Origin of the sequence: Corallococcus sp. CA049B (genome assembly GCF_003611685.1) — a bacterium.
Lineage (GTDB): Bacteria > Myxococcota > Myxococcia > Myxococcales > Myxococcaceae > Corallococcus > Corallococcus coralloides.
Window position 1 is genome coordinate 1 of sequence record NZ_RAWC01000037.1, and the last position, 55,238, is coordinate 55,238.

38 protein-coding genes, 4 tRNA genes and 2 pseudogenes are annotated in these 55,238 nt (G+C 69.7%); 14 read left to right on the plus strand and 30 right to left on the minus strand.

Annotation, left to right across the window (positions count from 1 at the left end):
• Window positions 1-492 precede the first annotated feature (492 nt).
• Window positions 493-720 (minus strand): annotated as a pseudogene (locus D7W82_RS11500) (transposase); the annotation flags it as partial.
• Window positions 721-800: 80 nt separating this feature from the next.
• Between D7W82_RS11500 and D7W82_RS40495 the strand changes: the two are divergent.
• Window positions 801-968 carry a hypothetical protein gene (locus D7W82_RS40495; RefSeq protein WP_158617636.1) on the plus strand — a complete coding sequence of 56 codons (168 nt, stop codon included), beginning with the start codon at window positions 801-803 and terminating at the stop codon, window positions 966-968.
• Window positions 969-1,073: 105 nt separating this feature from the next.
• Here D7W82_RS40495 and D7W82_RS11505 read toward each other — a convergent pair.
• The 13 genes and pseudogenes from D7W82_RS11505 to D7W82_RS11565 all read right to left on the minus strand — a co-directional run bounded on the left by D7W82_RS11505 (window position 1,074) and on the right by D7W82_RS11565 (window position 12,184).
• Window positions 1,074-1,150 (minus strand) — tRNA-Pro (locus tag D7W82_RS11505).
• Between the two features lie 195 nt (window positions 1,151-1,345).
• A pseudogene (locus tag D7W82_RS11510) lies at window positions 1,346-1,624 on the minus strand (integration host factor subunit alpha); the annotation flags it as partial.
• A 94-nt stretch (window positions 1,625-1,718) separates the two neighbouring features.
• Window positions 1,719-4,133: a phenylalanine--tRNA ligase subunit beta gene (gene pheT, locus D7W82_RS11515; protein ID WP_120618391.1), complete on the minus strand. Its 2,415-nt coding sequence runs from the start codon at window positions 4,131-4,133 to the stop codon at window positions 1,719-1,721.
• 30 nt (window positions 4,134-4,163) lie between these two features.
• Entirely contained in the window at window positions 4,164-5,213 is a 1,050-nt protein-coding gene (gene pheS, locus D7W82_RS11520; protein ID WP_120618392.1) for a phenylalanine--tRNA ligase subunit alpha, read from the minus strand.
• A 123-nt stretch (window positions 5,214-5,336) separates the two neighbouring features.
• Complete coding sequence (rplT, locus tag D7W82_RS11525) at window positions 5,337-5,684, minus strand: 50S ribosomal protein L20 (RefSeq protein ID WP_014397247.1); 348 nt, start codon at window positions 5,682-5,684, stop codon at window positions 5,337-5,339.
• A 91-nt stretch (window positions 5,685-5,775) separates the two neighbouring features.
• A complete protein-coding gene (rpmI, locus tag D7W82_RS11530) occupies window positions 5,776-5,982 on the minus strand; it encodes a 50S ribosomal protein L35 (RefSeq protein ID WP_014397248.1) in 207 nt (68 codons plus the stop codon).
• A 288-nt stretch (window positions 5,983-6,270) separates the two neighbouring features.
• Window positions 6,271-8,199, minus strand: a complete 1,929-nt coding sequence (thrS, locus tag D7W82_RS11535) for a threonine--tRNA ligase (protein WP_120618393.1) — start codon at window positions 8,197-8,199, stop codon at window positions 6,271-6,273.
• A gap of 88 nt (window positions 8,200-8,287) precedes the next feature.
• Window positions 8,288-8,359: transfer RNA gene (locus D7W82_RS11540), tRNA-Val, on the minus strand.
• Between the two features lie 82 nt (window positions 8,360-8,441).
• A complete protein-coding gene (locus D7W82_RS11545; RefSeq protein ID WP_120618394.1) occupies window positions 8,442-9,122 on the minus strand; it encodes a uracil-DNA glycosylase in 681 nt (226 codons plus the stop codon).
• Window positions 9,119-10,303: an AI-2E family transporter gene (locus D7W82_RS11550; RefSeq protein ID WP_120618395.1), complete on the minus strand. Its 1,185-nt coding sequence runs from the start codon at window positions 10,301-10,303 to the stop codon at window positions 9,119-9,121. Before D7W82_RS11550 ends, D7W82_RS11545 begins: the two co-directional genes overlap by 4 nt.
• Before the next feature lie 141 nt (window positions 10,304-10,444).
• On the minus strand, window positions 10,445-10,834 hold the full coding sequence (locus tag D7W82_RS11555; RefSeq protein ID WP_120618396.1) for a PEGA domain-containing protein: 390 nt from the start codon (window positions 10,832-10,834) through the stop codon (window positions 10,445-10,447).
• Complete coding sequence (locus D7W82_RS11560) at window positions 10,834-11,649, minus strand: LPP20 family lipoprotein (protein WP_120618397.1); 816 nt, start codon at window positions 11,647-11,649, stop codon at window positions 10,834-10,836. Before D7W82_RS11560 ends, D7W82_RS11555 begins: the two co-directional genes overlap by 1 nt.
• A gap of 202 nt (window positions 11,650-11,851) precedes the next feature.
• Entirely contained in the window at window positions 11,852-12,184 is a 333-nt protein-coding gene (locus D7W82_RS11565; protein WP_014397255.1) for a PilZ domain-containing protein, read from the minus strand.
• Window positions 12,185-12,423: 239 nt separating this feature from the next.
• On the opposite strand from D7W82_RS11565, the gene D7W82_RS11570 reads away from it, so the two are divergent.
• On the plus strand, window positions 12,424-13,161 hold the full coding sequence (locus D7W82_RS11570) for an FKBP-type peptidyl-prolyl cis-trans isomerase (protein ID WP_120618398.1): 738 nt from the start codon (window positions 12,424-12,426) through the stop codon (window positions 13,159-13,161).
• Window positions 13,162-13,210: 49 nt separating this feature from the next.
• On the opposite strand, the gene D7W82_RS11575 is transcribed toward D7W82_RS11570, so the two are convergent.
• The 5 genes from D7W82_RS11575 to D7W82_RS11595 form a co-directional block, all read right to left on the minus strand.
• Window positions 13,211-13,453 (minus strand): hypothetical protein, encoded by a 243-nt coding sequence (locus D7W82_RS11575; RefSeq protein WP_120618399.1) that lies wholly within the window; start codon window positions 13,451-13,453, stop codon window positions 13,211-13,213.
• Window positions 13,450-14,100: a hypothetical protein gene (locus D7W82_RS11580; protein ID WP_120618400.1), complete on the minus strand. Its 651-nt coding sequence runs from the start codon at window positions 14,098-14,100 to the stop codon at window positions 13,450-13,452. The genes D7W82_RS11575 and D7W82_RS11580 overlap by 4 nt, the downstream gene beginning before the upstream one ends.
• A gap of 42 nt (window positions 14,101-14,142) precedes the next feature.
• Window positions 14,143-16,224 carry a hypothetical protein gene (locus D7W82_RS11585; protein ID WP_120618401.1) on the minus strand — a complete coding sequence of 694 codons (2,082 nt, stop codon included), beginning with the start codon at window positions 16,222-16,224 and terminating at the stop codon, window positions 14,143-14,145.
• Between the two features lie 76 nt (window positions 16,225-16,300).
• The gene (locus D7W82_RS11590) at window positions 16,301-16,504 is read right to left on the minus strand and encodes a cold-shock protein (RefSeq protein ID WP_014397260.1); all 204 of its coding nucleotides are present in this window, start codon (window positions 16,502-16,504) and stop codon (window positions 16,301-16,303) included.
• Window positions 16,505-16,638: 134 nt separating this feature from the next.
• Window positions 16,639-18,498, minus strand: a complete 1,860-nt coding sequence (locus tag D7W82_RS11595) for a M2 family metallopeptidase (protein WP_120618422.1) — start codon at window positions 18,496-18,498, stop codon at window positions 16,639-16,641.
• Between the two features lie 200 nt (window positions 18,499-18,698).
• Here D7W82_RS11595 and D7W82_RS11600 point away from each other — a divergent pair, with 200 nt between their 5' ends.
• The 5 genes from D7W82_RS11600 to D7W82_RS11620 all read left to right on the plus strand — a co-directional run bounded on the left by D7W82_RS11600 (window position 18,699) and on the right by D7W82_RS11620 (window position 32,669).
• Window positions 18,699-19,799, plus strand: coding sequence for a DHH family phosphoesterase (locus tag D7W82_RS11600; RefSeq protein ID WP_120618402.1), 1,101 nt, complete (start codon window positions 18,699-18,701; stop codon window positions 19,797-19,799).
• Window positions 19,800-19,832: 33 nt separating this feature from the next.
• Window positions 19,833-20,375 carry a DUF3105 domain-containing protein gene (locus D7W82_RS11605; protein WP_233587428.1) on the plus strand — a complete coding sequence of 181 codons (543 nt, stop codon included), beginning with the start codon at window positions 19,833-19,835 and terminating at the stop codon, window positions 20,373-20,375.
• A gap of 196 nt (window positions 20,376-20,571) precedes the next feature.
• Window positions 20,572-29,508, plus strand: coding sequence for a non-ribosomal peptide synthetase (locus D7W82_RS11610; RefSeq protein ID WP_120618404.1), 8,937 nt, complete (start codon window positions 20,572-20,574; stop codon window positions 29,506-29,508).
• Window positions 29,509-29,612: 104 nt separating this feature from the next.
• Window positions 29,613-31,472 (plus strand): hypothetical protein, encoded by a 1,860-nt coding sequence (locus D7W82_RS11615; protein ID WP_120618405.1) that lies wholly within the window; start codon window positions 29,613-29,615, stop codon window positions 31,470-31,472.
• Between the two features lie 69 nt (window positions 31,473-31,541).
• The gene (locus D7W82_RS11620; protein ID WP_120618406.1) at window positions 31,542-32,669 is read left to right on the plus strand and encodes a heparan-alpha-glucosaminide N-acetyltransferase domain-containing protein; all 1,128 of its coding nucleotides are present in this window, start codon (window positions 31,542-31,544) and stop codon (window positions 32,667-32,669) included.
• Here the strand turns inward: D7W82_RS11620 and D7W82_RS11625 are convergent.
• Complete coding sequence (locus tag D7W82_RS11625) at window positions 32,626-33,117, minus strand: VOC family protein (protein ID WP_014397268.1); 492 nt, start codon at window positions 33,115-33,117, stop codon at window positions 32,626-32,628. The two genes, D7W82_RS11620 and D7W82_RS11625, sit on opposite strands and share 44 nt — an antisense overlap.
• A gap of 144 nt (window positions 33,118-33,261) precedes the next feature.
• Between D7W82_RS11625 and D7W82_RS11630 the strand changes: the two genes are divergently transcribed.
• Window positions 33,262-35,085 carry a von Willebrand factor type A domain-containing protein gene (locus tag D7W82_RS11630; RefSeq protein WP_120618407.1) on the plus strand — a complete coding sequence of 608 codons (1,824 nt, stop codon included), beginning with the start codon at window positions 33,262-33,264 and terminating at the stop codon, window positions 35,083-35,085.
• A gap of 102 nt (window positions 35,086-35,187) precedes the next feature.
• Here D7W82_RS11630 and D7W82_RS11635 read toward each other — a convergent pair whose 3' ends face one another.
• On the minus strand, window positions 35,188-35,784 hold the full coding sequence (locus D7W82_RS11635) for a hypothetical protein (protein ID WP_120618408.1): 597 nt from the start codon (window positions 35,782-35,784) through the stop codon (window positions 35,188-35,190).
• Window positions 35,785-35,999: 215 nt separating this feature from the next.
• Here D7W82_RS11635 and D7W82_RS11640 point away from each other — a divergent pair, with 215 nt between their 5' ends.
• Complete coding sequence (locus tag D7W82_RS11640; protein ID WP_120618409.1) at window positions 36,000-36,602, plus strand: expansin EXLX1 family cellulose-binding protein; 603 nt, start codon at window positions 36,000-36,002, stop codon at window positions 36,600-36,602.
• Between the two features lie 40 nt (window positions 36,603-36,642).
• On the opposite strand, the gene D7W82_RS11645 is transcribed toward D7W82_RS11640, so the two are convergent.
• The 4 genes from D7W82_RS11645 to D7W82_RS11660 all read right to left on the minus strand — a co-directional run bounded on the left by D7W82_RS11645 (window position 36,643) and on the right by D7W82_RS11660 (window position 45,996).
• Window positions 36,643-37,242 carry a hypothetical protein gene (locus D7W82_RS11645; RefSeq protein ID WP_120618410.1) on the minus strand — a complete coding sequence of 200 codons (600 nt, stop codon included), beginning with the start codon at window positions 37,240-37,242 and terminating at the stop codon, window positions 36,643-36,645.
• 84 nt (window positions 37,243-37,326) lie between these two features.
• Entirely contained in the window at window positions 37,327-42,864 is a 5,538-nt protein-coding gene (locus D7W82_RS11650) for a DNA repair ATPase (RefSeq protein WP_120618411.1), read from the minus strand.
• A gap of 39 nt (window positions 42,865-42,903) precedes the next feature.
• On the minus strand, window positions 42,904-45,066 hold the full coding sequence (locus tag D7W82_RS11655; protein ID WP_120618412.1) for a flotillin family protein: 2,163 nt from the start codon (window positions 45,064-45,066) through the stop codon (window positions 42,904-42,906).
• A gap of 117 nt (window positions 45,067-45,183) precedes the next feature.
• Window positions 45,184-45,996 (minus strand): hypothetical protein, encoded by an 813-nt coding sequence (locus tag D7W82_RS11660; RefSeq protein WP_120618413.1) that lies wholly within the window; start codon window positions 45,994-45,996, stop codon window positions 45,184-45,186.
• 161 nt (window positions 45,997-46,157) lie between these two features.
• Here D7W82_RS11660 and D7W82_RS11665 point away from each other — a divergent pair, with 161 nt between their 5' ends.
• The 4 genes from D7W82_RS11665 (at window position 46,158) to D7W82_RS11680 (ending at window position 49,500) form a co-directional block, all read left to right on the plus strand.
• Window positions 46,158-47,276, plus strand: a complete 1,119-nt coding sequence (locus D7W82_RS11665) for a DNA topoisomerase IB (protein WP_233587429.1) — start codon at window positions 46,158-46,160, stop codon at window positions 47,274-47,276.
• A 79-nt stretch (window positions 47,277-47,355) separates the two neighbouring features.
• Window positions 47,356-48,087, plus strand: coding sequence for a 2OG-Fe(II) oxygenase (locus D7W82_RS11670; RefSeq protein ID WP_120618415.1), 732 nt, complete (start codon window positions 47,356-47,358; stop codon window positions 48,085-48,087).
• A 114-nt stretch (window positions 48,088-48,201) separates the two neighbouring features.
• Complete coding sequence (locus D7W82_RS11675; protein ID WP_120618416.1) at window positions 48,202-48,396, plus strand: hypothetical protein; 195 nt, start codon at window positions 48,202-48,204, stop codon at window positions 48,394-48,396.
• Window positions 48,397-48,435: 39 nt separating this feature from the next.
• Window positions 48,436-49,500, plus strand: coding sequence for a patatin-like phospholipase family protein (locus D7W82_RS11680; protein WP_120618417.1), 1,065 nt, complete (start codon window positions 48,436-48,438; stop codon window positions 49,498-49,500).
• A 13-nt stretch (window positions 49,501-49,513) separates the two neighbouring features.
• Here D7W82_RS11680 and D7W82_RS11685 read toward each other — a convergent pair whose 3' ends face one another.
• On the minus strand, window positions 49,514-50,725 hold the full coding sequence (locus tag D7W82_RS11685; RefSeq protein WP_120618418.1) for an alpha/beta hydrolase: 1,212 nt from the start codon (window positions 50,723-50,725) through the stop codon (window positions 49,514-49,516).
• Window positions 50,726-50,785: 60 nt separating this feature from the next.
• On the minus strand, window positions 50,786-51,421 hold the full coding sequence (locus D7W82_RS11690; protein WP_158617637.1) for a pyridoxamine 5'-phosphate oxidase family protein: 636 nt from the start codon (window positions 51,419-51,421) through the stop codon (window positions 50,786-50,788).
• Between the two features lie 93 nt (window positions 51,422-51,514).
• On the opposite strand from D7W82_RS11690, the gene D7W82_RS11695 reads away from it, so the two are divergent.
• Window positions 51,515-52,456 carry a LysR family transcriptional regulator gene (locus D7W82_RS11695; protein WP_120618420.1) on the plus strand — a complete coding sequence of 314 codons (942 nt, stop codon included), beginning with the start codon at window positions 51,515-51,517 and terminating at the stop codon, window positions 52,454-52,456.
• A gap of 44 nt (window positions 52,457-52,500) precedes the next feature.
• Here D7W82_RS11695 and D7W82_RS11700 read toward each other — a convergent pair.
• The 3 genes from D7W82_RS11700 to D7W82_RS11710 all read right to left on the minus strand — a co-directional run bounded on the left by D7W82_RS11700 (window position 52,501) and on the right by D7W82_RS11710 (window position 54,839).
• Window positions 52,501-52,574, minus strand: a tRNA-Met gene (locus tag D7W82_RS11700).
• A 78-nt stretch (window positions 52,575-52,652) separates the two neighbouring features.
• Window positions 52,653-52,726: transfer RNA gene (locus D7W82_RS11705), tRNA-Met, on the minus strand.
• A gap of 103 nt (window positions 52,727-52,829) precedes the next feature.
• Window positions 52,830-54,839 carry a S1 RNA-binding domain-containing protein gene (locus D7W82_RS11710; protein ID WP_120618421.1) on the minus strand — a complete coding sequence of 670 codons (2,010 nt, stop codon included), beginning with the start codon at window positions 54,837-54,839 and terminating at the stop codon, window positions 52,830-52,832.
• Between the last annotated feature and the right edge of the window lie 399 nt (window positions 54,840-55,238).

Consider the following 55,238-nt stretch of genomic DNA (forward strand, 5'->3'; position numbering starts at 1 on the left):
AGGATGGAGAGCCCCAATCCCGCCCCGAGCCGTCCCGTGGTGGAGCCCTGGAGATCGGCCACACGCTCACCCGCCCGAACGGATGGGAGCGGTGTGGCCCCCGGCAAAAAGACGGTCCCCAGCTCGCCGAGAGTCTGGAGTTCCCTCCCCATCCGAGCCAGCACCTGAGCGGGCCGGAGGTCCTCCCGGGGCAACCGCACCAGACAGTAGCCCCGACCTCGCAGGAGCTGCACGTAGGGATCCGCGCACCACATCGATGTCCCCCCCGGGCCTTTCCGGTGCGAACACACCTGGCCCACCCTCAAGTTAGGAAGGACACGCGATGACGAGCAGTGCGACCCTACTCCGGGCAGGAGGGCCACCGCGGAACCGCCGCTCCGCGCGGCGTCCCCACAAGCAGCGCCATGCCCTGTCCCGAGCCAGCACAGCCTGCCAGGGGTATGAGCTTGCCCCGGCTCCGTGGCTCTCCCGCGCTTTATGTGGTGCGTCGATTCAAGCGGCGAGCAGCAAGCCGCGGCGCAGCAGGTCGCAGCTGGCACGACCGTACATCTGGCGCTTGAGGAGCTTGAGCTTCCTGATTTGACCTTCGGATTGGGCATTGCTCCAAGGCGTGGTCAGTGCGGCTCGGACGGCCTCGCCGTCCTGCTCAAGTCCCTGCGCGAAGGATTCCACCGCGCGCACGCCGCACGTGCGTGCCTGGCCCAGCCACTGCTCGAAGGCGGCGCAGGACGTGGTGCGTATTCCGGTCATGCCGATCAGCGATTCCGGCCGAAGGCGATCACCGATTCCGCTAGTCAGTGATGGACGCCAAGCTGATGGTCGCGCTCACCTCCAAGCCGGGTTACGAAATGGACCCCTTCTTCATGTGCTACGTCGGCTACGCCCTCGAGCCATTCCTCGGAGTCCCGGCGCCGCCGTTCGAAGATGTTCCATGGCTAGGGCAGCACACGCTCATCCGGCTGGCATAGGGGCGCGCCGAGGACCGGCGAAGCAGGACTCGCGCATGGGCGCACGTGAAAAAACAAAGGCCCTGGAGTCACCGGCTTGCACCGGAAACTCCAGGGCCTTCATTTTGGTCGGGGCGACAGGATTTGAACCTGCGACCACTTGCACCCCAAGCAAGTGCGCTACCAGGCTGCGCTACGCCCCGAGAACCGCCGTCGTGAAACGGTGCTGCCTTATGCCCTCGCCGCTTTCCTGGGTCAAGCGCGAGGTGACAGGCGCCGATGAAAAAAACCTACTCGTCGCCCTCTTCCATTCCCTCGTCGAAGTCCTCGCCCCGGGCCTCCGCCGCGTCCGCCGCCGCCTCTTCCTGCGCGTCGATCTCCGCGTGGTTCTCCGGGGGCGCCTCGCCGTTCAGGGCACTCTTCAACACCTGGCTCGGCCGGAAGGTCAGGACTCGGCGGGCGCTGATCTCGATCTCCTTGCCCGTCTGCGGGTTGCGCCCCACGCGCGCCTTCTTCTGGCGCACCTGGAAGTTTCCGAACCCGGAGATCTTGATCTTGTCCCCGCGCTCCAACGTCTCCTTCACGGTGTCGAAGACGAGCTCGACGATCTCCGCCGACTCCTTCTTGGAGAAGCCGACCTTCTCGTAGACCCCCTCGATGATGTCCGCTTTCGTCATGCGAGTCCTCTGGCACCCGTGATTGGCCGGTGAACGCGGGGCATGGTGTCAGCCTTCCCCGAACCGTGTCAACGTCCTGACTTCATTCAGGAATTCAGGCGCGCAGCGCCGCACCCAGCCGCTGGTTCACCTCCGTGATGATGCGCTGGTGGGCCGCCGTGACCTCCGCGTCGGTCAGCGTCCGCTCGGGCGAGCGGTACCTCAAGGCGTACGCCAGGTTCTTCTTCCCCTCGGGGATGGGCTTGCCCGTGTAGACGTCGAACACCAGCGCGTCCTCCACCAGCGGCGCCCCGACCTCCAGGATGACCCGGCGCACCTCCTCGTTGCGCAGCTCCAGCGGCACCACCACCGCCAGGTCGCGCAGCACCGCCGGGTACTTGGGCAGCGCCGCCGCCTGCGGCACCAGCCGCGCCGCCGCGTATAGCGGATCCGTGTCCAGCTCGAACACGAACACGCCCTCCGGCAGGCCCAGCGCCTTCGACACGCGCGGGTGCACCTCGCCCACCAGGCCCAGCACCGTCCCGTCGCTCAGCGCCACCTGCGCGCAGCTCCGCGGGTGGTACGCGGGCGCCTCCGCCGGGGTGAAGGCCGCGCCCTCCACGTGCAGTGCGTGCAGCAGCGCCTCCACCGCCCCCTTCGCGTCGTAGAAGTCCACGCGCGAGTCCTTCTGCGTCCAGCTCCGGCCACCGCCCCGCAGGCCCCACACCAGGCCCGCCACGCGCGGCACCTCGCGAGCCGCCGGGCGCATGCCCTGCCCGCCCTGCGCGTCCCGGAAGTACGCCCGGCCCGTCTCGTAGAGGCCCACCGACTCCACCTGGTGGCGCACGCTGCGCGACAGGTTCTCCAGCAGGCCCGGCAGCAGGCTCGTGCGCATCACCGACTGCTCGACGCTCAGCGGGTTCATCAGCGCGATGGGCGCTTCCTTCCCGCCCAGCACCTCCAGCGACTTCGGCGCCACGAACGAGTAGTTCACCACCTCGGACAGCCCCACGCCGCCCAGCGCGTGGCGCAGCCGGCGCTCTGCCTCCATGGACAGCGGCTCCGGCGCCAGCGTCTCCAGGCCTCGCGGCAGGCGCGCCGGGATGTTGTCGTAGCCGTACACGCGGGCGACCTCCTCCATCAGGTCCTCCTCGCGCTCCACGTCCACGCGCGCCCGCGGCACCTCGTACGTCGTCTGCCCCTGCGACTCCTCCACGGACTTGAAGCCCAGCGCCGTCAGGATGCGCCGGACCTCCGCCTCCGGCACCGCCACGCCCAGCACCTTCTCCACCCGCGCGTAGCGCAGCGTCGCCCGGCGCGGCGCCAGGGGCTCGGGCTGCACGTCCACCCGGCCCGGCGCCACCGTGCCGCCCGACAGCTCCGCGATGAGCTGCGCGGCCCGGTCCAACGCCGGCAGCACCGCGTCCAGGTCCGCCCCGCGCTCGAAGCGGTGCGACGCCTCCGTGTGCAGCGCGTAGCGCTTCGCGGACCGGCGCACGCCGGAGCCGTGGAAGTGCGCGGACTCGATGACGATGCGCTTCGTGCCCTGCGTCACCTCGCTGTCGCCGCCGCCCATCACGCCCGCCAGCGCCTGCGCCCGGTCGCGGTCCGCGATGACCAGGTCGTCCGCGTCCAGCGTGCGCTCCTTGTCATCCAGCGTGCGCAGCTTCTCGCCCGCCTTCGCGGTGCGGACGACGATCTCCTGGCCCGCCACCTTCTCCAGGTCGAACGCGTGCAGCGGCTGGCCGTACTCCAGGAGCACGTAGTTGGTGACGTCCACCACGTTGTTGATGGCGCGCACGCCGCACGCCTTCAGCCGGTCCTGCATCCACTGCGGCGACGGCTGGACCGTGATGCCCTCCACCACCCGCGCCGCGTAGCGCGAGCAGCGCTCCTTCGCGTCGATGCGCACCTTCACCAGCTCCGCCACGGGCTTGCCGGACTCGGCGGGCTTCGGCTGCGGCAACTTCAGCTGCGCGCCCGTCACCACGCCCACCTCGCGCGCGATGCCCAGGTGGCTCAACGCATCCGGCCGGTTCGGGGTGACGTTCACCTCCAGCACGGAGTCATCCAGCCCCAGGGCCTCCGCGATGGGGAGGCCCAGCTTCGTGTCCGCGGGGAGGATGAGCAGGCCGGACGAGTCCTCGGTGATGCCCAGCTCCTTCGCGGAGCAGAGCATGCCGAAGCTGTCCACGCCCCGGAGCGCGGCCTGCTTGATCTCCATGCCGTTGGGCAGCTTCGCGCCCACCGTGGCCAGCGGCACCTTGTCGCCGACCTTGAAGTTCTTCGCGCCGCACACCACCTGGAACAGCGCGGAGCCGCCGATGTCCACCTGCGTGACGGACAGCTTGTCCGCGTTGGGGTGCTGCACCGACTCGCGGATCTGCGCCACCACCACGCCGCGCAGGCCCTCGCCGGGGCGCTCCACGCCCTCAATCTCCAGGCCCGCCGCGGTCAGCTTGCGCGCCAGCTCGTCCACGGACGGCGGCAGCGCGACGTAATCACCCAGCCACTTCACTGAAATCTTCACAGGGTTGTCCTCTTTCCTGGTGGGCCGGAATCAGAACTGCGCGAGGAAGCGCGCGTCGTTCTCGAACATCATCCGCAGGTCGTCGATGCCGTAGCGCAGCATGGCCAGGCGCTCCACGCCCATGCCGAACGCGTAGCCCGTCACCTCCTTCGGGTCGTAGCCCGCGGCGGTGAAGACGTTCGGGTGCACCATGCCGCTGCCCAGCACCTCCAGCCAGCCGGTCTGCTTGCACACGCGGCAGCCCTTGCCGCCGCACGACGCGCAGGTGACGTCCACCTCCGCGGAGGGCTCCGTGAAGGGGAAGAACGACGGGCGGAAGCGCGTGCGCGTCTCCGAGCCGAAGAACGCCTTCACGAACGCGTCCAGCGTGCCCTTCAGCTCCGCGAAGCTCACGTCCTTGTCCACGAGCAGGCCCTCCACCTGGTGGAACATGGGCGTGTGCGTGATGTCCGAGTCCCGCCGGTACACCCGGCCCGGCATCACCGCGCGGATGGGCGGCTTGCGCGACAGCATGTGCCGCACCTGCACCGGCGACGTGTGCGTGCGCAAGAGCGACGGGCTGTCCGCCTTCTTCGCGTGGCCCAGGGTGGGCTCGTCCACGTAGAACGTGTCCTGCATGTCCCGCGCGGGGTGGTCCTTGGGCAGGTTCAGCGCCTCGAAGTTGAAGTAGTCGAGCTCGATCTCCGGGCCGACCGCCACCTCGAACCCGAGCCGCGCGAACGTCCGGACGATGTCCTCCAGCGTGCGCGACACCGGGTGCCGTCCACCGGGCAGCACCGCGCGCCCGGGCAGCGTCACGTCCAGCCTGGGGCCCTTCAGCTGGGCCTCCAGCGCGGCCTCTTCCGCGCGCTTCGTGGCGTCCGACAAGAGCTGCTCCAGCTCCGCCTTGACGGTGTTGGCGATCTCTCCCAACGCGCGCCGCTCGTCCGGGGGCAGCTTGCCCATGCCGCCCAGCACCGCGGACAGCTCGCCCTTCTTGCCCAGGTAGCGGATGCGCAACGCCTCCACCTGCGAGGGCTCCGACACGCCGGAGATCTCCTGGCGCGCCGCGTCCGCCAACGCCTGCAACCGGTCTCGCATGGTCCTCTTCCCGCCTTCCGTTCACGCCCCGGTCGCCTCTGGCGCCGGGCAAAAAAAAGGGCCGCCCCCTGGTGGAGGCAGCCCGTTTCAGCTTCGGGAGCCGGCGTCACCGCCGGCCGTGTCTCAGGCTGCCTTCGCGATGTTGGCGATGGCGGCAAAGCCCGCGGGGTCCGCGATGGCCAGATCCGACAGGACCTTGCGGTCCAGGGAGATCTTCGCCTTCGCCAAGCCGGCGATCAGCTTCGAGTAGGACAGGCCCACGGTGCGGGCGGCCGCGTTGATGCGGACGATCCACAGCGAGCGGAAGTTGCGCTTGCGCACCGCGCGGTCGCGGGTGGCGTAGTCCAGGGCGCGCTCGACGGCCTGGTTCGCACGGCGGTAGCAGTTCTTGCGACGGCCGCGGAAGCCCTTCGCAAGCTTGAGAATGCGATTACGACGACGACGAGCCTTGAAACCCTTTTTGACGCGCATGACACACTCCTGACTTCTGGAAGGGAGCCCCGGGGCGCTGGCCTCACGCCGCTCCGCCAGGACTCACGATTGGTTCAAACCCGAGGACGACTCAGGCGCCGTAGGGGAACAGCTCCTTGATGACCTTCTTCGCGTCCATGTCGCGCAGGTGGCCCGTGCCACGGTTGCCGCGCTTCTGCTTGGGCGTCTTGGAGAAGGTGAACAGGTGCTTGCTGAACGCCTTGCCGAACTTCACCTGGCCGCTCTTCTTCACGTGGAAGCGCTTCTTCGCGGCGCTGCGGGTCTTCAACTTGGGCATGATCCCAAACCTTCCTTCTGCCTGTCGGCCGGCAGTCTTCGTGACTGACGGCGGTCCGGGGCACACGGTCCCCGGACGCTTTGGCGGAAGCCTCTATCACTCTTTTGATGCGACGGGGGCAGGATTTCCTGGAGCCGACGCGGAAAGGGCCGCCGCGGCAACCGCCGGCCTGCCTTCCTGCGCTGCTCGGCGTTGGGCCTGGCGACCCGGGGACCCAGGGCGTGCCTCAATCCCCGGAAGCCGTGCGAGCAGTCCAGCCCGGACTGGGAGTCAAGTTCCCTACACCACTCAGGGCAGCGTGGCTTCCTTGAGCAGCAGGGCCTCGAAGTCCGCGTACTTCATCGTCTTCAGGTCCTCTCCGCCGTACCGGCGGGGGGCCACGGCGCCGGCCTCGACCTCGTTGTCGCCCACCACCAGGGTGAAGGGGACCTTCTGCATCTGGGCTTCGCGGATCTTCGCGTTGAGCGTCATGCCGCGCTCGTCCAGCTCCACGCGGAAGCCCTTGGCGCGCAGGTCGTCGCGCACCTTGCGGGCGTAGTCCAGCTGACGGTCCGCCACGGTGACGATGGTGGCCTGCACCGGGGCCAGCCACGCCGGGAAGGCCCCGGCGAAGTGCTCGATGAGGATGGCGGTGAAGCGCTCGAAGGAGCCGAAGATGGCGCGGTGGAGGACCACCGGGCGGTGCTCGGCGTTGTCCTCGCCCACGTAGGTGAGGTCGAAGCGCTCCGGGGCCAGGTAGTCCAGCTGCATGGTGCCCAGCTGCCACCTACGCCCGATGCTATCGGAGACCGCGAAGTCGATCTTCGGGCCGTAGAAGGCGCCGTCACCAGGGGCCAGCTCGTACGCCAGACCCAGCGACTCCAGCGCCGCCTTGAGGCCGCCTTCCGCGCGGTCCCAGAGGGAGTCGTCGCCCAGGCGCTGCTCGGGGCGCGTGGACAGCTTCACCGCGTAGGTGAGGCCCACCGCCTTGTAGACCCGGTCTAGCAGTTGCACGAAGCGCCGCACCTCGTCGGTGATCTGGCTCTCCATGCAGTAAATGTGCGCGTCATCCTGCGCGAACTGGCGCACGCGGGTGAGGCCACCCAGGGAGCCCGCGGCCTCGTTGCGGTGGAGCACGTCCTGGGTGTGCAGGCGCAGGGGCAGGTCGCGGTAGCTGTGCTTCTTGAAGCCGTAGAACAGGTGGTGCGACGGGCAGTTCATCGGCTTGAGGGAGAAGTCGTGCTCGCCGGACTCGCTGTCGAGCACCAGGAACATGTTCTCCTTGTACTTGCCCCAGTGGCCGCTCGTCTCCCAGAGGCCCTTGTTGAACATCAGGGGCGTCTTGATCTCCACGTAGCCGTCGCCGGCCGTGAGCGAGCGCATCCAGTCCGACAGCGTCTGGTAGAGCGCGGTGCCCTTGGGCGTCCAGAAGGCCGCGCCCGGCGAGTACGGGTGGAAGTGGAAGAGGTCCAGCTCCTTGCCCAGCTTGCGGTGGTCGCGCTTGCGGGCCTCTTCGATGCGCGTGAGGTAGGCCTCCAGCGCCTTCTTGTCGAAGAAGGCCGTGCCGTACACGCGCTGGAGCATGGGGTTGCGGTGGTCGCCGCGCCAGTACGCGCCACTGGAGGAGAGGATCTTGATGACGCCGATCTTCCCCGTGCTGGGCGCGTGGGGCCCCAGGCAGAAGTCCACCCAGTCGCCGTGGGTGTAGAGCGTCAGCGTCTTGGCGCCCTTGGCGGCGATGTCCTTGACGATTTCCACCTTGAACTTCTCGCCCTTCTCCTCGAAGAGCTTGATGGCGTCCTCCATGGAGATCTCGGTGCGGACGAACGGCATGTCCTGCTTGAGCTCCGCGTTGGCCGCCGCTTCGATCTTCTCCAGCTCCTCCGGCGTGAAGGGCTTCTCGCGGAAGAAGTCGTAGTAGAAGCCCTCCTCCGTCGCGGGACCGATGGTCACCTGCGTGCCGGGGAACAGCTTCTGCACGGCGCTGGCCACCACGTGCGCGGCGTCGTGGCGGATGAGGTCCAGGCCTTCCGGGCTCTTGGACGTGAAGATCTGCAGCTTCGCGTCCTCGTCGAGCGTCCGGGCCAGGTCCATGTCCTGGCCGTTGACCCGGGCGAACAGGGCCGCCTTCGCGAGCCCCACGCCGATGCAGCCCTTCACGAAGTCCGCGATGGTCGTGCCCCGGGCGGTCTGCTTCTGGCTGCCGTCGGGGAGCGTCACCGTGATGGATTCGGACATGGCGGATAAACCCCTGCGCTGGAAAAAACCGCGGGCGGCAGGCTTTTGAGAAAGCCGGCCGCCCGCGAGATGGATCACTTACTGATGATGGGTCGTAGTGGGATCGAACCACTGACCCCTACCGTGTCAAGGTAGTGCTCTACCGCTGAGCTAACGACCCGTCGTGCGGATGGGCGCGGGGAATAACAGCGGGCTCCCACACCTGTCAAGGAACATGAGCATGGGCCCTGATCTTCCCGCGCTCACGTCACCAACAACGCTCGGACGCGTTTCATCACCGCGTCGAACATGGCGGGGGTGAGCCTCCCCGTCTGCGTGTTCTGCTGGCTGACGTGGTAGCTGCCCACGAGCCACCGGCCGTCTGGCAGCCGGAACTCGGCGCCATGGCCGAAGGCGGGACGGGGCGTGGGGAGCGGACCGCCCGTGCGGGCGGCGGACGCCAGCGCGGCGTTCCACCCGATGGCCCCCAGGGCGAGCAGCACCCGTCCAGGCAACAGCGCCATCTCCCGGTCCAGGAACGGCGCGCAGCGGGCCAGCTCCTCCGGCAGTGGCTTGTTGTCCGGCGGCGCGCACCGGCCCGCAGCGACGATGAAGGCGTCCGTCAGCTTCAGCCCGTCGTCCCGGTGCTCGCTGTCGCCCTGGTTCGCGAAGCCCGCGCGCTGAAGGCCCGCGTAGAGGAAGTCCCCGGAGCGGTCCCCGGTGAACATCCGCCCCGTGCGGTTGGCGCCGTGCGCGGCGGGCGCCAGGCCCACGATGATCAGCCGGGCCTTCGGGTCGCCGAAGCCGGGGACGGGCTTCCCCCAGTAGTCCCAGTCGCGGTAGGCGCGCCGCTTCACGCGGGCCACCTCCTCGCGCCACGCCACCAGCCGGGGGCAGGCCCGGCACGCGATGATCTCCTGGTGCAGCTTCTCCAGCTTCGTCACGGCCCCTGCACGCTCCCCTTGTAGAGCTGCGTGCGGCGGTAGCGCTGGAGGACGACGCTCAGGACGACCTTGAGGATGGCGCTCGCCGGGACGGCCAGGAGGATGCCCACGAAGCCGAACAGCTCACCGAAGGCGAGCACGGCGAGGATGACGGCCACGGGGGCCAGGCCCACCTTCTCCCCCACGACGCGCGGGGTGATGACGAAGCCCTCGGCCAGCTGCCCGATGATGAAGGTCGCCGCCACCACCGCCAGCTGCCACGGCCCCTGCCAGGACAGCAGGACGCCCAGCAAGGCCAGCACCACGCCGATGCCCGTGCCCAGGTAGGGCACCATGTTGCCGAAGCCGGCGATGAGGCCAATGGCGATGGCCAGGTCGATGCGCGCCACGGACAGCCCCACCGCGTAGAGCACCGACAGGATGGCGCCCACGGTGAGCTGGCCCTGCACGAAGGCGGACAGCACCTCGTCCACCTCGCGGAAGCGCTGGGTCACCAGCGCCGCGGAGCGGCGCGGCAGCAGGTCCTGGATGCGCCCCATGAGGCGCGGGTAGTCCTGGAGGAAGAAGAACGCCAGCACCGGCACCACCGACAGGCCCAGCAGCGTGGCCGCGAAGCGCGCGGTGTTGCCGGCGAAGCTCGCCACCAGCCGCGCCGCCGTGGGGCCCGCGCTCTGGAGCAGCTCGGAGGCCTTCTCTCCCAGCTCCGCGGTGCGCTGGCTCACCAGGTCCGGCAGCGACACACCCAGGAGCGACTCCACCTGCGGCACCACCTGGGTGCTGGCGCGCTGGAAGAAGTGGGGCAGCTTCGCCGCCTCGTCGCGGAACACCGGCACCAGGTACAGGCCCGCGCCCACCATCAGGAGCGTGCCCGCGAAGAAGAGGATGGACGTGCCCCAGGTGCGGTCCACGCCGCGCTTCTCCAGGAGCGTCACCAGCGGGTTGAACGCGTACGCGCCCGTCAGCGCCAGCAGCACCGGCACCGCCACCCCGCCGAACACGGACAAGAGCGCGAACACCAGCGCCAGCGAGCCCACCATCACGCCGGACCAGACGAAGTCGACCCGGCGGGCCTCCGCCTCGTCCAGCGCCGAGGGGTCGCCGGGCGGAGGCACGGGCTCCGGGTGCACGACGTGCAGGACCGGGGACACCTCCGGGGTCGCGATGGGCTGGGGAACCTTCACCGCGCGCTCACTGCCTCTCTTGCGACGTCCGATGACCGCCTCCTGTCCCCGCCCATCCTACGGCGTCTTCGGCCCCTGATTGCGGTCCTTGCGTCCGCCCGCCACCTCGCGGTGCAGGGGGCCAGCCTGGAGGGGCCCCGCTCAGGGAGGCACGCCGCCGCCTTCGGGGGCCAGGGGCCGGAGCTTCACCTTCAACGTCACCCGCGCCCCGCTGGGCTGGTAGTAGGTCGTGTAGGGGTAGAACCCGCGCTTCTTCACCTCCACCTGGTGGAAGCCCGAGTCCCCCAACCGCAGGCTCCGCGACACCCCGGCGAAGTCGCTGCACGCCCCCTGCTCCACCCCGTCCAGCAGGACCTGCGCGTCAGAGGGCTCGCACCGGAGCACCAGGTCGCCGCGCTTGGCCGCATTGGACGACATCAACTGCTCCGCGCGGGCCACCGTCGCGGGCTGCTCCTGCTTCGCCGCGCAGCTGGCCATCAGCATCGCCGCCATCGCGAGCACCGCCGTCGTCCGGAAGGAGCGCACGGACATCACTGCGTGACGATGACGACCCGGCCCTCGGCCAGGAAGCGGGTGTTCGCCTCGGTGAGCGCGCGGATGCCCTCGGCGCTCAGGACCAGGTCGGAGCCCTGGAGCTGCGCGGCCTTCACCACCAGGGGCTTGTCGCCCACGCGCGAGGCCTTCCGGGCCGCGTCCAGGTTGTTGAACCAGGCCGCGACGCCCGCGGTGCCGCGCGCCTCTTCCGTGAGCACCGTCGCGCCGTAGAGCGCCTTGCCCGTCGCGTCCACCAGCCGGGGCGCGAGCACCGGCTTCGCGCCCAGCCCTCGCGCGTCCACCACGAGCCCCGTGTACTTCGCCGCGCCCTCTGCGTTGAGCACGATGGCCGGCTCCTGCGCGGGCGTCAGCGCCGCGCTGAGCGCCGCGAGCGGCAGCTCCACGTCCATCTCCACGCCGCTGTCGGAGAAGTAGCGCGTGGCCACGACCTTGTAACCCCGGATGGCGCCCTCGACGCGGCCCTTCACGTCGTCGCGCGCCAGCTCGTCGCCCACGGTGCGGCTCGCGCTCACCTGGATGCCGCGGGCCTGCTCCAGCAGGTTGCGGAACGCGTCCTGCTTCGCGGCGCGCTCGGCGCCCAGGCGTGCCTGCCCGGGGTTGGCGGCCTTGAGATCCGGAGCACCGGCGCCCGTGGCGCGTAGGAGCTGGCCCTCCCAGTTGATGCCCGGAGTGCCCACGCCGCGCGCGGGTTCAGCAGCGGGCGTGGCGGGTGCGGCGACCTTCGCGTCCTTGCCCTGGCCCAGCGCCGTCAGCGGCACGACCAGCAACAATCCCCACAGCGAACGCCTCACGGAGCACTCCTCCCGTTGTCGCCGCCGCGAAAAGTCGGCGAGCGCACAGGGAACCTCTCCGGTCATTCAAGGGGGTCACTTCGCGCGAAGTCAAGGCGACCCGGAGACAGTCGGATCCGCCTGATGAACCCGGCGCGGGTACCGCGAACCGCCGGTGGCACCGCGCAATCGCGGTGACGCACGCGGAGGGTAACGCCTCGTGTCAGTTGCCTTCGGTGTGACGGTCGACGTAGGCGTCGATCATCTTGCGGTGCCGCTCGGTGAGCAGCGTGAAGCGCACGCCGGACTGCTCCTTGCGGCCCAGGTCCTTCCATTCGCGTACGACTTCACCCTCGGCGTAGATGATCTCCTCGGAGCCGGGGAGCTGGAACTGGAGGCCCACGCGGCGCGCGTCGTGCTGGGGCTCGATGAGGCGGGAGAGGCTGACGCCCTCCTGGCTGATGTCCGCGGCCCGGGTCATGTACGGCACGCCGCCCATGTACTTGTTGAGGTAGATGTCCAGGGGCGCCCGATTGGCCTTGCGCTTCTCGCTCATTGGCTCATGACCTCCAGCAGGTGCAACAGGCTGCTGCGGGGGTGCAGCGACCTGAAGGCACAGTACGTTCAGACCTCATGCGCGCAAGAAAACGGCGCCTTCTCGCGCCCCTGGCGGGCCTGCGTGCGCTGGGGTTTTCCGCTCGCTGGATTCTTCGCGTTGGCCTGTGCGCGCGGATGACTGACCGGCGGCGCGTGAGCGGCGCTATGGTCCCCCCCGTTCTCGTGAAAGGCGGAAGCATGCGTATGCAGTGGAAGGCGGCCCTGGTCCTGATGCTCGGTGCTCCGGGCCTCGCCCTGGCCCAGGCCCCGACGAAGAGCTCCAAGCCGGCCGCCGCGCCCGAGGCCGCCGCGAAGGCCGCCCCCGCGCCCGTGGAGCTCAAGACGGAGGATCAGAAGACCATCTATTCGCTCGGCCTCTCGCTGGGGCAGAGCGTGACGGCGCTCGCCCTCACCCCCGAGGAGCTGGCGCTGCTCCAGCGCGGCATCCAGGACGCGGTCGCCGGCACTCCGCCCGCGGTGGATCCGAAGGAGTACGCGGCGAAGATCCAGACGCTCGCCAAGGCGCGCATGGCCCAGGTCAACGTCACCACGTTGGATCGCGCGTCCAAGGAGCCCGGCGCCACCCGGCTGCCCTCCGGCGTCATCTACCGCGAGCTCAAGGCCGGCACCGGCAAGTCGCCCCGCGCCATCGACACCGTGAAGGTGCACTACCAGGGCACGCTGGTGGACGGCTCCGAGTTCGACAGCTCCTACAAGCGCGGCATGGCGGTGGAGTTCCCGCTCAACGGCGTCATCCCCTGCTGGACCCAGGGCGTGCAGAAGATGAAGGTCGGCGGCAAGGCGAAGCTCACCTGCCCCGCGAGCACCGCGTACGGAGAGCGCCCGCCCACGGGCTCGCGCATCCCGCCCAACGCCGTGCTCACCTTCGAGGTGGAGTTGGTGGACATCCCCGGCAACACCGCCGCCACGCCGTAGCGTCCTTGCGACGGGGACCCGCACGCGGCGGGTCCCCGCGAAGGCTTCGCTACACGGGCACTTTCACGGACCGGCCGCCAAAGGGCGGGTTGGCCATGATGGCCTGGGCCATCCGGTCCGCGAAGGCGCGTCCCTCCTTCTGGAAGGACGCCGTCTCCTTCGCGTTCAGGTGCACGCGCACCTCGAACTGCATGATGCCGCCCACCACGACCTCGATGGACAGCGCCCCGTCCCGCCCGCGCAGCACGCGGTACAGGAGCGGGCTCTGGAGGAGCACCTCCTCGTCGCTCACGGAATCTCCGCCACCTGGGTGTCCGCCACCGGCGCGTTGATGACCATCACCTCCGGCGCGCCGCCGGACGTGTAGCCGCCGAACTTGAAGCAGTCGGTGTCCTCCGGCGTCTGGCACTTCCACACGCCGGGGTCCGCGTCCACCGGCAGGCGCGTGCAGACCTTCTGCGCGCCCAGGTCCAGCGTCATCATCCGCAGGGGGCCTTCGAAGTTCTTCGCCGGCAGGCCCAGCGCCTGGCCCAGCACCGCCGGGTCGTGCTTGCCGTCCGCCGTCTTCGACTTCTCCACCGCGCCGTGGATGGACGCCGACGGCGCCGCGAACAGGTAGCAGCCCACGTCGTTGCAGCGGCCGAAGTTCTTCGCGCCCGTCTGCACCACGAACTTCTGGTACGCGCTGTCCGTCATCAGCCACGACACCTTGCGGTCCGGGAAGTTCTTGTCCAGGTGCTGATCAATCCCGTAGGGGCTGGCCAGCGCGTCCGCCTCCTTGGAGATGGCCTTCTGCGTGTCGTCGCAGTAGTCCACCAGCGACGCGGTGCCGGGCGTCGGCTCCGTCGTGTCCGGGGTCTTCGTGCCGCCCTTCGTCGTGGCACAGCCGACCATCGCCGACAGGGAACCCAGCACCAGCGCACGAGAGATGAAATTCAAGGTCAATCCTCCAGAAGAGTGAAATGGGGAATGCCCGAACTATCACAGTGCGGCTTCGGTGGCGCGCAACAAAGCGTCCGCGCTGACGGGGGCGCCGGTGGCGTGGCGCATCCATTCGTCCGGGGTGACGGAGCCGAAGGTGGCCATGCGCTCGAACTCCGCGCCCAGCGGGCCGTGCTGCTTCAGGTGCTCTTCAATCTGGAACGCGATGAGGTGCCCGAGCGGGTAGTCCGGCAGGTACAGCGGGTAGCTGATCATGTGGCTGTAGATGCCCAGCACCGGGCTGTCCTTCCGCCCCAGCACCGGCGCGTAGTAGCGGTTCCACACGTCGCGCGACAGGCCGGCCACCGCGTCGCGCAGCTGGGCGGGCGTGGCGTCCGGGTGTTCGTACATCCAGTGCCACGTGGCCATGTCCACCAGCGCCACGCCGGCGATCTCCCACGTCTGCCAGAAGTCGTTGAGCACCCGCTCGCGCTCGCTGGCCGCGTCCGGCTGGCCCAGGCCCAGCAGCTCCAGGTCGCGCGCCTGGAAGACGAAGGCCAGCGCCTCCGTGAAGGCGTTGTTGGGGACGCCGGACAGCAGCGTGTGGTCCACCTGGTACAGGCTGAAGACCTGCTCCACGTTGTGCCCCAGCTCGTGCACCGCGATGTTGTAGCCCTTGTAGTCCATGCCCCCCTTCTCCACGCGCGTGCGCAGGCGGGGGAAGTCGCCCCGGCGCAGCGCCTGCTGGGCATGGCCCGCGCCTCGGGAGGCGTCCACGCGGATGTACGACGCGAGCACTTCCGCCTTCTCCCGCGTGAAGCCCAGGCCCTGGAGGATGCGCGGGATGTCGCGCGCGAAGGCGTCCGCCGTGGGGTAGCGCTTGCGCGTCAGCGCGTCCAGCTGCGCCTCCGGCACCTTGGAGCCCGGACGGAAGCCGGGGTACCACAGGTCCTGCGGCTCCAGCGGGCGGCCCAGGCGCGTCTCAATCAGCTTCGCCACGCGCGGCACCAGCGGTGACTCCAGGATCTGGGTGAGCAGCGCGCGCACGCGCTCCTCCGGCAGGCCCCGGTCCAGTTCGAAGGCGCGGGCGATGCGCGTGGGCGCCACCGGCGAATACGGATCCACCCTCCGCGAGGCATTGAACGTGGCGAGCAGCCGCGCGTAGCGCGTGTCCGGCTCCGGCGCGGCGTCCGCCTTCACGGCGCGCTGGGGCGCGTTCGCCTCCACCGACTCCGGCGGCGCCACCGTGACCTTGTTGGTGAACGGATCCCAGTCCACGCGCGGGTTGTCGATGACGGCCGCGGGAATCGTCTGCGTGACGATGCGCTCCATCACCTGGACGATCATCCGCTGCTTCGCCAGCCCTTGCGGATCCGTGTAGTCCGCCTTCAGCTCGTCGCGCAGGTTCCAGTGGCTGATGAGGCGCAGCCCCTGGGGGAAGAGGCGCTGGCCCTTCGCGTCCACCAGGTGGTGCATCCAGACGTTGTACTCGGCGACGTAGAGGTTCGCGTCCGCGATGGCCTGCGACACCTTCTGCTCCACCGCCGCGGGCACGCGCCGGTTGAAGCGCGACGCGAGCTTCGCCTCCGCCCACTGGCGCCGCGTCCACGACGGGCCCTCCTTCACGCGCTCGGCCAGCGTGGTGAGCGGGAAGTTGAGCAGCACGACGAAGCCCGGCTTCGCGTTGAACAGGTCCGACGTGACGTTGGAGGACGGGTCATACGCCGCGAGCAGCGGCTCCACCGGCAACAGCGGCCCCAGGTCCAGGTCCGTGAACCACTGGAGCTCGCGGCCCAGCTCGTTCATGTGGCCGTCGAACTGTTCGAACAACCCTTCGAAGCGCGTGAACGTCGCGTCCAGCTGGGGGCCCGTGGGCAGGAACTGCTCGCGCGCGAAGGCCGCCAGGTCCCCGTCCTCCGGGCGCCACAGCGCGGCCACCTGCTCCACGCCCCGCTCGATGCGCGCGCGCTGCGCCTCGCCGTGCTGCGTCACCAGCTCCTGCTTGAGCGCGGTCAGCGCCGCCTTCGACACGGGCGCGGACGCGGTGGCGGTGGCCGGCGGCGTGGAGGGGATGGAAGGCGACGTCGTGGCGCACCCGAGGGCGGCGACGAGGGGGAGGAAGCGCAGACGGAAGGCGGACATGCGGGCTCCAGAAAATACAGAAGGCCCGACCCGGTGAGAGTCGGACCTTCTTGGGTGAATCAGGAAACGGTCAGGCTCAGGCGGCGCGGACGTTCTGCGCCTGCAGGCCCTTGGGGCCCTTGGTGACTTCGAACTCCACCTTCTGGCCCTCGGCCAGGGTGCGGAAGCCGTCCATGTTGATGGCGGTGTGGTGGCAGAACACGTCCTCGCCGCCGCCGTCCTGCGTGATGAAGCCGAAGCCCTTCGCGTCGTTGAACCACTTCACGGTACCAGTCGCCATTTGCTGTTCTTCTTTCATCGCGGACAGGAAGAGTCGCCGTCCGGTCCTACAGAGTTCAACCCTACAAGACGAGCGCCAGCCTAAGCGCCCGTCCCGGGCGAAGTCCACTCCCTGGAAACATCACCGGCGAAACGTCACCAGCCGCACTTCTGGCCCTTGTTCTGCTCCTGGAGCCAGCGGCGCAGCGGGGCGAAGTACTCCAGCATGGGCGTGGCATCCATCTGGCGGGTGCCCGTCATGGCCGCCATCGCGTCCGGCCACGGCTTGCTCGCGCCCAGCTCCAGCATGGCCTGCAGGCGCGCGCCCGCGGCCTTGTTGCCGTAGATGGAGCACTCGTTGAGGGGGCCCTTGATTCCGGCGGCCTCGCACAGCGCCTTGTGGAACTGGAACTGGAGGATCCGCGCGAGGAAGTAGCGCGTGTACGGCACGTTGGCGGGCACGTGGTACTTGGCGCCCGCGTCGAAGTCCTGCTCCGTGCGGGTGCCCGGCGCGGCGATGCCCTGGTACTTCGTGCGCATCGCCCACCAGCTCTTGTTGTAGTCCGCCGGCTTCACCTTCCCGCTGAACACGTCCCAGCGCCACTGGTCCACCAGCAGGCCGAAGGGCAGGAAGGCCACCTTCTCCAGCGCGTCCTTCAGCTGGAGGTTGATGACGTTCTTGTCGTTCTTCTCCACCGCGTTGAGCAGGCCCGCCTGCTGGAGGTAGGCCGGGGTGATGGAGAGCGTGAGCGCGTCGCCAATGGCCTCGTGGAAGCCGTCGTTGGCGCCGGCCTGGAAGAGGACGGGGAGCTTGTAGTAGTACGTGTAGTAGTAGTTGTGGCCCAGCTCGTGGTGGATGGTGACCAGGTCCTCCTCGGTGGGCTTGATGCACATCTTGATGCGCAGGTCGTTGTCGTACGTCACGTCCCAGGCGGACGCGTGGCAGACGACATCGCGGTCCTTCGGCTTGGTGAACTGCGAGCGCTCCCAGAAGGTCTGCGGCAGCGGCTTGAGGCCCAGCGAGGTGAAGAACTTCTCACCCAGCTTCACCATCTTCTGCGAGTCATAGCCCTGCTTCGCGAGGGCGCTGTCCACGTCCAGGCTGGCCTGACCGGGGAACGGCTCCACCAGCGGGTAGATGTTGTTCCACTCCTGCGCCCACATGTTGCCCAACAGGTGCGCGGGGATGGGCTTGCCGGCGGGCACGGCGGCCTCGCCGTACTGCTTCGCCAGCCGGCCGCGCACGTAGCAGTGCAGCTCGTCGTACATGGGCTTGACCTGGCCCCAGAGCCGCTGCGCCTCCTTCTCGAACTCCGCCGGGGTCATGTCGTAGGACGACCGCCACAGCGTGCCCAGGTCGTTGAACCCGATGTCCTTCGCGCCCGAATTGGAGAGGTTCACCAGCTGCGTGTACAGCGGGCGCATGGGGCGGCTGATGGCGTGCCAGCCGGTCCACGCGTCCAGGAGCTCATCCGCGTTGCGGCTCTCCGCCATGACGTCGGACAGCTCCTCCAGGTCGCGGCACTTCCCCTTGCCGTCCTTGCCGCAGTACTTGCCCTTGCCGTAGAGGCCCTCCAGCTTCGCGGCGGTGGAGGCCAGCTCCGAGCGCTGAGCGGGATTCGCCGGGGCGGGCAGCGTCTGGGACACGCGCAAGAGGTGCAGCATGCGCGCGGTGTCCGCGTCCAGCTTCAGCCCGTCGAAGCGGCGCGAGTCCTTGATGGCGTTGTTGACGTAGGCCATCACCTCTTCGTTGACGGAGGCGGCGTTCCGCTCCGTGTCGTCGGTGATGTACGTGCTCTTGATCCACTCGGCGGTGGCCTGACGGGTCCACAGCTGCTTCAGGTCCGCGTTGAGCTTCTCCGCGAACTGCTTCGCCTCCGCGGGCGTGGCCTTCGCGGCCGGAGCGGGCGTGGCCTTCGCGGCCGGAGCGGGCTTCGTCTGCGCGCAGGCGGCGGGCGCCGCGAGCGACAGGGCGGCCAGGGCCGCGCGCATCAAGGTCTGGGGGGTGCGGGTCATGGGCGCGGACACTATGGGAAGTGCCCTGCCCTCGCACCCGCGAAGTCACGGGGCCCGCGCGCCCTGTCCCAAGGCCTTCCATGCCTGCGAAGGTCGCAACGCTCGCGCCGCCTGACTGGACCCGGGGGGCTGTCCGGAGGGCGACCAGCCACGACGGGCGCGCCCTGCCGTGCCGCTACAGGCAGTGACAGCTTTCCTTCATGCTTCTGGGACACACGAGAGATGCGCACTGGCCGGCGCCAGAGGCGGCGATGGACCAGGCGCGCGAGTTCCTGGAAGCGTGCCGGGACAAGCACGTGCTCGTCGTCCCGCACACGGACGTGGACGGGCTGACCTCCGGAGTGCTGATGCTCCGCGCGCTTCAGTCCCTGGGGGCCCGGCCGACGGCGCGCCTGCCGGGCAAGGGAGAGGACGTCCACCACCCGGGCTTCCTGGAGCGGCTGGGCGCCTCCTCCACGGAGGCCTTGGTGGTGCTGGACATGGGCAGCCGCGCGGAGCCGCTGCTGCCGGGCGTGCCCACGCTGGTGGTGGACCATCACGCATCGGAGGTGTTCCCACCCGGCGCGCGGGTGCTCACCGCCTACGGCCATCCGCCCGTGGCGAACACGAGCCTGCTCACGTACGTGCTCACGTCGTCGTTCATCGTGCCCGGTCCGTTGGAGTGGCTGGCGGTGCTGGGGACGGTGGCGGACCTGGGCGCGGACGCGCCGATGCCGTTCCTCAGGGACGCGCTGCGGCGGGCGAAGCGCTCGTCCGTCACGGAGGCGGTGGCGCTGCTCAACGCGGCCCGCCGCTCCAGCCGGTTCGCGGCGCCGCTGGCGATGCAGGTGCTCTTGCGCGCGGGCAGCGCGACGGACATCGCGGAGGGGCGCGTGCCCGGCGTGGACGCGCTGCGCGACTGCCGCCTGGAGGTGCAGCGCGAGGTGGCCCGGTGCGCGAAGACGCCGCCGCGCTTCGCGGGCAACCTGGCGCTCCTGCTGTTCAGCTCCGAGGCGCAGGTGCACCCGCTGGTGGCCATGCGCTGGGTGCAGCGGTTGCCGGACCACATCGTCGTCGCCGCCAACACGGGCTACCTGCCCGGCCGCGTGAACTTCGTGCTGCGAAGCCGCGCGCCGGTGGACCTGCTCGCGCTGCTGCGGGGCCTGGACCTGCCGCCGATGGGAGGCTCGTTCGCGCACGGCCATTCGCGGGCCACGGGCGGCAGCCTGCCTCCCGCGGACTTCCTGCGCCTGATGGACGCCCTGGGCTTCCGGGGGCTGAGCGGCCGGGACGTGGAGCGGCGCGGCGTGGCGCCGGGGTGAGGCGCTCAGGGCCGTTGCGATATGACGGGGTGGATGCCTCGCGCCCTCTCCGCCCTCCTCTTCTCGCTGTGCCTCGCCTGCGGTTCGACGAACGATGATCCGCCGAACCCCGGTGGCGAAGCCTGCCAGCGGTATTCGTTCCCGCTGTCGGACACGTCGCCAGCCAATCACGTGAGCTCGTGCGGAAGCACCGGGTGCGGCAACGGTGAGAACCCACCCAACTCCGGTCCGCACTGCCCCACGTGGTTGTCGTGCCGCGGCTACACCGTGGAGCAGCCGCGCTGTTCGTGGATCCACAACCTGGAGCACGGCCACGCGGTGTTCCTCTACAACTGCCCGGAGGGCTGCCCCGACGACGTCGCGAAGCTGGAGGCCGCGATGGCCAAGGCCGCGGTGGGCAGCAACGGCGTGCGCCGTGCGCTCGTTGCTCCGGACGCGCAGCTGCCCAAGCGCTTCGCCGCGCTTCTGTGGCGCCGCACGTACCTGATGGACTCCGTGGATCCAGACGCGCTCACGTGTCTGCTCGCGCTCCAGGACGTGGACGCCAATGAGCCGGGCCTGGTCTGCCCTCCGTGAATTGGCTGTCTTCACGGAATAAATGGCATTCGCGAGTGGGGGCTGTTGACTCCGGATGTCACGTATCGCCAAATTTTTGCGTGCACTGCCTCAGGGTCTCTTAATCCGAGACACGCGCCGCCCCCGTTTGACCCGCCTGCGCTTCCCCGGGCGGTCCTGAGTCCACCACCCCCTTTGTCGGGGGTGGCGCGTCGACATGACCGACACCGTCGACGTCCCCGTGTCTCCTCGGGGTCTGGCGCCTCGAAACATCGCAGATGCTTTCGAGGTCCAGGCCGCGCTCCGTCCCCAGGCCGTCGCTGTCCGGTGTGACGGGCAGCAGCTCACGTACGCGGAGCTGGATGCGCGGGCGAACCGGCTCGCGGGCTGGTTGAAGGCGCGGGATGTGGGACGCGAACGGCCCCAGGTGGGCGTGTGCCTGCCACGCTCGGTGGACCTCATCGTCACGCTGGTCGGCATCCTCAAGGCGGGCGGTGCCTACGTCCCACTGGATCCGGAGTACCCCTCGGAGCGGCTGGCCTTCATGGCCACGGATTCGCGCGTGCGGATCATCGTCACGCATGCCGGGCTGGAGTCACACCTGCCGTCGGGGGACTGGCACACGCTCCGGCTGGACACGGACGCGGACGCATTGGCGGGCTTCAGCGATGGGGCCATCGCGCGCGACGTCGTGGAGGACGACCTGGCCTATGTCGTCTTCACCTCCGGCTCCACGGGCCGCCCCAAGGGCGTGTGCGTGCCCCACCGGGGCGTGCTGCGGCTGGTGCTCGACCCGGACTACGTGCACCTGGGCCCGGATGAGGTGCTCTTGCAGCTGGCGCCGGTGGCCTTCGACGCGTCCACGTTCGAGCTCTGGGGGCCGCTGCTCAACGGCGGCCGGGTCGCCGTGTTCTCGCGCGGGGCCTCCGCGCTGGACGAGCTGGGAGACTTCCTGCGCGAGGAGCACGTGACGACGGCGTTCCTCACCACCGGCCTGTTCAACACGCTGGTGGACCGGGGCCTGCCGGGCACGGAGACGCTGCGGCAGCTCTACACGGGCGGCGAGGTGATGTCGCTGCCCCACGCCCGCCGGGCGCTGGAGGCCCTGCCGCGCACGCGCATCTTCAACTGCTACGGCCCCACGGAGAACACCACCTTCACGAGCTGCCAGCTCCTGTGCGCGCCGCTCGGCTCCGATCCCGCGCCCATTGGCCACGCCATCTCCGGCACGCGGATGTACGTGCTGGACCCGGAGGGCCGGGAGCTGCCCGTGGGCGCCGTGGGCGAGCTGTACACGGGAGGCAGCGGCGTCGCATGGGGCTACTGGGAGCGCCCGGACCTCACCGCCGAACGGTTCCTGCCGGATCCCTTCAGCACCGAACCGGGCGCGCGCATGTACCGCTCGGGAGACCTCGCGCGGCGGCTCGAGGACGGCGCGGTGGACTTCGTGGGACGCGTGGATCACCAGGTCAAGGTGCGCGGCTTCCGCATCGAGCCGGGCGAGATAGAAGCAGCGCTGCGCCTTCAGGCTTCCGTGCAGGAGGCCGTGGTGCTGGTACGCGAGGACACGCCGGGAGACCGGCGGCTCGTGGCGTACGTGACGGCGTCGGAGCCCCTGACGGCACCGGTGCTGCGGGCGCACCTGAAGGGCCACCTGCCCGCGCACATGCTGCCTTCGGCCATCGTCGTCCTGGACGTGATGCCGCTCACGGCCAACGGCAAGGTGGAGCGCAAGGCGCTGCCGGATCCGCGCGACCGCCCCGGGGCCGAAGAGGACTTCGTCGCGCCGGAGACCGCGCTGGAACGGACCGTTGCCCGGGTCTGGGCGGACGTGCTGCGCGTGGAGGCGGTCAGCGCCACGGCGGACTTCTTCGAGCTGGGTGGGCAATCCCTCCTGGCCACGCAGGCCATGGGCCGGCTGTGCGATGTGCTCCAGCGTCCCGTGCCGCTGCGCCTGCTGTTCGCGAGCCCCCTCCTGCGGGACTTCGCCGCCGCGCTGGAGGTGGCCGCGCCGACGGTCGAACGCGCCGAGGCTCCCATTCCTCCGTGCACGGATGCGGCGCGGGAGCAGTTGTCGTTCGCGCAGCAGCGGCTGTGGTTCCTGGACCAGTGGATGCCGGGCTCCGCGCTGTATTCGCTGCCGTTCGCGTTCCGTCTGGAAGGGCCGCTGGACACCGCCGCGCTGGAGCAGGCGCTTCAGGCCGTGGTGGATCGGCATGAATCCCTGCGCACCACCTTCCGGGGTGAAGGCACCGCCATCCAGCACGTCGCCGCGCACCTGCCCGTGACGCTGGAGCGGGCGGGGTCCGGCTCGGAGGCGGAGACGCTCGCGTGCATGCAGTGTGAAGCGGAACGGCCCTTCGATCTGGCCCGGGGGCCGTTGTTCCGTGCGCTGCTCATCCGCGAGGCGGAGCAGCGGCACGTGCTGGTGCTCAACCTGCACCACATCGTCTCTGACGGCTGGTCCATCGGCGTGCTGTATCAGGAGCTGTCGGCGGCGTACCTCGCTCGGGACCTGGCGCCCCTGCCCCTCCAGTATCCCGACCATGCGGCGTGGCAGCGCCAGTGGCTCCAGGGCGACGTGCTCCAGCGGGAGCTGGGCTTCTGGGAGCGGGAGCTCGCGGACGTGCCGCATGTGCTGGAGCTGCCCACCGACCGGCCTCGTCCCGCGGTGCAGCGGTTCGCGGGTGCCATTCATCGCTTCACGGTCCCGGCGCACCTCCACCGGGCGCTGGAGGAGCTGGCCCGCCGCGAAGGAGCCACGTTGTTCATGGCCCTGCTCACCGGGTTCCAGGTCCTGTTGTCGCGATACAGCGGCCAGCGGGACTTCGTCGTGGGCACGCCCATCGCGAACCGCACCCGGAAGGAGCTGGAGGGGCTCATCGGCTTCTTCGTCAACACGCTGCCCATCCGCGCCCGCTTCGAAGGAGAACCGTCGTTCCTCCAGTTGTTGGGGCAGGTGCGCGACCGCGCGCTGGGGGCGTATGCCCATCAGCACCTGCCCTTCGAGAAGCTGGTGGAAGCGCTCCAGGTCGAGCGCGAGCCGAGCCGGACGCCCCTCATCCAGGTGCTCTTCGCGCTCCAGAACGCGCCAACGTCGCGGCTCCAGTTCCCGGACGTCTCCGTCACCCCGCTGACGCTGGACACGCGCACGTCCAAGTTCGACCTGTTCCTCGCGCTGGAGGAATCCGGTGACGCGCTCGCGGGCACGCTCGAATACGCCACGGCGCTGTTCGATGCGGCCACCATCGAGCGCCTGACGGGGCACTACCTCCAGGTGCTGCGGTGCTTCGTGGAAGCGGCGGACCGGGCCACCGGAGACGCGGTGTTCCTGTCGGAGGTGGAGCAGCGGCGGGTGCTCCGCGACTGGAACGCGTCGGCACGCCCCTACCCTTCGGAGCTGTCCATCGTGGACGCTTTCGCGCTCCAGGTTTCGCGGCGGCCTGATGCCATCGCCGTGAGCCATGGCGCCGTGACGCTGACGTATGCCGAGCTGGATGCGCGCGCGGAGCACCTGTCCCGGCGGCTGCGGTCGCTCGGAGTAGGACGGCGCACGCCGCAGGTGGGCGTGTGCCTGCCGCGCTCGGTGGATCTCATTGTGTCGCTCCTGGCCATCCTCAAGGCGGGCGGCGCCTACGTCCCGCTGGATCCGGAGCACCCTTCCGAGCGGCTCGCCTTCATGGCCAGCGACGCGCGACTGGTCGCCATCGTCACGCATGAGGCGCTGGCGTCTGGATTGCCTCCGGGTTCATGGACGCCCGTGTGCCTGGAGGTGCCGTGGGGTGCAGTGGAGGCACCGGCGGCCGAGCCCGTGATGCCGGTGGACCTGGCGCACATCATCTACACGTCCGGATCCACGGGCCGTCCCAAGGGCGTGTGCATCCCGCATCAGGGCGTGGTGCGGCTGGTGCTCAACTCGGACTCCGTGCGACTGGGGCCCGGCGATCGGATGGCGCAGTCCACGACCATCGCGTTCGACCTGTCCACACTGGAGATCTGGGGCGCGCTGCTCAACGGGGCCACGCTGGTCCTGTTCACCAAGGACGAGCTCATCGATCCGGATGTCCTGGCGCGCAGGCTCCAGGACGAGCGCATCACGCACATGGTGCTGGCCACGGCGTTGTTCAACCATGTGGCCCGCTCGCGCCCAGAGGCCTTCCGCCACCTGTCCTGGATGATCTTCGGCGGCGAGGCCGCGGATGTCGCCAGCGTCAACGCGGTGCTTTCGCACGGCGGACCCCAGGCGTTGATCAACGGCTATGGCCCCACGGAGAACACGTCGTTCAGCACCTGGCACCGGGTGCCGCACGCGGGCGTCGACTCCGTGCCCATCGGTGGGCCGATCGCCAACAGCACGGCGTATGTGCTCGATGCCCGGTTGCACCTGGTGCCTCCTGGCGTCGTGGGCGAGCTGTTCGTCGGGGGTGACGGACTGGCGCTCGGGTATTGGGACCGGTCCGGCCTCACAGCGGAGAAGTTCATTCCCCATCCGTTCAGCGACGTGCCCGGTGCTCGGCTCTATCGCACGGGCGACCTGGTCCGGCAGCGCGCGGATGGCGTGCTGGAGTACGTGGGCCGCCGCGACCATCAGGTGAAGCTCCGGGGCTTCCGCATCGAATTAGGTGAAGTGGAAGCGGCCCTGCGGCAGCACCCCGCCGCGCGGGAAGCGCTCGTGCTGCTGCGCGAGGACACGCCGGGAGACCGCAGGCTCGTGGCCTACGTCGCGGCCATGGACGCCACGGACGTGGTGTTCCGTGAGTTCCTCCAGGCACGACTCCCGGGCCACATGGTGCCCGCCACGTTCGTGGTGCTGGAGTCGTTGCCCCTCACGCCCAACGGGAAGATCGACCGACGCGCGCTGCCCGCTCCCGAGGCCTCTGGCACCGCGGGATTCATCGCGCCCCGGAGCCCGCTCGAAGCACGGATCGCCGGCATCTGGGCCGCCGTGCTGGGCGGACGCGAGGTGGGGGCACACTCCCACTTCTTCGACCTGGGCGGGCATTCGCTGCTGGCCACGCAGGTGGTGTCACGCGTGCGGGATGCGCTGGGCGTGGCGCTTCCCGTGCGTGCGCTCTTCGAGGCACCTCGCCTGGAGGCGTTCGTCAGGACCGTGGAAGGACTGCTCGCACAAGGACACCGGGAGGCATCCCGCATCCCCGTGACGCCCCGCGGGGCCGGACCGCTTCCGCTGTCCTTCGCGCAGGAGCGGCTGTGGTTCCTGGGCCGGCTCCACGACGCCCCTGGCGTCTACAACATGCCCATGGCGCTGCGCCTGGACGGTCCACTGGATGTCCTGGTGCTGCGCGCAAGCCTGGAAGCGCTCGTGCTGCGGCACGAGCCCCTCCGCACCACGTTCCCAGAGGGCGACCGTCCCACGCAGCACATTGAAGAAGAGCCTGTCCTCACGCTGGAGGTTCAGCAACTCGATGCGCTGGGGCCGGACGACTCGCGGGTCCAGGCGCGCTTGCGGCAGGAGGCGCAGCGATCCTTCGAGCTCGCGCGGGGGCCACTGTTCCGGGCGCTGCTGCTTCGGCTCGAAGGCACATGCTCGGTGCTGGTGCTCAACCTGCATCACATCGTGTCCGATGGTTGGTCGCTGGGCGTGCTCTACCGCGAGCTGTCCGCGGAGTACGGCGCACGGCTCCAGGGCCAGCCGGCGCGGCTGTCACCGCTGCCCGTGCAGTACGCGGACTACGCGGCGTGGCAGCGCGAGTGGCTCCAGGGCGACGTGCTCCAGGGACAACTCGGTTTCTGGAAGGAACAGCTCGCGGACGCGCCGCATGTCCTGGAGCTTCCCACGGACCGCCCGCGCCCCGCTGTGCAGCGGTTCGATGGCGCCACGTTCCGGTTCACGATGCCTTCCGCGCTCCGTCATTCGCTGGAGGCCCTGGCCCGTGAAGAAGGGGCCACGCTGTTCATGACGTTGATGGCGGGCTTCCAGCTGCTGCTGTCGCGCTACAGCGGACAGCGGGACTTCATCGTCGGCACGCCCATCGCGAACCGCACGCGCGAAGAGGTGGAAGGCCTCATCGGCTTCTTCGTCAACACGCTGCCCCTGCGGGCCCACCTGCGCGACGGTGCCTCCTTCCGCGAAGTGGTGCGGCAGGTGCGGGACCGGGCCCTGGGGGCGTACGCGCATCAGGAACTGCCGTTCGAAAAGCTCGTGGAGGAGCTGCACGTCGAACGCGCCTTGAGTCACGGACCGCTGGTGCAGGTGATGTTCGCCTTGCAGAACGCGCCCGGCACGTTGCCCCAGCTTCCGGGCCTCCAGGTCCAGGCGATGGAGCTTCAGACCCCGACCTCCAAGTTCGACCTCACCCTGGCCCTGACCGAAGCCCCGGAAGGCCTCAGCGGCACGTTCGAGTACGCCACCTCGCTGTTCGAAGCTCGCACCGTCGAGCGGATGGCGGACCACTTCCGCCGGCTCCTCGATGGCGCGCTCCACCAGCCCGACGCGGCCATCCAGGCCCTGCCGTGGCTCTCCGAAGCGGAGCGCCAGCAGGTCCTCACGGCCTGGAACGACACCGCGCGGCCCTACCCGCGTGACGCCTCCCTCGTGCGTGCCTTCAACGCGCAGGTGGCAACGCGCCCGGAGGCCATCGCCGTGCGCCATGGGTCGCAGGTGCTCACCTACGCGGAGCTGGACGCCCGCGCCAATCAGCTCGCGTGGACGCTCAAGGCGCAGGGCATCGGACCGGATGCGCCCCGCGTGGGCGTGTGCCTGCCGCGCTCCATCGATCTCATCGTGGCGCTGGTCGCCATCCTCAAGGCGGGCGGCGCCTACGTGCCGTTGGATCCGGACTACCCGGTGGATCGCCTGGCCCTCATGATCTCCGATGCGAAGGTGCATCGGATCATCACGGGCTCGGCGTCCTCGTTCCGGTTCACTTCAGACAGCGCCGATTGCATCCGCATTGATGCGTTGGAGGCCCCCGCGCATCCCGGATCGCCTTACGACCCGACGCGCTTCCATCCCCTGGAACCCGCGTACGTCATCTACACCTCCGGCTCCACAGGCCGGCCCAAGGGCGTGTGCGTTCCGCATCAGGCCGTGATGCGGCTGGTGATGGATCCGGACTACATCCCCTTCGGCCCAGAGGACCGCGTGGCCCAGGCGGCGACGGTGTCCTTCGATGCCTCGACCTTCGAGGTGTGGGGCGCGCTGCTCAATGGCGCGACGCTCGTCCTGTTCTCCAAGGAAGACATCATCGAACCGGCGACGCTGGCCCAGGCGCTACGGGACGAACGCATCACCGCCCTGTTCCTCACCACGGCCCTCTTCAACCACGTCACCCGGACGCAGCCCACGGCCTTCAACGGCCTGTCCACGCTCCTCTTCGGTGGCGAGGCCTCGGATCCGGCCTGCGTGAACCGGCTGCTTGAGCACGGCGGGCCTCGCAGGCTGGTGCACGTCTACGGCCCCACGGAGAACACCACGTTCAGCACGTGGCACCTCGTCACGGAGCCCGTCACGGGCACGGTGCCCATTGGCAAGCCCCTCTCCAACAGCACGGCCTACGTGCTGGACGCGCACCTGCACCCGGTGGCACCCGGCATCGTCGGTGAGCTGTTCGTCGGCGGCGATGGCCTGGCTTGGGGCTACTGGGAGCGGCCCGACCTCACCGCCACGGCCTTCGTCCCCCATCCCTTCGCGAGCACCCCGGGCGCCCGCCTCTACCGCACCGGCGACCTCGTCCGTCAGCGCCATGACGGTGCGTTCGACTTCGTCGGCCGCCGCGACCATCAGGTCAAGGTGCGCGGCTTCCGCATCGAGCCCGGTGAAATCGAAGCCGTCCTGCGCCAGCACCCGGCCGTGCTCCAAGCGCTGGTGCTCGTGCGCGAGGACTCCCCTGGCGACAAGCGGCTGGTGGCCTACGTCACCTTCCGCGACTCGGTGACGGCCAGCGACCTGCGCGCCCACGTCCAGGGCTCGCTCCCCAGCCACATGGTCCCCTCCGCGTTCGTGCTTATGGACGCACTGCCGCTCAACGCGAACGGCAAGGTGGACCGCCGCGCATTGCCCCGGCCTTCCGACGCCACGGAGACGGACGAGGCCGGCGTGATGCCTCGCACGCCACTGGAGCAGCAGCTCGCGCGCATCTGGGCGGAGGTCCTGGGGCGCACGGTCGTCAGCGTCACCGCGAGCTTCTTCGACCTGGGCGGTCATTCGCTGCTCGCGGCACAGCTCGTGTCCAAGCTATCGGAGCACTTCCCGTTCAAGGTCCCGCTCCAGGTCCTCTTCCAGAGTCCGACGGTCGCGGCGCTCGCGCAGTGGATCCAGGCGAAGCTCACGCCGGATGCTCCAGCGGCTTCTCAGGGGCCCACGCTTCCGGAAGGAATCGTGCGGCTTCAGGAGGGACGCTCAGGCCTTCCGCCGCTGTGGTGCATGCACCCGGTGGGCGGCACGGTGTTCTGCTACCAGGACCTCGTGCGTGCGCTCGGTCCCGACCGCACGGTGTACGGCTTCCAGGCCCCGGGCGTGAACGGCGAGTGCCCGCCGCTGGGCAGCATCGAAGTGCTCGCGGCACACCACCTGGGCGCCATGCTCCAGTGGCAGCCCCAGGGGCCCTACTACCTCGTGGGCCTCTCCATGGGCGGCACCATCGTCTACGAGATGGCCCAGCGAATGCTCGCGCTGGGCGTTCCTCCGGCGCTGCTCGTCTTCCTCGACACGCCAGGGCCCGGCCAGATGCCCACGCGATTCGAGGACGACGCCGCGCTGCTCGCGGCCATGTTCGGCGATGACACACCGGCGCTGGCCCAGCGTCTGCGCTCCCTTCCTCCGCATGAGCAGATGAAGGAGGTCCTGCGCCAGGCCCGCGAGGGCGCGACCGTGCCGGACTCTTATTCGCTGCGCGACCTGGAGATCTTCCTGGACGTGTGGAAGGCCCACATGCGCGCCCTCTTCAGCTACGAGCCCGTGCCCTACGAGGGCACAGCCACGTACCTGAAGGCCCAGGTCCATGTGCCGCCCCACCCGCTGCACCCGGAGCAGCCGTGGCAGAGGCTGGTGCGGCACGGGCTGGAGGTGCTGCCCGTGCCCGGCAACCACCAGACGATGATCGAACCGCCGAACGTCGAGACCCTGGCGCGGCACCTGACCGCGTGCCTGCGGCGCATCGAGGACGCCGTGGTCCGAAGCTCGGTGGCATAGCGGCCTGAGGAGCCCCCGGCGGCGTGTCCGGTGAGCGGACGGCCGAGGGACAGCGCGGGCCTGAACCGGAAGGACTGGGGGCGCCGGAGCGTACTAGCGCCTCCATGACCAACACCATTCGACGCGCCTTCGCGGCGCTGCTGACGCTGACGTGTCTCGGGGCGCTGTCCGCCCAGGCCGCCACGGGTGTGCAGGGCCCCGTGCCTCCGGCCTTCCAGAATCGCTTGATGGTGGGCCTCTTCGAGGAGGCCGGCCAGAACTGGATGCGGGACAGCAACGTCCCGTGGGACGCGCGCTACCGCTACTTCACCAAGGGCTGGGCGGACAACTGGGGCTACGGCGCCCGTGACGGCAGCTGGGCCGCCAGCTTCTTCACGGAGACGAAGGCGCAGGGCTACGTCCCCGTCGTCACCTACTACCAGCTCTTCGGTGAGCCGGGCGGCGGCGAGCAGGAGACGCTCGCGAAGCTGAAGAACGCCTCCACCATGCGCTCCTACTTCGAGGACGTGAAGCTGCTCCTCCAGCGCGCCAAGAGCTTCGGCAGCCCGGTCATCCTCCACGTGGAGCCGGACGCGGTCGGCTTCATGCAGTTCCAGACGGCCTCCAACCCCAACGCCCCCGCGGCCATCGCCTCCTCGGGGATGCCGGAGCTCGCGGGCCTGCCCAACACCGTCGCCGGATGGAGCCTGGCGTTCCTCCAGCTGCGCAAGGCCGTGGGCGCGAACAACGTCGTGCTGGGCCTGCACATCTCCGCGTGGGCCAGCGGCAAGGACATCGCGTTCAACTCGCTCACGGATCCGCTCCAGCCGGAGGTGGACAAGGTCGTCAACTTCCTCAAGCCGCTGGGCCTGGGCACCAACGTCACCGGCGCCACCTACGACGTGCTCGTAGGAGATCCGCTGGACCGCGACGCGGACTTCTACCGGCTCACGCAGGGCGCGGATCACAGGTGGGACATGAGCGATACGGCGTCCCTCACGTCGCGCTCGTACAACCGCTACGCGGAGTGGCTGCGCCTCTGGAACCAGACCTCCGGCAAGCGCTGGATGCTGTGGCAGATCCCGCTGGGCAACTCCAACCACCTCAACATCAACAACAGCGGCGGGGCGCGCCAGGGCTACAAGGACAACCGCACGGAGTACTTCTTCGGCGCGAGCGGTGACGCGCACCGGCGCAAGTTCGCCAACGTGGGCGTCGTTGCCCTGATGTACGGCGCGGGCGCGGGCGGCCAGAGCTCCTACCAGAACGACCAGGGCACCGACGGCCAGCCGTACCTGAAGCAGCGCGCGGGCACGTTCCTCAATGCGGGCGGCCTCGTCCTGCCCGCGGCCGGCACCACGCTTCCGCCCCCGGGCGGCGGCGGATCCACCGATGGCGGCACCGTGGACGCCGGCACCCCGCCGGCCGACGCGGGCACCCCCGACGGAGGCACGCGTCCGGATGGTGGCACCGACGGCGGCACGGTTCCGGACGCCGGCAGCGACGGAGGCACCGGCTCCTCCGACGCGGGCACTCCGGCCGACCCGTCGAAGTACGGCTTCGAGTCCGGCGCGCAGGGCTGGACCGCCAGCGGCGCCGCGCTGTCCGCCGTGAGCAGCACGACGGCCAAGGCCTACGCGGGCACCCGCTCGCTGGCCGTTCCCTTCAACGGCACGTCCGGCAACGCCACGGTGGCGGTGTCCAACGCGGCCGTGCCGTCCGGCAAGACGGTGACGTTCCAGTTGTGGCTGCCCACCGGCAGCAAGCTCACCGGCGTCCAGCCCTACACCCTGGAAGGCGCCTCCGCGAACTGGCGCTGGACGGGCAACTGGATCGCCGTCAGCAGCCTCAAGGCCGGCGCGTGGAACGCCATCACCGTGAAGCTGCCCTCCGGCTCCACCTCCCCGCTGTACCAGCTGGGCGTGGAGTTCCAGACGACGGGCACGTGGAGGGGCACGGTCTACCTCGACTCGGTCAGCTGGTAGGTCCAGGCAGTTCCCGGTCCCGCGGGCGCGTGCAACAGCCCGCGGGACCGACGTAGGGTAGCGGCCCCCGTGAGCACCCTGCCCTCCGCCGTCCCCGCCTCCCGCGAGCGAGTGCGCGCCATCGACTGGCTGCGCGGCCTCTCCGTCCTCTTCATGATCCAGACCCATGCGCTCGTGCTGCTCACCCCCGAGCTGCGCAAGAGCGTGTGGACCGGACGGCTGCTCAAGGTGGACGGGCTGGTGGCCCCCGCGTTCATCTTCTCCGCCGGGTTCGCGCTGGCGCTGCTGATGGTGCGCAGCGCCGCCGCGGGCGTGCTGAGCGAGCGCGTGCGCCGCAACCTGCGCCGCATCACGGAGGTGTTCGCCGTCGCCGCGCTCGTCAACTGGGTGTGGTTCCCCATCCGCACCGAACCCGTGTGGCTCTTGCGCCTGGACATCCTCCACTGCGTGGGGCTGTGCCTGCTGCTCACCCTGCCCATGGCCGCGCTGCTGGCCCCGCGTCCGCGCGTGCTCGCGGGCACCGCGTTCGTCCTGGCGATGGTGGCGTTCGCGCTGGCGCCCTTCAGTGACTCCGCGGGCGAGCCCTGGGCGTCGTTCCTGCGCAAGTCCAACTGGGCCCCCTTCCCGCTGGTGCCGTGGGTGGGCTTCGCGTGGCTGGGCGCCTTCGCGGGCTGCATCGCGGGGGCGTGGGGCCGCAAGGGCCTGGCGCGAGCCCTGGGCTTCCTCATCGCGTTGGGCCTTCTGGGCACGCTGATGCCGGGCGTGCTCAACGACCTCTACCCGCCGCACCGCTTCTTCGTCACCAACCCGTCCAACTCCGCCACCCGCTTCATGTGGGTCTGCGCGGTGCTGCTCGTGATGCTGTGGGTGGAGGGACGGATGGCGCCGGACGCGAAGCCCTCACGCGCGCGCCGCTTCCTGGAGGTCTTCGGCACCGCGTCGCTGTCCGCGTACTTCTTCCACGAGATGCTGCTGTACTACCGCGTCTTCGGCGTCTTCTCGTTCCAGAAGCTGTGGGGCGACTCCAGCGGGTGGCTGAAGTACGCCGGCCTGCTCGCGCTGCTCATCGCGTGCACGTTCGTGCTGTGCCTCGCGTGGGATCCGGTGGAGCGCGCGGTGAAGAAGGGCTTCGCGCGCGCCGGACAGTGGCTGCTCAGTGCGCCGCGCTGGCCGCGGCCTGCTCGAAGGCGCGGATGATCTCCGGCGGGGCCTGCACCAGCTCGATGAGCACGCCCTCGCCGCTCAGCGGGAACTGATCGCTGGCCTTCGGGTGGATGAAGCACACGTCGAAGCCCGCCGCGCCCTTGCGGATGCCGCCGGGCGTGAAGCGCATGCCCTGCCCCTCCAGCCACTTGACGGCCACCGCCAGGTCGTCCACCCACAGGCCCACGTGGTTGAGCGCCGGGTCGTGCACCTTGGGACGGCCGTCGGGGTTGACGGGCTGCATCAAGTCCACCTCCACCTTGAAGGGGCCCGCGCCCGCCACGACGATGTCCTCGTCCACGTTCTCCTTCTCGCTGCGGTAGGTGCCGTGGGCCGTCAGGCCCAGCGTGTCCACCCACAGCTTGCGCAGGGCGCCCTTGTCGAGCCCCCCGATGGCGATCTGCTGGATGCCCAGAATCCGGAACGGTCGTGTCGTCTCCATGGCCGGGGACCGTCGCAAAAGGGGTCCCCCCACGCAAGCGCGGCCCACGTCCGGACCCGGGAAAAATTCACCGGATAAACCCATTCCGGAGGTCGGCCGTTTCCAGGGGCACGCTGACTTCCTCCCGTCGTCCCGGAGCCGCCCATGTCCCCTTTCTTCTCGAAGCGCCGCGTGTCCTTCGTCAGTGGTGCCCTCCTCTGCGCAAGCCTCGTGAGCGCGTGCTCCTCGTTGGAGCCGGCGCAGGGCGTGTCGGCGCGCAACGAGCTCAAGCCCCAGGCCGTGGCGAGAACCCAGAGCGCCCCCAAGGATGAGGACTTCGCCACCGCCCAGATGGCGCCTCCGCCCCCCTCCACCCCGGCCGCGGCCCCGGCCGCCAAGAAGCGCGGTGACGTCGCCGCCGCGCCCATGATGGTCGAGGAGAGCGAGGTTGCCGACGCCCTGGCGGCGTCCGAGCCCGCCATGCGGCGTGCCCCTCCGGCGAAGGCCGCCATGCCCATGGGCGCGGCGACGGGTGCCCTGGCCGTGGGTGGCGCCCCGGCTCCGATCCAGCAGCCCCTGGAGAAGCGCAAGCTGGAGGTGGGAGACGACAAGGGCGCCGCCGAGGGCGGCAACGTCTTCGAGACCTACAAGGCCAACGCGTTCACCGAGACGGCGAAGGACAACCTGTCCACCTTCGCGGCGGACGTGGACACGGCCTCCTACTCCATGGCGCGGCGCTACCTGCAGCAGGGCCAGCTGCCTCCCACCCACGCGGTGCGCGTGGAGGAGTTCGTCAACTACTTCAAGTACCGCTACACGCCGCCGGAGGATGGCGCCTTCACGGTGCACCTGGAGGGCGCGCCCTCGCCCTTCAACCAGCGCCGCCAGTTCGTGCGCGTGGGCGTGCAGGGCAAGGTCGTCTCCCGCTCGCAGCGCAAGCCCGCGCACCTGGTGTTCCTGGTGGACACCAGCGGCTCCATGGCGTCGTCGGACAAGCTGCCGCTGGCCATCGAGTCCATCAAGGTCGCGGTGAAGAACCTCAACGAGAACGACACCGTGGCGCTCGTCACCTACGCGGGCTCCACTCGGGACGTGCTGGCCCCCACGCCCGCCACGGACGTGAAGAAGATCCACGCGGCGCTGGACACGCTGGTCGCGGGCGGTGGCACGGCCATGGGCTCCGGCATGGAGACGGCCTACAAGCACGCGGTGAAGAAGGCCGCGGGCGGCGTGGTGTCCCGCGTGGTGGTGCTCACGGACGGCGACGCCAACATCGGCCCCAACCTCACCCCCAAGGCCATGCTGGCCAGCATCGAGAAGTACGTGGCCGAGGGCGTCACGCTCACCACGGTGGGCTTCGGCATGGGCAACTACCACGACTCGCTGATGGAGCAGCTGGCCGACAAGGGCAACGGCAACAGCTTCTACGTGGACAGCATGAAGGAGGCGCGCAAGGTCTTCGAGACGCAGCTGACCGGCACGCTGGAGGTCATCGCGAAGGACGTGAAGTTCCAGGTGGAGTTCAACCCCAAGGCCGTCAGCCGCTACCGCCTGATGGGCTACGAGAACCGCGACATCGCGGACAAGGACTTCCGCGACGACAAGGTGGACGCGGGCGAGATTGGCGCGGGCCACACCGTGACGGCGCTCTACGAGGTGGAGCTCACCGGGGAGGCGCAGGACCTGGCCACCGTGCGCATCCGCGCCAAGGCGCCCAACGGCACGGAGGCGAAGGAGCAGGCCTTCCCGCTCACCCGCGCCAACCTGAAGCCGTCCATGGAGGCCGCGTCCGGTGACTTCCGCTTCGCCGTCGCCGTGGCCGCCACCGCGGACATCCTCCGCGCCGCGCCCGCCGCGGAAGGGTGGAGCCTGGCCACCACGCAGAAGCTGGCGGAGGGCGCCGTGGCCGGCGACGCCGACCGCACCGAATTCGTCCGTCTCATCGGCCAGGCCCGCGCGCTGACGACCGCGTCGGCCAGCGGTCGCTGAGAGCAGCACCCAGCACGACGCACCGGGGAACGCGCAGCAAGGGGGGCTCTGCCCGCCACCGGGGATGCACCGGTGGCGGGCAGGGCTTTTTTCAGGGGTGCTTCAGATGACGGTGATGACGGGGGGCGTGGTGGTGGTGAAGAAGTCGGTGAAGCTCGCGAACCAGTAGATGCCCGACTTGTTGTTGATCTTGCACGCCTTGGTGCCGGAGACGCTCAGGTTGGTCCCGGTGGTGCTGATGCTGCCGGTGCTGATGCTGCCCGTCATGTAGTCGCAGTAGATGTCCGCGTTGCGCGTGGTGGAGAGCGTCGTCGGGTCCACGGCGCGCACGGCCATGATGTTGGCGGCCGAGCCGCTCCAGCCGTTCTTCATCACGAAGCCCACCGCGAGCCCCAGGTTCGAGCCGACGAGGGACACGGTGCCCGGCGCGCTCAGCGGGACGGTCTGGATGACCTGCGAAGCGCCGGTCGTCAGGGTGCAGCTGGCGCCGCCCGTGCGGGTGATGACGATGTTGTACTGCGGCGGCGAGGTGGTGATCTGCACCGTGGTCGCTTCGTAGTCACAGCCCTGCGAGGACGCCGTGGTCAGCCGCGCGCTCTGCTGCGCGAGCTCCGCGCCGTCCTCCTGCTCCGGACCGCCACAGGCGGAGAGCACGAGGGCGGAACCCAGGCACACCACGGACGTCAGCTTGTTCATCATGGGAATACCTATCCTTTTTTGGGGAGGGGGAAGGCCCAGACGCTAACAAGCCCGTCTGACAGAACCAACACGCGGAGTCCTGTCTGCCCTTGACGCGGAGCGACGCGTGTATAATGCGCGGTATGAACCGACCCGCTTCGTTGCAAAATGCGTTGGTGTTGGCCCTGACCTCGTTTGCCTGTGGGGCATGCGGGGACACTGCCTCTGGCGGGGGCGTGGCCCTGGGCTCCGAGCAGAAAGGGATTGCGACCTTCTACGACGCCACCGGTGCCGGAAACTGCAGCTACGACAGGGGCGGCGACCTGATGGTGGCCGCGATGAACCGTGAGCAGTACGACAACAGCGCCGCCTGCGGCCAGTGCGTGGACATCGTGGGGCCCAAGGGCAACGTGCGCGTGCGCATCGTGGACCAGTGCCCGGATTGCGATAAGGGCCACCTGGACCTATCGCGCGAGGCCTTCGACAAGGTGGCGGAGGCGAAGGACGGCCGGGTGAGCATCACCTGGACGCCGGTGTCCTGTGACGTGGCCGGCCCGGTGAAGTACCACTTCAAGGAAGGCAGCAACCCCTGGTGGACGGCCATCCAGGTGCGCAACCACCGGCTGCCCATCCAGAAGCTGGAGTGGAAGCGCGACGGCGATTGGAAGGCGCTGAAGCGAGAGAGCTACAACTACTTCGTCACCGATTCCGGCGTGGGCGAGGGCCGCTTCCAGCTGCGCGTCACCGCCCAGGACGGCCAGCAGCTCGTGGACTCCGTGGAGAAGGTGCTGGACGACGGCAGCGTGGACGGGGCGGAGCAGTTCGCGCCCCAGAAGTAGACGCGCGCTCCCCTGCCCCGTCCGTCACTGCGTCAGAACCTCAGAACGTGAAGATGGACGGGGACGTGGTGCTGGTGAAGAAGTCCGCGTAGCTGGCCACGTAGTTGTTCCCCGAGCCTGTCTGGCCGGAGATGGTGCCGCTCTTCGTGCCGGACACGGTGAGCGTCGTCCCGTTGGAGGCGATGGACAGGCTGCCCGAGTAGATGGAGCCCGAGCCCAGGAAGATGGACAGCCCCGTGGAGCGGACGATGGCCAGCGTGTCCGGAGCCACGTGCTTGAGGCCCAGGGACTGGGGCGAGCTGCCGCTGACGCTGGTCTTGTACGTGTAGCTCACGGCCACGCCCAGGTCGTTGGCCGCCAGCGACAGCGTGGGCGCGGTGCCCGTGGAGGAGCCCACCGCCACGCTGCCCGCGCCGAAGGCACACGTGGCATCCGCCGCGCGAGTGACGGTGACGTCATAGATGGGAGGAAAGGTTCCCGCCCGCGCCGCGGACGACACCGTGAAGGTGCAGCCCTGGGAGGTCCCCGTCACCAGCGCGGACTCCTGGGTGGCGAGGCCGTCCTCCCCTTCCACGCCAGCACCACACGCCGTGAGGCCGGCGATCGCGCAAAGAGAGACAACAGACTGGATATTCAGCATGGCATTGCACTCCAGGGTTGGGGGCAAACAACACCCTCCGTCCTAGAGCGCAATGCCAGACTTTGAAAGCTTTCTTCGCAATCCCTAGCGCCGCAGCATGCCGCGCAGCAGCTCCAGGGCCTCCGTGACCCCCTGCCAGACCTGGAGCGCCTTGATGCCTTCGCCCTCGCCCTGCACGTTGCGGCGGGCCGCACGCTCCAGGGGCAGCAGCGCGCCCTCCACCAGCTCAATCTGACGGCTCAACTCCGCCGGAGACGGACCGTTCGCGGCGCGCTGGAGCGACTCCGCCTGGGAAGGCAGGGACACCGACACGGGCCGGTCCGCCAGGGCCGTAATCGCCTTGGAGAGCTGCGCCATGTACGGGCCAAAGTCCGGCGCGGGCGCCTGGGGCATGGGCGCGTTGCGCAGCGTGGGCGCCTCCTCCGCCTGGGTGGCCACGCGCTCCGTGAGGGCCTTGAGCAGGTGCGCCAGGTGCTTGAGGTACGGAGCCAGGTCCGTGGCCGGAGCCTGGACCGGCGGGGGCGCGGCCGGGAGGGACACCTGCACCGGGGCGGGCGGCTTCTGGGCGGCCTCGCGGCTGACGCGGGCCACCTCCAGCACGGCCTCGCGCAGGGCCTCCAGGTGCGGGGCCACGGGCGTGTCCTCGCTGGGGGCGTTCGCCTGCGCGGCGGCCTGCACCACCGCGTCGCGCACGGAGCCCAGCTGCTCCTCGATGGCGCCCAGCTGTCCGGTGACGCGCGCCACGGGGTCGTCCTCCTTGCCCCCCATGCGCTTCACGCGGGCGAAGCCCTGCTTGATCTCCTCCCAGCGTTTCGCCTTCTCCGGCGTCAGGCGCCCGCGCATCTCCGCGAGCTTGAGCAGGTTCTGCTCGGCCGCGGTGGTGAGCGTCTGGGATTCGCCCTGGTAGTGGTCGTCGATGCGGCGCTCCAGCTCGTCGTCCGTCATCGCGGAGACGACCTTCTCCGCCATCTTGCCCATGTTGCGGTAGCTGCCTTGCAGCTTGAACGGCGGCTCCGTGCGGAAGCGCTCGTCCTGCGCGGCGGACGCGATGTACTGGAGGTTCACCTTGAGCAGCACCTGCTGCACGCGGAACAGCCGCTGGAAGACGGCGATGATCTCCTGGAGCTCCGCCGCCGCGTAGCCGTGCTTCAGCTCGCCGGAGGGGACGTCCTCACCCTTGGCCATCCGGATGAGGCGGTGCACGTCCTGCGGGTCGCGCGTGGCCAGCGGCGCCAGCACCGGGTTGGAGGTGAGCGCGTTCTCCAGGTAGCTGAGCGCGAACAGCTCCTCCTTGCCGTCCAGGATGTCACCCAGGTTGTAGGTGTCCGCGCGGTTGGCGAGCATGTCCGGGATGCGGAAGCGCTCGCCCGTCTCCGTGTACGGGTTGCCCGCCATCACCACGCAGAACTTCTTGCCGCGCAGGTCATACGTGCGCGTCTGGCCATTCCAGACACCCTCCACGCGGCGCTGGCCGTCGCACAGGGAGATGAACTTCTGGAGCAGCTCCGGATCCGTGTGCTGGATGTCGTCGAGGTAGAGCATCACGTTGTTGCCCATCTCGAAGGACAGGTTGATGCGCTCCACCTCCTGCCGCGCGGTGGCGTTGGGCGCCTCCGACGGATCCAGCGACTTCACGGAGTGACCCAGCGCCGGCCCGTTCACCTTCACGAAGGTGAGGCCCAGGCGGCTGGCCACGTACTCCATCAGCGTCGTCTTGCCGTAGCCCGGCGGCGACATGAGCAGCAGCATGCCCATGCGGTCCGTGCGCTTGCCCTCGCCCGCCGCGCCCAGCTGCTTGGCCAGGTTCGCGCCGATGAGCGGCAGGTACACCTCGTCGATGAGCCGGTTGCGCACGAAGCTCGTGAGCACCTTGGGCGTCAGCTCCTCCAGCCGCAGCTTGCGCCGCTCGCGGTCCAGGAGGTCGCGCAGGTACGCGCGGTAGGCCACGTACGCGGGCACGCGCACCTGGCGGAACTCGCCCAGCCGCGCCAGGAACTCGTCCAGGCGCAGGGCCAGCTTGCGGTCCTGGACGCGCGGGTGGCTGCCCAGCAGGCCCGTGGCCTCCGTGGCGGTGAGGGCGCCCGCCGTCTCGCGGTCCAGCTTGCGGTCCGTGACGAGCACCACCGCCGTCTCCAGCGCGACGTGGGACGAATCGCCCGGGCCGCCCTCGCGCTTCGCGAGGAACGCGTCCACCCAGGCGCGGGCGATGCGCAGGCGCTCCGGCAGGTTCTTCTCCAGGCCGCGCAGGTCGTCGTCGAACGCGGTGCGCGAACCGTGGCGGTCCAGGTGCGAGAGGAAGGCGTCCTTCAGCGCCAGGGCCTCGCGGCTGGTGGTGAAGCGGGGGCGCTCCACCGCCAGCTCCTCCACGAGGTAGCGGCCCGCCTGCCGGCCCTCCGCGGGCGAAGCGGTGAGGCCGTGGCCCTGGAGGAACGCGAGCACGCGCTCGCCCAGCTCATCCCCCAGCGCCACCAGGTCCGAGCCGATGTCGAACGCCTGGCGCAGCCGCGCGAGGCTGCGCGCCCGCCGGTGGAACACGCCCCGGAGCGCGTCGTCCGGGTCGAACGCCCAATACAGCGCGGCCCAGGCGCGAGGCACCGGGGCGAAGCGCAGCAGGCCCGCCCCCTGGTGCAGCGCGAGCAGCTTCTCCAGGAGCGCCGTCGCGTCCGCGTCGTGCACGCCGCGCTCGTAGCCCTCGTCGAAGCGGTCCGCCGCGTACGCGCGCACGTGCTCCAGCAACTGCCCCTGCGCGCCGGCCTCGTACAGCGCCGCGAGCGTGAGGCTGCCCTTCCCCTCCTCCGCGTCCATCAGCAGGCCCGCGGCCAGGTACTCCGCGCGGTACACGTCGCGCGTCTCGGAGACCAGGTGCTGATCCCAGAGCTCGCGGTACTTCAAGAGCTCCGGGTCCTCCACCTTCTGGGTGTAGTCGGAGCCGGTGAGCTGGAGGTACAGCGCGCCGTCGCGCGGCACCAGCGTCAGCTCCAGCGGCTGCGTGTTCACGTGGAAGCGGTAGGGCCCCAGCTTGATGAGGCCTTCGCCGCCCTCGAACAGGTCCTGCTTGTCGCGCAGCGCGCGCAGGGCGTCCTGCTTCGCGGACTTCACCCGCGACAGCACTTCGTCCGCGCGCACGCTGTCCTGGAGCGCCAGCAGCTGTTCGGACAGCTGCCGCAGCTTGAGGATCATCGCGTCGGACGCGAAGTAGGCGTTGAGCTCGTCGTCCGCCTTGAACGACTTCGCCCTGCGCTGCACGCCCTGGAGGATGCGCTCCGCCGCGCCGAAGAGGCCCGAGGCCCGGCGCTGACGCTCGTCCACCAGCGCCTGCTTGCGCGCGCCGAAGGCCTCCAGCAGCTCCTCGCGCTTCTGGGTGATCTGCCCCAGGAACTCGTCGAACTCGCCGAAGCGGCCCTCCAGCTCCTCCAGAAGGACGGTGAGCTTGGAGAGCGCCTCGTCGCACTTCTCCGGCGAGTCCGCCTGCGACAGCGCGTTCTCGATGCTCTGCCCCAGCAGCTTGAACTGCGCGCCGAACTCCGCGCGCTTCTCCTTGCCGGACAGCTCCTTGCGCTTCGCCTGGAGCCCCGCGCGCACGCGGTTCAACCGGCTGAACAGCTCGGAGATGCCTTCAAGAATCCGGGCCCGGGCCAGCGGATCCCCCACCTGGAGCCCGCCCACCACCTCACCCAGCACCTCCAGGCCCTGGGCGGTGCGGTCCACGTCCTCGGCCAGCGGGGCCAGCTCGGCCGTCGTCGTCAGCGGCTCCAGCCGCTCCAAGAGCCCATCCAGCCGCGAGGCCAGGGGCTGGAGCGCTTCACCCTTCTGGAGGAAGTCCACGCACGCGGTGCTCACCGCGTCGGACGCGGCCACCACCGCCTGCTCCAGGGCGTCCACGCGCCCCAGGTCCATGTAGCGGATGTCCTTCAACGTAATCAGGTGCCCGCGGTGCCGGCGCAGGTCCGCCAGCGCGCGCATGAAGCCCTCGGCGTCCGTGAGCCCCTCCGGCTGCGCGTTGAGCAGGAGCGCCTCCTGCGTCTGCAGCGCCTGCGAGAGCGACTCCTCCGCGCGCTTGCGCATCGCGAGGACCTTCTCGAACTCATCGATGATGAGCTCGGAGGTGCGGCGCAAAAGCTCGATGGGCTCCTGGAGCCCCACTTCCGCGTGGGACAGCCAGTAGTACGCGTCCAGGGCGCGCGTGGCCGCGTTGACCAGGTCCTCGTAGGTGCGGCGCGTGGGCTTGTCCGTCTTGGCCACGCGCGGCAGCGTCAGCGCGTCGCTGATGCCGCGCACCAGCTCCGCGTTGCCCACCTTGCCCAGGTAGCCCGGCGCGGGGGGCAGCTTCGCCGCGTGCTCGTCGGAGACGAACGGCGTCTGCCACACCTGCATGGGGTGCACGCGCGTGGGCTCCTGCGACGTGGCGCGGAACACCACCAGCCCGCCGTCCGCGAAGAGGCTCATGCCGTTCGCCTGCAGCGGCGTCTGCACCTCCTTGCGCACCAGGTTGTACGGGAAGAGCACGTAGGCGCCGTCGTCCCGGCGGTGGAAGACGTAGAGCACGTCCTCCCCGTTGGGCGAGCGCACCGCCTGATGGAACTCCATCCCCTCCGACGCGCCCTCGAAGACCTTGTAGTCGCCCGTCTGGAGGTAGTAGCCGCCCGGGAAGACGATGCCCTGGTCCTCCGGCAGCCGCACGCAGGACTGACCGATGGCGTCGATGCGCACCACGTGCTGGGTGCGCGAGTTGAAGACGAGGTAGCGGTACGCCTTCTCCCGGAACGGCAGGATGCGCAGGAGGATGATCCCGCCCACCTGCGTCCAGGCGAACTCCGCGTCGTCCAGCGACTGGTCCGGGTCTTCCACCGGCTCGCTGTAGATGCCCAGGCCGGTGGTGGTGTTGTCCTCCACCTTCACGGTGAGGTCGCCCTTCACCGTCTCCACGAAGACCTGATCCAGCACGTTGACGTGCGGGTGCTGGCCCAGCACGTACTGCTCGCGCGTGGCCACCGTCCACTCGAAGTCGTGCGACGGCGGGTAGACGTGGTCGCGCTCACCCTGGTTGTCCACGTAGGTGGCGCGGCCCTCCACGTCCACGTTGAAGCGGAAGACCTTGAGGTCGCGCGCGGACAGGCCCGTCTGGAACACCGCGAGCAGGCGCGAGTCCCGCCGCCGCAGCTGCAGCAGCTTCGCGTCCTTGTAGTACTTGTACAGCTCGCCGAAGTCCTTCACGAACCGGGGGTCCGCGAGGAAGCCGCCGGCCTCCGTGGGAGGCACGGCGGACAGGTCGAAGCCCTCGGCCGTCTTCTCGAAGCGGTGCAGCGAGAAGACGTCCGAGACGTTCGTCTCCTTCTTCAGGCCGATGAAGACGTTGTAGCCGAAGAGGAGGTACTTCCCGACGCTGACGATGTCGCGGGGGACGCAGTTGTTCTCCGTGCGCACCCGCTCGTTGCCAATGACGGTGAGCTCCGTGCCACCGAACAGCGCCTTGCGCCGCCCGTTGAGGTCGTTCGCCTGGGTCGCCAGCGCGTCCGCCTGGGAGAGGAGGCGCGCACGGATGACCTCGTAGCTGCCGCCCTCCAGCGTCGCCTCGCCCCCGGGCGCCTGGGTGCCCGAGGTCTTGGTGCTGTCAGTTGCCATGGATGTTCACCGAGAAGGGATTGCGATTGGCGGGACGCTTCAGCCCTGCTGCTTCTGCGCGAGGGCCGCCGCTTCCGTCTGCACCAGCGCCTTGATGCCGGCGGCGGTGGACTCCGTGGGGCTCACCGACATCCGGTTGAGCAGCGCCGCGACGGCCAGGTTCTGCGCGTCGTTGCTGAGGCCCGGCTTGGAGAGGATCTCCTTCAGGTCCGCCGGCAGGTCCTTCTCACCGTTGAGGTAGCCACCGAGCGTCTTCTTCAGGGCCTCGCCGTGGTCCAGCGCGCCGTCCACCGAGCTGCCGAAGGACACGGCCTTGACGAAGTTCTCGAAGAACTTCCCGTCGCCGCCGACGATCTGGAACTTCGCGTTGGTGAAGGCCTGGGCCAGGACCGTGGCCTGGGCCTGGGCAATCTCCTTGCGGACGTTGATGGCGGCCATCTCCACGTCGCGCTCCTTCTGGAGGCGCAGGCGGTACTCCTCGTGCTCGCGGCCCACGCCGTCCAGGGCCTTCATCGCGGCGGCCTTCTCCGACAGGCCCCGGGCCTCGGCCATCAGCTTCTCCTGGATGGCGGCGGCCTCGGCCAGCTGCTTCTCGCGCGTGGCGAACGCCTCCGCCTCGCCGCGCTTGTGGATGGCGGTGGCTTCGGCCTCCTGCACGCGGGCGTGGGCCAGGCCCTTCTGCTCCGCACCCGCGGCCTCGGCGAGCAGCTTCTCGCGCACCGCGGACGCCTGCGCCTGGCCCTGCTTCTCGATGACGGAGGCCTCGGCCTCCTTCACGCGCACCTGCGCCATGCCCAGCTTCTCCGTGGCGACCGCGTCCGCTTCACGCACGCGCACGCTGGCCAGGCCCGCCGCGGCGGACTCGGCCTGGATGCCCTCGGCAAGCCGCATCTTCGCCTTGGCCTGCTTGTCCGCGGCCTCCAGGTCGGCCTCGGCCAGGGTCAGCTTCTCCTTGGCGAGGAACACGGAGATCTTCGCGCTCGCTTCCGCGGCCGTGACGTCCTTCACGGACGCCTCTTCGGCGTGCGCCTGGGCGGTGATGATGATCGCGTCCTTGGTGCGCTTCGCGTCCGACGTCACGCGCAGGTCCTTGATGTTCTCCTCTTCCTGGGCGACGGTCTTCTCCACCGCGATGCGGGCGCGGACAACGTCGGCGATGGCCTTCTTCTCCGACTCCAGCGCCTTCTCCTTCGCGATGCGCTGCAGCTCCGTCTCACGCTCGCGGTTGATGGCCTCCAGGGCGCGGTCCTTCTCCACGCGCTCGGTCTCCACGCCCACCACGCGCTCGCGGTTCTTCTGGGCCACCTGCACCTGGCGCTGCTTGTTCTCCTCGTTGATGGCGATCTCTTCCTCCGCCTTGATGCGCGCCAGCTGCGCCTTGGCGAACTCCTCGCTCTTCACGCGGTCGGCCTCGGCCGTCTCACGCGCCTGGATGATGTCGATCTCGCGGCGCTGCTTGGCGGCCGCCTCCTCGCGCTGACGCTCGAGGGCGAAGATGGCCTCGTCGGCTTCCACGTTGCGCTTGGTCACCGCCATGCGCTCGGACTGCTTCAGCTCGTTGGTGAAGACGTTCTGCTCGGTGGTGAGCTGGGTGATCTTCCGGATGCCCTGGGCGTCCAGGATGTTGTCCTTGTCGAGCATCTCCACCGGGGTCTGCTCGAGGAAGTCGATGGCGCAGTCCTCCAGCATGTAGCCGTTGAGGTCGCGGCCAATGGTCTCGACGACCTTGTCCTTGATCTCGTCGCGCTTGGTGTAGAGCTGTTCGAAGTTGAAGGACTTGCCGACGGTCTTGAGAGCCTCCGAGAACTTGGCCTCGAAGAGGTTCTCCAGCGTCTCCTGATCCGACGCGCGCGCGCAGCCGATGGACTGGGCCACCTTGAGCACGTCTTCACGCGTCTTGTTCACGCGAACGAAGAAGGTGACCTTGATGTCCGCGCGGATGTTGTCCTGACAGATGAGGCCTTCCTTGCCGCGGCGGTCGATTTCAACCGTCTTCAGCGAGATGTCCATCACCTCCGCGCGGTGCACGATGGGCAGCACCACGGAGCCGGTGAAGGTGACCGTGGGCTCCGTCTTCAGCGTGTTGACGATGAGCACCTTGCCCTGATCCACCTGGCGGTAGAACTTGGCCACGCTCGCGAAGATGCCGAAGAAGATGACGATTGCGACGCCGCTGATTGCCGCGATGCTGATGGGATCCATGGCCTATCCTGAGAAGTCCGTTGGGCGGGCCTTGTTCCAAGCACTCGGGGTCCCCCGCGAAAGCCACCCGGTGCCGCTTGTCGCGCCCGTCCGGAGGAGCCCGGAGGACGCCAATGTTCATCGCTGTGAGCGGGCTCGCGCGACGGCCGCTGCCTTCAGCGGATCACGCAGCTGCTCCATTTCCTGGGGGAGGAGCCAGTCCACCGGCTCCACCTCGTACACGCCCCGCTCCGCGTCGTAGCCGAGGATCAACGCCGGCTGACCGCGCTTGAGCTCATTGGGCTTGTCACAGAAGACGTTGAGGATGAGGCCCGCGGCCCCATCGTCGAAAGTGGCGTGGCCGTCCTTCGCCGTCACGCTGCCGCTGGAGATGGTGCACACGCGGCCCATCAGCGCATCGCGGCCCGGAGCCTTCTTGGCGATGAAGATGGGGCGCAGCGGCCGCACCGCGAGCCCGCCCGCCACCGTGCCCACCGTCGCGCAAGCGAGGCCCAGGCCCGTGCTCACGAGCCACGAGGGCAAAATGGAGAGCGCCGAGTGCGTGGCCTGTCCGCCGAGCAGCGACAGCGACCAAGAGAGGAACACCACCAGGCTCACCGACACGGTGACGGGGATGCCCCCGAAGCCCAGCGCCGCGAGCAGGCCGGTGGCGGCCTCCGCGTCGTGCAGGTGCGAGTGCCCCGCGTGGCCGACGTCATGGCCCCCGATGGCCTTCGCGCCACCTTCCAGGATCCCCGAGGTGGCCTTGGCGCCGCCTTCGAACGCGCCGCTCACCGCCTTGGCGCCGCCCTCCAGGGCCGAGTCGCCATCCAGCATGTCGATGCCCGCCGCGCCGATGATCACGCACAGCCAGTAGGCCAGCACCACACCGAGGAGGATGGTGAAGATCGCGGTCGGAAACGCCAGGAGGGCGTCGAGAAAGGTCGTCATGCCTCGGGAATAAATTAGGAGGTGGGAGTCACAACGAACTCTAAACGACTGCACCCATATCCGAAAATGCCGCCAGGGGCTTTTCTGGCCGGCTGCCCCCTCTGCTGCCAGGGGGCACCCGGATTGCCGCCCCGGCGTGGACTGCGCACTACAGGGAGGCGATGCCCTCCCATGCCGCCGTCTCAGAACCCGAGCGCCCCCGCCCCGCGAGCCACCCGGGGATGACCCAGCTGGAGCGGCTGCGGCAGGACGGCCACCGGCGGCTGGGGACGATGAAGCGCGGCTTCCGCTACGTGGACGCGCGGGGCCGGGCGGTGTCGCAAGCGGAGCGGGAGCGCATCGACGCGCTGCGCCTGCCGCCCGCCTGGACGGACGTGGCCATCTCGCCCAAGGCCACCGCGCGCCTTCAAGCGGTGGGGAGGGACGGGGCGGGCCGCTGGCAGTACCGCTACAGCGAGGCGCATACGCAGAAGCAGCGGGATGCGAAGTACCAGCGCATCGTGGGCTTCGCGCAGGCGCTGCCGAAGATGCGGCGCCAGGTGAGCAAGGATTTGCGCAAGCGGGGCCTGGGCCGTGAGCGGGTGCTCGCGGGGATGCTGCGCATCCTGGGCACCTGCTTCATCCGGCCGGGCAGCGAGCGCTACGCGGAGGAGCACGGCAGCTTCGGGCTGGCCACGCTGCGCTCGCGGCACGTGAAGGTGCATGGCGACACGGTGGTGTTCGACTACCCGGGCAAGTCCGGCGTGCGGCAGCACCGCGAGTTGAAGGACCGGCGCGTGGCGACGCTCGTGCGGCAGTTGTTGAAGGTGCCCGGGCGGGATGTCTTCAAGTTCGTGGTCGACGACGGCGCGGTGGTGGACGTGCGGCGCCGGCACATCAACGAGTACATCCAGCAGGTGATGGGGCCGGGTTTCAGCGCGAAGGACTTCCGCACCTGGGCGGGCACGCTCATCTGCGCCTGCGCGCTGGCGAGGGCGCGCGAGCGCGTGAAGGAGGACGGAGACGGCGGCCCGGTGAAGAAGACCGTGCTCAAGAAGAGCATGGTGGCCGCGGTGCGAGAGGCCTCCGAGCAGCTGGGCAACACGCCCGCGGTGGCGAAGGCGTCGTACATCTACCCGTCCGTGCTCGTCCTCTTCGAACGGGGCCAGGTGGTGGACCGCTACTTCCGGTCCGTGGACGAGCTGGCGGCGAGCTCGGGCGAAGGCATGCACTGCTCGGAGAAGGCGCTGCTGCACATGCTGGGCAAGACGAAGCTCGGCGCGAAGCAGGCGTCCCTGTAGCCACGGGCCCGGCCGGGAAGGAGGCGAGCGGTGACGGTTCCCCTCTCGCGCGTGCCGGGAAGGCGCTAGCGTCCGGTCCGTGCCCGAGTACGTCACCCACCGCGACGCCCTGCCCCGCGCGGAGCTGGAGGCCCTGGGGGGTGCCCTGCTCGGCTCCCGCTTCGTCGCGCGCAGTCCGTTGATGGGCACGTTCCGTGCGAGCCGGGGCTTCGCGTTCATCTTCACGCGCGAGGGCCGCGCGACGCTGGAGGCCCGCTTCCCGTTCCTGTCCGTCTACCTGCGCCGCATCCTCGACGATGACAGCGCGCGCGGGCTCCTGCCGTGGACGCAGCGCTGGTTCGGAGGCCGCGACACGCGTCCGCGCCCCAATGCGTTCTATCTGAACCTGCTGCTGCTGGACGCGGGCACGCCAGTGGGACGGCACATCGACGCGACGTTGCAGGAGCCCAGCGGTGTCCCGGACGCGACGCCCGAACACGTGAGCGTCCTGTACCTGCGCGTTCCGAAAGGCGCGCGGGGAGGCGCGCTGCGGCTCTTGCGAGACAACCAACTCCAGGGCGAGGTGCGCCCCAAGCCGGGCCTGCTGGTCCATTTCCGGGGCAACCTCCAGCACGAGGTCCAGCCCTTCACCGGAGGCCCGGAAGGCGCCCTGCGCGCGAGCCTCGTCTGCGAGCAATACGCCTTCGCGGACGACGTGCTGCCCCGGCTCCCGGTGTTCCGCATCCAGTCCAAGGCGGGCTTCTCCGCCTACCTGGAGGCCCAGCGCGAGCGCGACGGCGCGGCCCCTTCCGTGGGAACGCTGGAGGAGTGAGCGCCCGCTGGAGCCCCGCTCCTGGAGCGAGCAGCCGCACGGGCAGACCACCGCTTGCGCCCACGCGGCGTCATCCCAAGGCTTGAGGTTCACCTTTCGCATGTGAGGACGACCATGGCGGGCAAGAAGCTGGAGGGCTACGGCGAGACCAGTGAGCAGCGCCAGCGGCACCTGGAGAACGACGGGTTTTCCGAACGGGCGCCCCAGACACCCGAGGAACTGGAGAGGGCGCGCACCGAGCCGGAGGACGGCCATCAGGTGGTGACGCTCCACCCGCTGGAGTCGGAGCGTCCGGACGACGAGCGCTGAGCCTTTTCTCGCGCCGGACTGCTAGGGTCCGCGCCCGCGATGAGCCAGAGCCTGACCCTGCTTGCGGGCCCCGACGCCCTGCGCATCCTCCGGGAGCGCGGGCTGCGTGCGGAGGATGTGGACATCCTTCCGGGCGCATCCGGCGGACCGAAGTGGCTGGGGTTGGAGGGAATCGACCGCGTGCTGTTCGGCGAGCTCCTCCAGCAGCCGCGCACCCGGCCGCTGCATCTCATCGGCAGTTCCATCGGGAGCTGGCGTCTGGCGTGTCTGGCGCAGAAGAACCCGGTGGCCGCGCTGAAGCGCTTCGCGGACGCGTACCTGGAGCAGCGCTATCCGCCCAAGCCTCCGCCCTCGCTGGTCAGCGAGAGGAGCGCGACGATCCTGGATTCTCTCCTGGGGCCGGATGGCATGGAGGAGATCCTCACGCACCCGTGGGCGCGCCTGCACGTGGTGACGACCCGGTGCAAGGGATTGCTGGCGGCGGAGCAGTCCCGTGTGCAGCTCGCGGGCTTCGTGCTGGGCGCGCTGGCGAACGCGGTGAGCCGCCGGACGCTCGGGCTCCACATGGAGCGCGTCATCTTCCATACCGCTGGGGACTCGAGCCCGTTCGCTGGGCTCAAGGACCTGCCGTCAGTGCACCGCCCCCTCACCCGCGACAACCTACGCCCGGCGCTCATTGCTTCGGGCTCCATTCCGATGGTGCTCGCGGGCGTCCGTGACATCCCCGGCGCTCCGTCCGGCACGTACCGGGACGGCGGCGTCGTCGACTACCACCTGGACGTCGACTACGGCACGGGCGACAGGCTGGTGCTCTATCCGCACTTCTATCCGTACGTGGTGCCCGGCTGGTTCGACAAGTCGCTCAAGTGGCGCCGCGCGGGGCCGCTCAACTTCCGCCGCGCGCTGATCATCACGCCGTCGCCCGCGCACCTGGCGCGGCTGCCCGGTGGACGCATCCCGGACCGCTCGGACTTCACGCAGATGCAGGCCGATGATCGGATCCGCGCGTGGAAGCAGGTGCTGACCGAGGGCGACCGCATGGCCGATGAGCTGCGGGAGCTCTTGGCTTCGGGCCGCATCGCGGAGCACGTCCAGCCGCTGTAGCGGGCGGATCCGCTCAGGAAGCGAGCCACGTTCGAAGCGCGGCGTAGACCTCAGGGTGATCGAGCAGGCCCAGGTGATTCGCGCCCGGGATGATGCGCTGGTTCGCTTCCGGGAACCGCAGCGTCAGCTCCGGCAGGGCATGGCGGCCGAGCGCGCTGTCCACCGGGACCAGCCCGTCACCCGGCGGCCGCGGCGACAGCGTCTTCGCGGTGGTCGCCGCGACCGCGTAGCAGTCCACGCCTTCCGGCAGCGCGAGGGCCCGGCGCGCATCGCCACCCCACCCGAAGCGCTCCCGCCCCTCCCAGTGCGCGTCGAGCACGTTGCCGAAGCGAAGGTCCGTGACCCCGGCACCGCGGATCCGTCCCAGGCGTGAGAACGGCGCGCTGTACGGGCTGAGCTCCAACAGCACGTCCACCCAGCTCCCACCGCGCTCCAGCGGCGAGCCGTGATGGGGCGAACCCAGGCAGACGAGCCTCCGCAACAAGGGACGCCAGCCATGGCCCTCCGCGTCCGCGACGAGGCATGCGCTCCGCGCCACGAGCCCACCCATGCTGTGCCCCAGGAGCGTCAGCGATTCGAGCGGCACGGGCCAGCAGGACACGAGCTGCTCCAGCAGCTCCGAGAACGCACGCCCGTTCCGGGAGATGTGCAGACCGCTGTTGTAGTGAAGGTACACCGGCGTGTAGCCAAGGTCGCGCGCCAGCGCCGCGCCATGGTCATGCCCCCGCCGGCTCCACTGCAGGTCGTTCATCGAGGAGCCATGAACCAGCACGAGCAGCCGGTTGCCTGCCTCCGGAAGAGCGTCGCGCAGGGCTTGGGGCTCCAGGCGCAACGGCTGCCCGCGAACCCGGAACGTCATCGCTATGGCGAGCGGATTGCCCTGCTCCTCCAGCGCATCCCCCAGCACACCATTCAGCGCGGAGACCACCGCCTCACGCTGGGGCCCAGGGGAGCTGTCGCCCAGCCAGGGTGAAAGCTGCGCGAGCACGGCGTCGAGTCCTGCCCCGGCGTGCCGGGCGACCTCCTGAAGTGTTCCGTAGATCCACCCCGTCACGGCCCTGGCCGGGCGCTCCAGCGGCCTGCCCAGCACGGAGGGACCGCTGGCGATGGTGCGATGCACCTCCTCGACGAGCCCCATCACGCCCCGGGTGGCCTGCACCGCGAGGCGGCTGGCACCCCGCAGGGCCTCCGCGTTCTTCCGTGCTCCCGGCGACTGGCTGTTCATGGATCGCTCCTCCACTGCCAAACCTACCGAACCGTAACCTACCGAACCGTAGGTCCAGGGTCAAACCGTGGACCGCTTCAAGCGCCCAAGCTCCTCGCGCAGGGAGCGGTTCTCCGAGCGGAGCGTGTGGAGCTCGCTCACCATCGGGCGCATCGCGACGTCGACCTCCGCCTCGGTGAAGCGCGGGGTGATGTGCTGGGGGCAGTTCCAGTCGAAGCCCTCCACTCGGAGCACGAAGCCGCGCTCCACCTTCGCGCCGTACCCGGGGACCTCCAGGCGCTCCATCGTCGCGGGGTCCGTTTCGCGGGTGATGACGGACGCGTGCGCCAGGACCTTCAGGCGCGCACGGTTCGGGTAGTCCACGAAGATGAGCGCGACCCGGTCGTTCTCGCTGACGTTGCCCGTGGAGATGTACTGCTTGTTCCCCCGGTAGTCCGCGAAGCCGATCGTGTGCGGATCCAACACCCGGACGAAGCCCGGCGGACCGCCCCGGTGCTGGATGTAGGGCCAGCCGTTCGCGACCATGCTGGCCATGTAGAAGCTGTCGCGCTGGGACAGGAACTCCGCCTCGTCGGGCGAGAGCACGTCCGGTGCGTCCCCTGCCCTCTCCATCCGCGCGTAGGCCGCGCGGCTCCCGTTCTGCTCCTGGAGCGCCTTCACCGCGGGTGTGAAGGCAAGTCTGGCGAATCGGCCCATGGTCTTCTCCCTCGATGCTTCACGTATATCCATGGGACGTGCTGAAATAATCAGCCGGGTCGGCAAGACTTCATTGCCAACTCCGCAAGAATCATGGACCAGCTCTTCACGCTCCGGACGTTCGTCGCCGTCGCCAGGCAGGGAAGCTTCACGGGCGCGTCCCGCCACCTGCGCATCTCTCCGTCCGTGGCCACGCGGGCCGTCGCCCGGTTGGAGGAGCGGCTCGGGCTCGCGCTCCTCACGCGCACGACGCGCTCCGTGCGCCTCACCGAGCGGGGACAGATCTACCTGGAGAGCTGCCAGCGGCTGCTCGAAGACCTGGACGAGGCGGACCGCCGCGTCCGCGGTGAGAACGCCGAACCGCGAGGCGAGCTCCACCTCACCGCCCCCATCGTCTTCGGACGGCTCCATGTGCTGCCCGTGGTCCAGAAGCTGCTCGCGGCGCATCCGGCCCTGTCCGTCCGCATGCACCTGTCGGACAGGAACCAGCACCTCGTGGACGAAGGCATCGACGCGGCCGTCCGCCTGGGGGAGCTGAAGGACAGCAGCCTCATTGCCCTCAAGGTCGGCACCGTCCGCCGCGTGCTGGTGGCCAGCCCCCTCTACGTGAAGCAGCGAGGCGCCCCCCGCTCGCCCGCCGAGCTGAGCCGCCATGAGCTGATCGCCTTCGAGAACCTCGACACGACGAACGAGTGGCGGTTCGGCGAGAGGGAGAAGCCGGTGCGCATCCAGCCCCGCCTTATCCTCGACAGCGCGGACGCGCTCATCGCGGCGGCGGAGCAAGGCGCTGGCATCGCGCGCACGCTCTCGTACCAGGTGGCGGACGCCGTGCTCGCGGGGCGGCTGGTGCTGCTCCTCGGAGCGTTCGCGCCGCCCCCCGTCCCGGTGAGCGTCATCTACCCCGGCCGCCGCAGCGCCTCCGCGAACGTGGGCGCCTTCGTCCGCACGGCGCGCAGGCACTTCGAGGAGCACCCGCTCCTGCCGGTCGAAGCGTGGCGCCCGCCCAAGCCCGCGGGAGGCAAAGCCAGACGCTGAAAAAGCGAAAGGGCCCCGGTGTTTCCACCGGGGCCCTCTCAGAGTTGCGGGGGCAGGATTTGAACCTGCGACCTTCGGGTTATGAGCCCGACGAGCTACCAGGCTGCTCCACCCCGCGTCACCGTGACGCGGCACTGCTGTTATCACCTCGAACACCCGGGGTCGAAACTTTCATTTCGACCCCGGGCTTTTCAAGTTGCGGGGGCAGGATTTGAACCTGCGACCTTCGGGTTATGAGCCCGACGAGCTACCAGGCTGCTCCACCCCGCGGCGAGAACGAGAGGGTAAGTACCGAAGCCTCTCGCTACCGTCAACACCTATCTCGGCGCCCCATCGCATTGTCTCGCGCGAGCGCCGAGATGGCGTGACGTCACTACTTGCCCAGCTTGCTGAGCAGATCCGCGAAGGTGCCGAAGCCCTTCTTGCCAGCGCCCTGCGGCTGCTGCGTCTTCTGCCACGCCTCCACCTCGGCGCGCTCCTCCGCGCGGATGGCGCCGGGGATGGACAGGCGGATCTTCCCGGAGGCGTCGATGTCGATGATCGCCACCTTCAGCTCCTGGCCGATGGAGAAGTGCTTGCGCATGTCCGTGCCGCGATCCGTGCCGGTCTCGCTGGCCGGGATGAGGCCCTTGCCGCCCGGGAACGCGAGGAACACGCCGTAGGGCTCCAGCCGATCCACCTTGCCGACGACGACCGCGCCCACCTTGGGACGGGGCGCCGCGGGCTCCTTGGGAGCCGACGCCTGGGCCTCCTTCGCGGGGCGCTCCTCGGGAGGACGCTGGGCCTCCTCCTCGGAGATGCGGCGCAGGCCGATGCGCTTGTCATTCGGGTCGATCTTCTCGACGGAGACCCAGATGACCTCGCCTTCCTTCACCGCGTCGCGGGGGTGCGCGATGCGCCGGTCGCTCAGCGCGGAGATGTGCACCAGGCCGTCCACGCCCGGACGCAGCTCCACGAACGCGCCGAAGGGCTGGAGCCGGACGACCTTGCCCTGCATGCGGTCGCCCTCCTTGATCTCCTCCAGCGCCTTCTTGAACGGATCCTCCTGACGCGAACGCAGCGACAGGGTGATGCGCTCCTTCTGCTTGGCCTTGTCCGGGGAGTTGGGCTGGCCCTCCTCCATGCGGAGGATCTCCACCTCCACCTCGTCGCCCTGCTTCACCACGTCGCTCGGGTGAGCGACGCGCGTGTAGGAGAGCTCGGAGACGGGGACCATGCCCTCCACGCCGCCCAGGTCCACGAACACGCCGAAGTCGCGCACGCCGGAGACCTTGCCCTTGACCGTCTTGCCCACGGCCAGGGTCTTGCGCGTCTCCGTGGCCAGCCGGCGCTGCTCGTCCTCCAGCAGCGAGCGGCGGGACAGCACCACGTTGCGGTCGCGCACTTCCGTCACGCGGAACCGGAGCTTCTCGCCGATGAACTGATCCGGCTTCTCCACGAAGCGGATGTCCAGCTGGCTGATGGGGCAGAAGGCGCGCGTCTCACCGATGGCGACCTCCACGCCACCCTTGTTCACGCTGAGGACCAGGCCCTCCACCGGCATGCCGGAGGCGCGGGCCTCCGCGAGCATCGCGAAGGACGCGTTGCCCTTGGCCAGCGCGCGGCTGAGCTGGATGCCCCGGGCGCCCATCTCCACGACGTGCGCCTCCAGGCGGTCACCCACGCCGAAGCGCAGGATGCCCTCGTCGTCCTTGAGCTCGCGCAGCTCGATCATCGCCTCCGACTTCGCGGAGCCGTCCAGCGACACGAACGCGGTGTCCGCGCCCAGCTGGAAGATGGTGCCGGCGACCTTCTCGCCAATGCGCACGCCGCGGCGGCCAGGAGCGCCACCGTCCTTGACCTGCGCCTCGAACATGTCCGCGAAGGACTCGGTCTCCGGGACCTCTTCGTACAGCGGGCTGGACGGCGCGGGGGCCGGCGTCACCGGACGCGGGGCCGGAGCCGGCGTCGAGGCCGCGGAGGCCTGCGCGTCGGCGCCCGTCTGCTCCGCGGTCGCGGTCGCCTCGGCGGGCTTCTCACCCTCCAGCGCGCGCGTCTCGATGGAGCCCGAGGCCCGCTTCACGACCACCATGGGGCCGGACGGACGGCGCTCTCCGCCGCCTCCTCCGCCACCCCGGCGCTCGCCGCCACGGCCACCGCCGCGCTCACCGCCACCGCGGGGCGCGTCGCCCTGGGGACGGGGCTGCGACTGGGCGTCGCGAGGACCGCGATCACCGCGGCCCGGCCCACTCTTCTCATCGCGGCCGCCACGGCCACCGCCGCGCTCGTTGCCCTGGCCCCCCGAAGGGATGCCCAGCATCACGTCGCCAAACGTGGCCTTCGGCTTCTTGGGACCGAAACCGCCAGGACCGCCCGAATTTCCGCCGCTCTTCTCGTCGCTCACTGCCGAGACCTTCCGTTGACGATTTCCGACCCGGGACTTCCTTGAAGTCAGGGCCTCTTGAAAAAGGCGGCGGACATTACACGCGCGCCATGCCCGGAGGAAGCCGCATGCGGCCATCCCCTTCACAATCGGCCTCCTATCCCAACGAAAAGGGGCCTGTCCTGCATTCCGTTTGAGTCCCCAGGCACCGCCTGGAGGGCAGCCGCCCCGCCGGGCGCCGCGCCGCGTCTACCGGACGAGCCCCAGCTTCCGGCCCACCTTGCGGAAGACGGCGCCCGCCTCCGGGACGCCCAGCGCGGCGGAGATGGCGAAGTAGACGACGCCAAAGGGGACCGCCGTCGCCAGCAGGCCCAGCACCGGGTGCAGCCGGGGCGGCACCAGGAGGGTCCCGCCCCACTC

Excerpts from the sequence above, each read along its gene's own strand:
- D7W82_RS11680 (WP_120618417.1), top strand. The coding sequence starts at position 48,436 with ATGAGCCAGAGCCTGACCCTGCTTGCGGGCCCCGACGCCCTGCGCATC.
- D7W82_RS11615 (WP_120618405.1), top strand. The coding sequence starts at position 29,613 with ATGACCAACACCATTCGACGCGCCTTCGCGGCGCTGCTGACGCTGACG.
- thrS (WP_120618393.1), bottom strand. The coding sequence starts at position 8,199 with ATGTCCGAATCCATCACGGTGACGCTCCCCGACGGCAGCCAGAAGCAG.
- D7W82_RS11585 (WP_120618401.1), bottom strand. The coding sequence starts at position 16,224 with ATGTCCGCCTTCCGTCTGCGCTTCCTCCCCCTCGTCGCCGCCCTCGGG.
- D7W82_RS11650 (WP_120618411.1), bottom strand. The coding sequence starts at position 42,864 with ATGGCAACTGACAGCACCAAGACCTCGGGCACCCAGGCGCCCGGGGGC.
- D7W82_RS11655 (WP_120618412.1), bottom strand. The coding sequence starts at position 45,066 with ATGGATCCCATCAGCATCGCGGCAATCAGCGGCGTCGCAATCGTCATC.
- D7W82_RS11675 (WP_120618416.1), top strand. The coding sequence starts at position 48,202 with ATGGCGGGCAAGAAGCTGGAGGGCTACGGCGAGACCAGTGAGCAGCGC.
- D7W82_RS11645 (WP_120618410.1), bottom strand. The coding sequence starts at position 37,242 with ATGCTGAATATCCAGTCTGTTGTCTCTCTTTGCGCGATCGCCGGCCTC.
- rplT (WP_014397247.1), bottom strand. The coding sequence starts at position 5,684 with ATGCGCGTCAAAAAGGGTTTCAAGGCTCGTCGTCGTCGTAATCGCATT.
- D7W82_RS11695 (WP_120618420.1), top strand. The coding sequence starts at position 51,515 with ATGGACCAGCTCTTCACGCTCCGGACGTTCGTCGCCGTCGCCAGGCAG.
- D7W82_RS11685 (WP_120618418.1), bottom strand. The coding sequence starts at position 50,725 with ATGAACAGCCAGTCGCCGGGAGCACGGAAGAACGCGGAGGCCCTGCGG.
- D7W82_RS11630 (WP_120618407.1), top strand. The coding sequence starts at position 33,262 with ATGTCCCCTTTCTTCTCGAAGCGCCGCGTGTCCTTCGTCAGTGGTGCC.
- D7W82_RS11555 (WP_120618396.1), bottom strand. The coding sequence starts at position 10,834 with ATGTCCGTGCGCTCCTTCCGGACGACGGCGGTGCTCGCGATGGCGGCG.
- D7W82_RS11595 (WP_120618422.1), bottom strand. The coding sequence starts at position 18,498 with ATGACCCGCACCCCCCAGACCTTGATGCGCGCGGCCCTGGCCGCCCTG.
- D7W82_RS11610 (WP_120618404.1), top strand. The coding sequence starts at position 20,572 with ATGACCGACACCGTCGACGTCCCCGTGTCTCCTCGGGGTCTGGCGCCT.
- rpmI (WP_014397248.1), bottom strand. The coding sequence starts at position 5,982 with ATGCCCAAGTTGAAGACCCGCAGCGCCGCGAAGAAGCGCTTCCACGTG.
- D7W82_RS40495 (WP_158617636.1), top strand. The coding sequence starts at position 801 with ATGGACGCCAAGCTGATGGTCGCGCTCACCTCCAAGCCGGGTTACGAA.
- D7W82_RS11565 (WP_014397255.1), bottom strand. The coding sequence starts at position 12,184 with ATGAGCGAGAAGCGCAAGGCCAATCGGGCGCCCCTGGACATCTACCTC.
- D7W82_RS11635 (WP_120618408.1), bottom strand. The coding sequence starts at position 35,784 with ATGATGAACAAGCTGACGTCCGTGGTGTGCCTGGGTTCCGCCCTCGTG.
- pheS (WP_120618392.1), bottom strand. The coding sequence starts at position 5,213 with ATGCGAGACCGGTTGCAGGCGTTGGCGGACGCGGCGCGCCAGGAGATC.
- D7W82_RS11600 (WP_120618402.1), top strand. The coding sequence starts at position 18,699 with ATGCTTCTGGGACACACGAGAGATGCGCACTGGCCGGCGCCAGAGGCG.
- D7W82_RS11690 (WP_158617637.1), bottom strand. The coding sequence starts at position 51,421 with ATGGGCCGATTCGCCAGACTTGCCTTCACACCCGCGGTGAAGGCGCTC.
- D7W82_RS11605 (WP_233587428.1), top strand. The coding sequence starts at position 19,833 with ATGCCTCGCGCCCTCTCCGCCCTCCTCTTCTCGCTGTGCCTCGCCTGC.
- D7W82_RS11665 (WP_233587429.1), top strand. The coding sequence starts at position 46,158 with ATGCCCTCCCATGCCGCCGTCTCAGAACCCGAGCGCCCCCGCCCCGCG.
- D7W82_RS11570 (WP_120618398.1), top strand. The coding sequence starts at position 12,424 with ATGCGTATGCAGTGGAAGGCGGCCCTGGTCCTGATGCTCGGTGCTCCG.
- D7W82_RS11590 (WP_014397260.1), bottom strand. The coding sequence starts at position 16,504 with ATGGCGACTGGTACCGTGAAGTGGTTCAACGACGCGAAGGGCTTCGGC.
- D7W82_RS11660 (WP_120618413.1), bottom strand. The coding sequence starts at position 45,996 with ATGACGACCTTTCTCGACGCCCTCCTGGCGTTTCCGACCGCGATCTTC.
- D7W82_RS11625 (WP_014397268.1), bottom strand. The coding sequence starts at position 33,117 with ATGGAGACGACACGACCGTTCCGGATTCTGGGCATCCAGCAGATCGCC.